Here is a 51,778-nt window from a genome sequence, read left to right as displayed (position 1 = left end):
GCGCCACACGGGACATCCATGTCCCGGTGGCGCGCGACGCGCATCCATGCGCGTCGCCCTCCGGGTGTGCTTTTGCTAACGCGAGCTACAAGCCCCGCAGCGCTTGGAGTGAAATCTGAGGTCAGCTCAAAGCCACATGGCCTGCCTGTAGGAGCGGCGCGAGCCGCGACCGCGCCAATCCGGCTACCGCGCAGATTGCAACGCGCCCGCAATCCACGCCGCCCGCCAAACGCCCAAGCCGTCACCCAAAATCAAAACTGCGCATCAATCGTCAAAAACACCTGCCGCGGCGCATTGGCATGAAACGCGAACGTCTTGCCCTGCGGATCCGAGGCGCTGAATGCCGTCAGATTGCTGGCCGTGCGCTTGTCGGTCAGATTGCTGCCATTGAGCGCGATCGACCACTGCCGCAACGGCCCGACCGGCTCGAACGTGTAACGCAAGGCCGCGTCGAACTGAGTCGAACCGCCGAACCCATTGTCGTTGGTGTAGGTGTAATAGCGCTTGCCGGTGTACTTGCCGCTCACGCTCGCCAGCCACGGCCCGCTGCGATAGCTCAGCTCGCTCGACAACATTTTATCGGGCACGTCGACCACACGCTTGTCGCGGGTCTGCACGACCTTGCCGCTGTCGATGTAGTTGTCCTGATAGGTCGACTTGTTCCACGACAGTGCGTTGTACCACTCGAACTGCGCCGTGGGCTTCCAGATTAAAACCAGCTCGCTGCCGTAGCTGTCGACTGAACCGACGTTGAAGAACTGGGTGACGCACTCCGGACGCGTGCCGGCTTCGATGCTCGAACACGGGTTCAACGACAGCAGGCGGTTGTCGAACTTGACCTTGTAGACGCTGAAAGATGCCTGATAGGTCTCGCCCACGCGACGATAGCCGGCTTCCAGGGTCTTGGACGATTCGGGCTTGAGGCTGGCCTTCTGTACGTCAAACGCGGCCTGGCCGATCGCCAGCGGACCGCCGGCGCCGCCGCCGACGAAGGCGGCGACGTTTTCAGTGTAGGCGGCGAACAACTCCTGGCCTTCGCCGAGTTTGTAGCCCAGGCCGAGCTGCGGCAGGAAGCTGTCCTTGGTTTCCAGGCGCCCGCTCGCGTTGGGCACTTCCATCGCGCGCGGATCGACCTGGCGCGCGCGCATGTCGACCTGGGTGCTCTTGGCGCCGACGTCCACGGTCATGCGGCCGTCGAGCAGGCTGATGGTGTCCTGCAGATAGGCCTGGCGGGTGTTGATGCGGTACTTCTGGAAGAACAGGCGGCGGTCGGGATCGTTGAGGAAACGGTCGTCGTTGACCGGGCCTTCGATGAAATAGAAATTGCGCTGCACGTCGTGATGGTTGCTCTCGTACCAGAAGCCGCCTTCGATGCGATGGTTGCCGATCTCCCAGGCCAGCGAACTCATCGCGCCGTAGCGGTTGATGCCGTAGTTGGTGCTGCGGATCGAGATCGGGATCGCCTTGGGCGTGTTCGGGTACGAGTAATTGCCCGGCGACCACCAATGACCCTGGCCGCGGTCGTCGTGGTAATACGCCTGCGATTTCAACGTCAGGCCTTCGCCGAGATTGAACTCGCCGGCCAGCGCCGCCAGATGGTCGGTGCGCAACGCGCGGCTGGCGTAGTAGGCATCGTCGATGGTCGCCGCCGGGCCGCTGAAGCCGCAGCGCGGATCGCCGGCGCGGTGCTGATTGGCCGGCCACGGCTTGGGCGCGCAGTACGCGGCGGCGAGCGCGCGCTGCCAGTCGGGCTTGTACAGATTCCAGTCCCAACCCGCGCCGCGCGACAACAAGCCCTTGGACAGGTAAGCGAAGTTGGCCTGACTGGTTTCGGCGCTGGACACGAACGCGCTGATCCGGTTGCCGTCGCCGAACTGATACAGCGCCTTGAGGTTGACCTGGTTCTGATCCTGATTGTCGCCGGGCTTGGACCACATGTCGGCGCTGAGCAGCGAGCCGGACAGATACATCGAGAAGCCGCCGTGATCGCCGCTGTCCAGTCGCGCATAGGTACGGCGGGTGCTGTCGCTGCCGAAGGTCTGGGCCAGGCGCAGGCCGAATTCGGTCTGCGGATCGGAGGAGAAATACTGCAAGGTGCCGCCGAGGTTGCTGGTCGAGGCGGTGCCGAGCGAGCCGATGCCCGCGGCCAGTTCCGCGCCGGCCAGGTTCTCGCCGATCAAGGCGCGGCTGATGCCCAGGCCGTTGTAGTTGCCGTAGCTGTTGTCGCCGAGCGGAATGCCGTCGAGGGTGTAGCCGAGCAGGCGCTGGTTGAAGCCGCGCAGGCTGATGGTCTGCGATTCCTCGTTGGCGCCGTAGGCGTCGTTGGACTGCACCGAGATGCCCGGCAGTTTGTTGAGGATCTTCTGCGGGCTGGTGCCCGGCGCGCGCTTTTCGATATCCGCCAGTTTGACCCGCTGCACCTGGCGGGTCTCACCCATGCCGATCACCGACACCGCGTCGAGCGTGGTCGCGTCGCGGCCCGCCGCTTCGCCTGCGGCACCGTCGAGCGAAGCACCGTCGAGCGCGGTCTCGGGCGCGGGCGCGGCCTCGCGCGGATCGGCGTGAACGGACGAGGTCGACAGCGCGGTCCAGATCGCCAGCACGAGCGCGGGCGTGGCAAGGGGGTACTTCATTGCAATCTCCGGGGGAAGTTCGGGCAAAAATCCGGAGAAGCATGGGCGGCGCAGATGACGCGTTGATGGCGGACGGGCGCGGATGAACAGCGCCCCTAACCCTAAGGTGGTATTGGTCGCCGCCGCGACCCGGACCACTATCGGCACCGAACGCAGGGACCTGCGCTTGCCTTGCCGTTGTCCGCGTGTGCCGCGAGCCATTCGTGCAAAGCGTCCACGCCCGTTTCGGTGTTATCGCCAGCGCTGCAACCGCCTTCGCATCGTCAGTATTCGCTTTCCCAGGAGCCGCCATAACGTGAGCGCCGTCACCCTCGCCGACACCGCGCCCAGCGCCCCGAGCGTGAGCCCGGGGCAACGCCTGAAATCGATCTTCTCCGGCTCGGTCGGCAATCTGGTCGAGTACTACGACTGGTACGTCTACACCTCGTTCTCGCTGTACTTCTCGCACGTGTTCTTCCCCAGCGGCGACAAGCTCAGCCAGAACCTCAAGACCGCGGCGATTTTCGCGGTCGGCTTCCTGATGCGTCCGATCGGCGGCTGGGTGTTCGGCCGCTACGCCGACCGCCACGGCCGCAAGGCCTCGCTGATGCTGTCGGTGCAGTTGATGTGTCTGGGCTCGCTGATCATCACCCTGACCCCGGGTTACGAAACCATCGGCCTGCTCGCGCCGATCCTGCTGCTGGCCGCGCGCCTGATGCAGGGCCTGAGCGTGGGCGGCGAATACGGCAGCTCGGCCACTTACCTGAGCGAAATGGCGTCCAGCAAGCATCGCGGCTTCTGGTCGAGCTTCCTCTACGTCACCTTGATCATGGGCCAGCTGCTCGCGGTGCTGGTGCTGGTGGTGCTGCAGCAGTTCGTGCTGACCGACGAGCAACTGCGCTCGTGGGGCTGGCGTATTCCATTCGCGATCGGCGCGGTCGCCGCGGTGGTCGCGCTGTACCTGCGCCGCAACATGCACGAGACCGAATCGTTCGCCAAGCTCAAGGCCAGCGACACGCCGCAGCGCAAGGAAGGTTCGCTGCGCACCTTAATGCAGCACCCGCGCGCGGTGCTGACCGTGATCGGCCTGACCATGGGCGGCACGCTGGCGTTCTACACCTACTCCAACTACATGCTGAAGTTCCTCAGCCTGAGCGCGGGTTTCAGTGAATCAACCGCGACCCTGATCAACGCCTCGACCCTGTTCGTGTACATGCTGCTGCAGCCGCTGATCGGCGCGCTGTCGGACCGGATCGGCCGGCGGCCACTGCTGATCGCGTTCGGCGTGCTCGGCGCGGTACTGACGGTGCCGGTGATGCATTGGATCCGCGATGCGCAGACGCCGCTGGAAGCGTTCTTCCTGATCATGGTGTTGCTCGGCGCGGTCAGCGGCTACACCGCGATCAACGCGGTGGTGAAGGCCGAGCTGTTCCCGGTCGAAGTGCGCGCGCTCGGCGTCGGCCTGCCGTATGCGCTGACCGTCGCGCTGTTCGGCGGCACCGCCGAGATCATCGCCCTGCAGTTCAAGCAGCACGGCATGGAGAGCGGTTTCTTCTGGTACGTCAGCGCCTGCATCGCCTGCTCGCTGCTGGTCTATTTCTTCATGCCCGACACCCGCAAGCATTCGACCATCGATCGCGACTGATGCCCGCCGTCGCGCACGCGAACGCAGTTCCCTTCCCCACCCTTTTCGCCGTCGTACGAGTACAGGAATCCCGCCCATGAAGAAGTCCGGTTCGCGTTTCTATCTGTGGGTGCTGGGCGCGATCGTGCTCGGCGGCGTGTTCGGACATTTCTTCCCGGACATCGCGGTCAAGCTCAAGCCGCTCGGCGACGGGTTCATTTCGCTGATCAAGATGCTGATCGCGCCGATCATCTTCCTGACCGTGGTGCTCGGCATCGCCGGCGTGTCCGACGTCAAGAAGGTCGGCCGGGTCGGGGTCAAGGCGATCGTGTATTTCGAAGTGGTCTCGACCATCGCCCTGGTGATCGGCCTGGTGGTGGTCAACACGCTCAAGCCCGGCGCCGGTTTCAACGTCGACCCGGCCACGCTCGACGCCAGCGCGGTGGAGAAATACGCGACCGCGGCCAAGGACCAGAGCACCGTCGATTTCATCCTGCACATCATCCCCAAGACCTTCACCGACGCCTTCACCGGCAACGGCGACCTGCTGCAGGTGCTGCTGCTGGCGGTGCTGTTCGGCTTCGCCCTGCTGCACATGGGCAAGAGCGGCGAGAAGGTGATGGACCTGCTCGAAGCGGTGTCGAAGGTGTTCTTCGGCATGATGAGCATGATCATGAAGCTCGCGCCGATCGGCGCCGGCGCGGCGATGGCTTTCACCATCGGCAAGTACGGCGTGGACTCGCTCGGCCCGCTGGCCAAGCTGATGGGCAGCTTCTACCTGACCTGCGCGCTGTTCATCCTGATCGTGCTCGGCTCCATCGCCCATTTCACCGGTTTCAGCATCCTGCGCTTCATTCGCTACATCCGCGACGAACTGCTGCTGGTGCTGGGCACTTCGTCGTCGGAATCGGCGCTGGTGCCGCTGATGCGCAAGCTCGAACGCCTGGGCTGCTCCAAGCCGGTGGTCGGGCTGGTGGTGCCCAGCGGCTATTCGTTCAATCTCGACGGCACCAACATCTACCTGACCATGGCGACGATCTTCGTCGCCCAGGCGCTCGGCGTCGATCTGACCCTGACCCAGGAATTGACCTTGCTGATGGTGGCCATGCTGACCTCCAAGGGCGCCTCTGGCGTCACCGGCGCGGGCTTCATCACGTTGGCGGCGACGTTGACCGTGGTGCCGTCGGTGCCGGTCGCCGGCCTGGCGCTGATCCTCGGCATCGACCGCTTCATGAGCGAGGCACGCGCGCTGACCAACTTCATCGGCAACGGCGTGGCGACGATCGTGGTCGCGCGTTGGGAGAATGAGCTCGACCGCGACAAGCTCAATCACGAACTGGCCAATCCGCCGAGCGCGACCGATCTCGACGACGATCTGCCGTCGGATCACCACGCGCCGTTGGCCGACAAGGCCGCCTGACCTGGCGCCGCTGGAGTTTCGCCGGGCCGTTTGAACGGCGAGCGTATTACCGGGCCACCGCTACGGCCCGGTCGTCAACCTGATCACCACGAGCCGGACGCACTGCGCCCGGCGCGGTTTCCTGCTGCCAGGACGGCGGTCACGACCTGGAGTTCCGACCGATGATCCGTATCGACCGCCTCGCCCTCGCCCTGTCCGCCGCGATCGTGGCCGCCGCGCTGCCGTGCGGCGCGCGCGCCGCCAATTTCGACGACTGGCCGACAAAATACAGCTTCGCCGACGGCACCGAAATTTCCGGCACCGCCAACGTCGCCTACGACGTGGTCGATTTCTCCGCCGACAACGGCTACGGCACCGCCGCGACCGCGCTGTCCGACGACGGCCATTTCCGCCGTCGCGAATTCGGCGTGAACCTGAAGAAGAAGGACGTGTACGACTTCACCGCGGTGTTCGATTTCGAAGCCAAGGTCTGGCTCGACGTCGCCCTGCGCATGGAAACCAAGGCCTTGTTCGGCGCCGATTACGGCAAGCTGCGCGTGGGTTACTTCAAGACCCCGGTCAGCATGGAGAGCGTGGCGGCGTCGCGCAGCGGCAGCATGATCGAATTGTCGGCGGCGTCGCAGGCGATCTATCAGGCGCGCCGCACCGGCGTGGAATGGTCGATGGAGCGGCCGCGTTATGCGCTCAGCGCGGCGTATTTCTTCGGCCACGATCTGCAGGGCGACAACCCCGGCACCACCGCGGCCGGACGCGCGGTGTGGACGCCGGTCAAGGACAAGGATCATGTCGTGCATCTGGGCCTGACCGCATCGGTCGAGAACCCGCACGGTTTCACCGATGGACGCGGCGCCTATTTCGGCCCGTCCACCCGCTTCCGCGCGCGGCCGATGAACGGCCTGACCGCGGTGCGGCTGGTCGATTCGGGCAGCCTGCGCAACACCGACAAGGTGCTGCGCAACGGTCTGGAAGCGCTGTGGATCGAGGGCCCGTGGTCGGTGCAGGCCGAGTACCTGCGCGCCACCGCGCAACGCGAAAACGGCGCGCGCGATTTCACCGCCGACGGTTACTACGTCACCGGCAGTTGGGTGCTGACCGGCGAAACCCGGCCCTACACCGGCAACAACGTCGCCAACATCAAACCCGCGCATGGTTATGGCGCGGTCGAACTGCTCGCGCGCTACGGCGAACTCGATCTCGACGATGGCGGCATCGCCGGTGGCCACCAGCGCGATCTGACCCTCGGCGTGAACTGGTACCTGACCACGCATTTCAAGTTCCAGGCGAACTGGGTGCAAGTCAAAGCCGACAAGGGGCTGTTGTCGGGGGATCCGGATGTGATGGAGGTTCGGGCGCAGTTGCAGTTTTAGAAGCCGGGGGGTCGGGATTGGGGATTAGGGATTCGCAAAGGCGGGGTTCGTCGGCACTTTGACTTTGCGACGCCGGGTCGCGACGATGGATTGCGCAAGGCTTCGCCGATATCCGGCGCCAATCGTGACCCGCGCGATTGGCAGATCGCATCGCACCCGCTGTTCCGAATCCCGACTCTCGAATCTCCAATCCCGGCCTTTCATTGATCCCCCACCGCCGCCAGCTGCAAACCGCCCTGTGGATCGCCCTGATCGCGATCGGCGTGGCGCTGTCGATGCTGATCGCCGGACGCATCGCGTATTCGCAGGCGCTGCAACGCCAGGCCGGCGAAGCGCGCGCGCTGCTGGCCCAGCGCGCGCAGGTGATCGAGCAGCACATCGACCGGTATCGGATCATGCCGGCGGTGTTGTCGCTGGATCCGCAGCTGCGCGCCACCCTGGCTTATCCCGACGACCGCACTCAGCGACAGCGCGCCAACGAACGCCTGGTCCAGCTCAATTTCGCCAACCGCACCAGCACCCTGACCCTGATCGACAGCCAGGGCATCGGCATCGCCGCGAGCAACTGGGACCTGCCCGAAAGCAACGTCGGTCAGTCGTATGCGTTCCGCCCGTACTTCCAGAAGGCGATGAGCGACGGCGCGGGCGAGTTCTACGCGATCGGCGTAACCACCCATGTGCCGGGCCACTTCATCGCCCGCGCGATCCACGACGAACGCGGCGGCGCGGTCGGCGCGGTCGCGGTCAAGGTCGAACTCGAGGACATCCGCTCGGACTGGAGCGGTCGCGGCGATCTGGTTCTGCTCAGCGACGCCAGCGGCGTGGTGTTTCTGAGCGCGCAGCCGCAGTGGCGTTATCGCCTGCTGCGCACGCCGACGCCGGCGCAGAACCTGCATCTGCAAAGCACCCGGCAATATCAGGGGCAGCCCCTGCGACCGGCCACGGTCCGGGTCGAACGCGAAGTCGGCGACGGCGCGCGCGTGGTGCGCCTGCGCGATCCGCTGATGCGCGAACCGATGCTGTGGCAATCGCTGCACCTGCCGCGCGAAGACTGGACTCTGCATCTGCTGCGCGACACCACGCCGAGCATCCGCACCGCCTGGATCGCGCGCGCGGTCGCCGCCGGCGCGTGGCTGCTGCTGGTCTCGGTGGTGCTGCTGCTGATGCAGCGCAACCGCATCGCCGCGCTGCGGCTGCGCAGCCGGCAGGAACTGGAGAAGATGGTCGAGCATCACGCCGAAGCCTTGCGCAATGCGCAGGACGGCGTGGTCCAGGCGGCGCGGCAGGCGAGTCTGGGCGAAGGCCACAGCCTGGAGCATCTGCCGCAGGGCGTCAGCGTGGTCGACGCGGAACTGCGGCTGGTCGCGTGGAATCAGCGTTATGCCGAACTGTTTCGTTATCCGCCCGACTTGCTGCAGGTCGGCCGCCCGATCGAAGACCTGATCCGCTACAACGCGCGCCGCGGCCTGCTCGGCAGCGATCCCGAAGACGCGATCCGTCGCCGCCTGGACCATCTGCAGCGCGGCCAGCCGTATCTGCACGAACGCGAGCGACCCGACGGCACGGTGATCGAGATCCGCGGCAATCCCATGCCCGATGGCGGCTTCGTCACCAGTTACGCCGACATCACCGCGTACAAGCAGGCCGCGCGCGATCTGCGCACGCTCGCCGACAGCCTGGAGCGCGGCATCGAGCAACGCACCAGCGACCTGCAAAGCGCCAAGGGCGAAGCCGAACGCGCCAACCGCTCCAAGACCCGCTTCGTCGCCGCCGCGGTCCACGATCTGCTGCAGCCGTTGAACGCGGCGCGCATGTACCTGTCGTCGCTGCGCCGGCGCGTCGACGCCGAAGGCCGCGAGCTGACCGATCACATCGAGGCCGCGCTGGCCGCGCAGGACGACATCCTGTCGAGCCTGCTGGATATTTCGCGGCTCGAGTCGGGCGCGCTGGAAGTCAAACGCGGCGCGCTGCCGCTGGCGCGCGTGCTGGGTGCGATCGAAAGCCAGTTCCGCATCCTGGCCGAATCGCGCGGCCTGCATCTGCATTGCCTGCCCTGCAGCGCGATCGTCGACAGCGACGAAGTGTTGCTGCGCCGGATCGTGCAGAACTTTCTTTCCAACGCAATGCAGTTCACCCCGCGCGACGGCCGCATCGTGCTCGGCGCGCGGCGTCTGCGCGACGGCGTGCGCATCGAAGTGTGGGACACCGGGCCGGGCATCGCGCCGAATAAACGCGAACTGATCTTCGAGGAATTCCAGCGTCTGGACACCGGCGTGGAAGCGCCGCAGCGCGGCGCCGGACTGGGATTGGCGATCGTGCGGCGAGTCGCGTTGTTGCTCGACCATCGCATCGGCCTGCGTTCGTGGCCGGGACGCGGCAGCGTGTTTTCGGTCGAGGTGCCGTATGCGAGCGCGGCGGTTGACGATGGCGTGGTGAGCCCGGTATCAATGACGCAGGACGGCTCCATGGCCGGCGTCGACCGCGATGAAGACTCGCCGTTGTTCGGACGTCAGGTGTGGGTGATTGACGACGATCCGCATTCGCGCCAAGCCGCGCAGCGCCTGCTCGAAGATTGGGGCTGCCGGATCGAGACCGCGGCGACCGCGGCCTGCGCGCTGACCCACGCTGATCACTTGCCGATGCCGGAGCTGTTGCTGCTCGATTATCGGTTGGGCGAAAGCACCGGCTTCGAACTGGGCACGCAGTTGGAGGCCAAATGGAAGCGCATGCCGCCTGTGGTGCTGATGTCGGCGGATGCCGATCCCGGGCTGCGTACGCGCGCTAGCGAGCGTGGGTGGAGTTTTCTGCCCAAGCCGCTGAAACCGGCGGCGCTGCGGGCGCTGGTTACGCGGATGGTGATGCGCGGGGGTTGAGGCTTAGGCCGATACGGCGCGAATTTGTGTTCTTCGTGGTTGTGGTTGTTTGTTGTGCGGATGCAATGTCGATGGGCGATCTGCTGGCACCGGACGTTTTCCGCGTCGTGGCTGGTAAAGCAAAAGCGAATCCCCCCTGCCCCCCTTTTACAAAGGGGGGAACAGCAACGGCGACAGCGAAGGAACTACATTGACAAGAAGCAGCTGCTGAAATCGGCGCTTACTTTCGAGTTGGCAGGTAAAAACAGCACCGACTTTCGAAGTCATCGCTGAAGTCGGCGCCCACTTTCGAAGCAGCTGCTGAAATCGGCACCCACTTTGGAAAAGGGGGCGAGCGCCCGGCGTGGCTCGGTCCTGAGTGGCGATCGGTGCGCGGGGGATTCGCTGTTCGCATCAGCCGGCGCAAACGAACTATCTAGGCTGTCTTCAACGAAAGCGCCGATTGAGATCACACCGATGGCGACCTCGACGCCCCGGCAAACCTAGCCCTGCAACCCCGCCGCATCGTCTTCCAACGACAACCCCTTCACCAACACCGCCGCCTGCGTGCGCGAGTGGCAACCGAGTTTGCGCAGGATCGCGGTGACGTGGATCTTGACCGTGTTCTCGGCCAGCGACAGCTCGTAGGCGATCTGCTTGTTGAGCAGGCCGTCGGCCAGCCGCAACAGCACCCGCATCTGTTGCGGGGTGAGCTGGGCCAGGCGATCGGCGAGTTGCGCGTCGCCCTCGTCGCGCTCGACCTGCTGCGGCGGAAACCAGATGTTGCCGGCGAGCACCGCCTCGACCGCTTCGGCCAGCACCGTCGACGGCGCCGACTTGGGCACGAAGCCCGAGGCGCCGAACTGCTGCGCGCGGCGGATCGTGCGCGGATGTTCGTTCGAGGAAATGATCACCACCGGCAACTCGGGGCGTTCGCCGCGCGCGTACACCAGCGAGGAAAAACCCATCGCGCCGGGCATCATCAGGTCGAGCATGGCCAGGTCGAACTCCTCGCCGCTGGCGATGGCCGCTTCCAGCGCGCTCTGGCTCGACACCTCGACCATCGCCGCGCCGGGCGCGATCTCGCCCAGCGCGAAGCGCAACGCCGCCCGGAACATCGGGTGGTCGTCGGCGATCAGGATGCGCAGGGTGTCGCTCATCGGGTGGAGTCCCTCGGACGTGGAGCGGGACCGATCCTACACGGTCGGGGACGGCGGGACTTCGTCTGGCCTTTCCCTGGATCGGCTTGCAGGCCCTCTCCTGCTTGCGGCGTCTGAAGAGTGTCTGCAGGACAGAGAGCCAGGCGAGGACAAATGAGGCCTCTGAACACATCGCTAGCCAAGATTCACGTGCCCTCATCCGGCCCTTCGGGCCACCTTCTCCCGCGAGCGGGAGAAGGGCGAACCCACCGCCGTTCCACTCCCTCTCCCGCTTGCGGGAGAGGGCTGGGGTGAGGGCTCGCGGACAATGATCTCGCGTCGCAAGCCAGAATTCGCACGCCCTGACACCCCAAGGATGCTTGCTTCGGGCCACCTTCTCCCGCAAGCGGGAGGGAAAACCAAGGCCGTTCCACTCCCTCTCCCGCTTGCGGGAGAGGGCTGGGGGTGAGGGCTCGCGGACAATGATCTCGCGTCGCAAGCCAGAATTCCCACGCCCCTCATCCGGCCCTGCAGGCCACCTTCTCCCGTAAGCGGAAGAAGGACTCGCCCAAAAAACAGGGCGGCCGAAGCCGCCCCGTTCATCCATCGCATCGCGCGATCGATCAGCCCAGCAGATGCGCCACGCCGGCGCGCTCTTCCTCGAGCTCGGCCAGGGTCTTGTCCATCGCGGCGCGGCTGAACGCGTCCACTTCCAGACCTTCCACGCGCTTGTACTCGCCGTTCTCGGTGATCACCGGCACGCCGTACATCACCGTTTCCGGGATGCCGTAGCTGCCGTCGGACGGCACGCCCATGGTCACCCACTTGCCGTTGCTGCCGAGCACCCAGTCGCGCACGTGGTCGATGGCCGCATTGGCCGCCGACGCCGCCGACGACAGGCCGCGTGCTTCGATGATCGCCGCGCCGCGCTTGCCGACCTGCGGGATGAAGGTGTTCGCGTTCCAGTCGGCGTCGTTGATCTTGTCCTTCAGCGACTGGCCGTTGACGGTGGCGAAGCGGTAGTCCGGGTACATGGTCGGGCTGTGGTTGCCCCACACCACCAGGCTTTCAATGTCGCCCACGGCCACGCCGGCCTTCGCGGCGAGCTGGCTCAGCGCGCGGTTGTGGTCCAGGCGCAGCATCGCGGTGAAGTTCTTGGCCGGCAGGTCCGGCGCCGACTTCATCGCGATGTAGGCGTTGGTGTTGGCCGGGTTGCCGACCACCAGCACCTTGACGTTGCGCGAAGCCACTTTGTTCAGCGCGGCGCCCTGGGCGGTGAAGATCTTGGCGTTTTCCAGCAGCAGGTCCTTGCGCTCCATGCCCGGGCCGCGCGGACGCGCGCCGACCAGCAGGGCCACGTCGGCGTCCTTGAACGCGACTTCGGCATCATCGGTGCCGACCACGCCGGCCAGCAGCGGGAACGCGCAGTCTTCCAGCTCCATGATCACGCCCTTGAGCGCGGCCTGGGCCTTCTCCAGCGGCAGTTCGAGCAACTGCAGGATGACGGGCTGATCCTTGCCGAGCATTTCGCCGGAAGCGATGCGGAACAGCAGCGAGTAGCCGATCTGGCCGGCAGCACCGGTGACGGCAACGCGGACGGGGGTCTTCATCGAGGTCTTTCCTTCACGAGTGAACGGTATGACGGGCACGCGGCCCGCGGGGTTGATTGGAATCCGCGCGCGGCCCGCGCCGCGCGCCGGGGAGTTCGCTTACAGGCGGTAACCGAGCGGCTCCATCCGGTCCTTGATCTCGTCCATGTTGTAACCGTAGACGATGTCCTGGCCGATGATGGTGACCGGCACGCCGCGCGCGCCGACGGCCTCCATCGCGCGCTGACCGGCTTCGGTGTCGATGTCGATCAGGCTGTAGCGCACGTCGGCCAGTTCGAAATCCTTGCGCAGTTTTTCGCAGTAACCGCACCAGTCCGCGGCCAGCATCACGATGCGCTTGTCGCCGGTGGTGTGGCGCGGATCGTCCGGCTTGAGTTCGGCCGGACCCGAGGCGAACAGGTCGAAACCGTTCGCCTTGATCAGCTTGACCCCGCCGATGCCGACGGCGGCGGCCAGGGCGATCCAGAGCACGGTGGTAACGCGCATGTCGAATTCCTTGTCTCTACGATCGCCGTGAGTGGCCGACCACGATTCCGCGCCGGGCTCAGACGAGCTCGGCGAAGAATTCCTGGAACCGCTGCAGACCCGGCGCCAGCTGCGGCGTCGGACAGGTGTAGCTGATGCGCAGCGCGCGCGGCTCGCCGAACGCCGAGCCCGGCACGCAGGCCACGCCCTTGGTTTCCAGCAGCGCGTTGCACAAGTCCATGTCGTTGCCGATCTTCAGCCCGCTCGGCCCGTGGGTCTTGCCGAACGCGACGCTGATGTCCGGGAACACGTAGAACGCGCCCTGCGGACGCGGGCAGATCACGCCCGGAATCGAATTCATCACGTCCATGACCTGATCGCGCTTGGCCTGGAACTCGGCGCAGCGCGCGGTCGGCACGTCCTGCGGACCCGACAGCGCGGCCACCGCGGCGGCGGTGACGATTTCCGGGATGTTGGTGATGTGGTTGGAATTCATCGTGGTCACGGCCTGCGCCACCGCTTCCGGACCGGCCATGAAGCCCACCCGCCAACCCGGCATGCCGTAGGTCTTGGACAGCGAGTCGATGAAGATCACCCGGTCGCGCAACTCGGGCCGCGCGTGCACGAAGTTGTGATAGCCCAGGCCGTCGAACACCATGCGGTTGTAGATGTCGTCGGTGATGACCCAGGTGTCCGGGTACTTGGCGACGACGTCGGCCAGCGCATCGATCTCTTCCTTCCCGTACACCATGCCGGTCGGGTTGGAGGGATTGTTGAACAGGAACACGCGCGGCTTCTTCGCCAGCGCGGCGTCGAGCTGTTCGGGCGTGAGCTTGTAGTCCTGCGAGGCCGGGCACGGCAGCAGGTCGATCTTGGCGTTGACGATCTCGGCGATGTCGAGATAGCTGGTCCAGTACGGGGTCGGGAAGACGATGGTGTCGCCTTCGTCCAACAGCGCCTCGGCGATGTTGTAGATCACGTGCTTGGCGCCGATGCCGGTGGCGCAGTTGACCCGGCCGTAACCGCTCAGGCCGATCTTGCTCATGTGCTCAATGAACGCGTCCAGCAGCGCATCGGCGCCGCGGTTGCTGCCGTATTGGCCGCTGTCCTTGGCCAGGGCTTCGCGCACGGCGGCGTAGACGTGATCGCCGGGCAGGAAGTTGGGAACGCCGATCGAAAAGCTGATGATGTCGCGGCCTTCGGCCTTGAGCCGCTTGGCCTTTTCGGCAACCTGCATGATCGCGCTGGGCTTGGCGCGACCGATGCGCCGGGCGAGCTGGGGCATCGTGAGAACCTCGTGGGGATGGCTCGTGGGGTGATGTACGACAGAGCGTGTGCGGTACAGATGCGTGGGCCGAACGGCCGTGACGCCGCGGCGATCGCTGCCGGAATCGCATCCCCGACGACGCGGGAATGGCCGAAAACTACCGCCGGAACCACGGGTTCTAGCCGCAAAATGGTAGCACAGCGACGGCGCCGGACCGGTTTCGCCGCGCGCCGCCGAGTCGCCGCCGCCTGCCCGGACCCGGGCGTTGGCCGTGCCCGATCCGCCACCGCGCCTTGCATATCCTGTCACTTGAAAACGGGCACGGGTTTGCGATCTAGTATCGCGGGGATTCGCGCCGGCTCGGCCGCGCGAACGGCAACACCAACGCGGGACCATCGGCACCAGGGGGCCGGTCATGAATCGAATCAAGCAAGCGCTGACGGGCGCAGTCGTAGTGCTGTGCCTGAGCGGCCTGCCCTCGCCGGCGGCCCATGCGCAGACCCGCACCGCGACCGACGCCAGCGGCCATCAGCTCAAGGTCGACGGCACCGTGGTGCTGATCGAGCCGGACATCGAACTGAGCCTGATCACCGCCGGCGGCCTCAACGAGCCGCGCAAGGAATGGTCCGACAACGCGCGCAAGCTGTACCCGCGGGCCGTGCACGACCTGCTCGCCGGCGCCAAGACGCAGCGCAAGGACGACTACGACGTTCCCGACGACCTCGACCCCAACTCGCGCCTGGGCCAGGTCATGCGCCTGAATCAGGCGGTCGCACTGAGCATTGCCCAGTACTCGCAGGCCGGTAACAACGCCCTGGCGACCAAGAAAGACCCGAAGACCAACAAGCCGCGCCTGGACTGGACCCTAGGCGCGGGCGTGACCGAACTGCGCGAAGCGACCGGCGCCGACTACGGCCTGTTCACCTACGTCCGCGATTCCTACGCCAGCGGCGGCCGCAAGGCGGTGCGGATGCTGGCGATGATCACCGGCGCGGCCCTGGGCGCGTACGTCGACGTTGGCGGCGGCAGCCAGATCGGCGTGGCCACCCTGGTCGATCTGCGCACCGGGCAGGTGGTCTGGTTCAACCTGATGGCCAAGCAAAGCGGCGACTTGCGCGACGAGAAAGGCGCCAAGGGCACGGTCGCGAGCATGTTGAAGGACATTCCGCTGTGAGCGCCGCGCCGGCTTCCCCGGCGCGCGCGATCGCGGCCCGCGGCCGGACCCGACCTCCGATCGCGGCGGCCATCGCCCTGGCCACGGCGCTGGCGGCGCTGATGCCCTCGCCGTCGGCCGCGGCCGAAACCGCGCCGATGCCGCTGCAACCGGGCGAGCGTCCTACCGCCAACAGCACCGAGGCCGAGCTGTGGTACGGCATGGACCAGGCCGAGCGCGACCTCAAGACCGCGCCGATCCTGGTCCGCGACCCGGCCCTGAACGCCTACGTCCACGGCGTCGCCTGCCGCGTCGCCGGGCCGCATTGCCAGGACCTGCGCGTCTATATCGTCGACGTGCCGGTGTTCAACGCCTCGATGGCGCCCAACGGCGCGATGCTGGTATTCACCGGCGCGCTGCTGCGCATGCAGGACGAATCCGAACTGGCGCTGGTCCTCGGCCACGAGTTCGCCCACTACCGACAGCGCCACAGCCTGCGCTACTGGACCAAGGCCAAGGGCACGACCGCGTTCATGGCCAGCTTCGGCGCGATTCCGGGCTTGAACCTGGTCGCGCTGGCCGCTTCGATCGGCGGCCTGGCCAACGTCAGCAAGTTCTCCCGCGACATGGAACGCGAGGCCGATCGCATCGGCTACGAGCATGCGCTGGGCCAGGGCTACGACCCCAAGGCCGGCGCCGAAGTGTGGGGACGGATGCTGCGCGAGGAAAAATCCAGCAAGGCGCGCAAACCGTGGCCGGTGTTCGCCAGCCATCCGAACACCGCCGAGCGACTGGAAGACACCGCCGCCGCGGCGAAGACCCACGCGCAGACGCCGCATCAGATCGGCCGCGAGGCCTATCAGTCAATGATGCGGCCGTTCCTGGACCGCTGGCTGGCGGCGGAGCTGTCGCGCCGTACTTACGACACCTCAATCCAGGTAATCGGCGATCTCAAGCAGGAAGCGCAGACCGCCGCCGACCTGGGCAGCCAGGGCCTGTACGCGTTCTATCTGGCCGAGGCCTATCGCCGGCGCGGCAAGAACGACGATCGCGAGCAAGCCGCCAGACTCGTCGCCGAAGCGGTGACCCATGACGACGCGCCGCCGGCGGCATGGCGCGAGTACGGCTACGTGCTGCGCGATCGCAAGCAATCCAAGCCGGCCGCCGACGCGTTCCGGCGTTATCTCGCCGCCGCGCCGAGCGCGGACGAACGCAGTTTCATCGAAAAAACCATCGCCGATCTGGAGAGTGCGCAGTGAATGCCCGTGTCGTGAACTTACCCCTTCGCAACCTCCGCGCCGCGCGCTTGATGTTGCTGGCCGCCGCGCTGGCGATGCTCGCGCTGACCGGCTGCGCCACCAACACCCTGCAGCGCAAGGGCGCGGCGACGGTATTCGATCTGCGTCTGGACAGCGAACTGGACTGGGCGCGGATCAAGGGCCCGCGCCAGGAGCTGTGGACCATCGATGGCAGCAAGCTCAATCAGCTGCGGATCTATTCGGGCGTGAAGCCGAACGAGCACGTGTTCATGGCGCGCAAGGAAAAAGCCTCCAAACCCGACGGCCCCTGGTTCCGCGGCGGCATGCGCGCCGACGAGTTGCGCGACCTGATCCTGGACGGCCTGCGCGAGGAAGGCGCGGTCAACGTCAGCGGCAGCCAACTGCGTCCGCAGCGTTTCAGCAATGTCGACGGCGTGCGTTTCGACTTCGCCATGACCGATGCCGGCGGCTTGAACTACAAGGGCACGGCGGCCGCGGTCGAACGCGACGGCAAGCTGACCGCGCTGGTCTGGCTGGCGCCGGGCGAGCATTACCACGACCGCGACGTGGTCGCGGTCAATCGCATGCTCGACGGGATGCAGTTCGCGCAGTGAGAGTGAGCGCGATACGCGCGGGTTGGACCATCCGTCCGACGCCAGCGCGGCGAGCGAGCGCGGCAGGCGGGCCTTGACGCTCGCATCGGCGCGCCGAAACCGGCAATCGCGGCTTGCGCGGGCGGGCCCGGAAACGAAGTAAAAAAAAGACGGCCGCGAGGCCGTCTTTTTCGTTCGTCCGCGGCCGCCGGTCGGCGCGCCGCGGCCGGCAACCCTTACGGGCGCTTGTTTTCGTCGAGGATCTTGTTCCAGTCGGCCACGCGATCGGCCTTGGCGGCCAGCACCGCGGCGGTGTCGCCTTCGATCTTGATCGAGTTGATCGCGTCGCCCTGCTTGATCGTGTCGACGATCTCCTGGCCGTCGAGCACCTTGCCGAACACGGTGTGCTTGCCGTCCAGCCAGTCGCACACGACGTGGGTGATGAAGAACTGGCTGCCGTTGGTGCCCGGGCCGGCGTTGGCCATCGACAGCACGCCGCGCTGGTGGCCCAGGCCGTTGCGGGTCTCGTCCTCGAAGCGGTAGCCCGGGCCGCCGGTGCCGGTGCCCTGCGGGCAGCCGCCCTGGACCATGAAGTTCGGGATCACGCGATGGAAGGCCAGGCCGTCGTAGAAGCCGCGCTGGGCCAGGTTGACGAAGTTGGCGACGGTCAGCGGCGCCTTGTCGGCGGCGAGTTCGACGCGGATCGGGCCGCGCGAGGTGTCGAAGGTGGCGATCAGGCTCATGCAACGCACTCCAGATGTAGCGAAGGGGATGGGGATTGGCTCGCCCGCCGACATGGCGACTGCCGAGGCAATCCACAATGGTACCGAAGCGAGAAAGCGGCCGTCCGGCCGCCGCGCGCACTGTGGCGGCACACCCGGCCGGGCACGCCCCGACTGAAGCCGCTCCAGCCTGGCGCGGGCCGCGGCGGCCGGAACCCCGGTGAAGCGCAGCCGGTCCGGAGCCCGAACCCGCCACCACCTCCCCCCCCCTATCCGGCGCCGAGTCTGGGCGGCTCCGAGGCGCCTGGCCGAACACGTAACGGCACCCTCGAGCGGCCATACGCCCCCGGATAGGCCGGGTTTCCGTCGCGCGACACCCGCATCGCGCCCATCGAAGAAACCGATTTCCCGGCACTTATCGCCGATAAATCCAGGGAAATATGAACAGGGCCCACCCCGGCAGGCACTTGCCACCTTTGCCCGGTATAATGGCCGGCTATCTTCCTCAGCTATAGCGCCTTCCGGCGTCCAATCGCATGTCCATCGAACGCCTGCGCAATATCGCCATCGTCGCCCACGTCGACCATGGCAAGACCACTCTCGTCGACTGCCTGTTGAAGCAGTCCGGCACCCTGTCCGAACGCACGGTGCTCGCCGAGCGCGCGATGGACAGCAACGACCAGGAAAAGGAACGTGGCATCACGATCCTGGCCAAGAACACCGCCATCACCTGGCAGGGCAACCGCATCAACATCGTCGACACCCCGGGCCACGCCGACTTCGGCGGTGAGGTCGAGCGCGTGCTGTCGATGGTCGACTCGGTGCTGATCCTGGTCGACGCGATGGATGGCCCGATGCCGCAGACCCGCTTCGTCACCCAGAAGGCCTTCGCGATGGGCTTCAAGCCGATCGTGGTGGTCAACAAGATCGACCGCCCGGGCGCGCGTCCGGACTGGGTCATCGACCAGGTGTTCGACCTGTTCGACAAGCTCGGCGCCACCAACGAGCAGCTCGATTTCCCGATCGTCTACGCCTCGGCGCTGCACGGCTACGCCAGCCTGGACGACGCCGCGCGCTCGGGCGACATGACCCCGCTGTACGAAGCGATCATGAAGCACGTCCCGCCGCCGGAAGTCGATCTCGACGGCCCGTTCCAGATGCGCATCAGCCAGCTGGACTACAGCAACTTCGTCGGCCTGATCGGCATCGGCCGCATCCAGCGCGGCAAGGTCCGCCGCAACATGCCGGTCAGCGTGGTCGACCGTCACGGCAAGAAGCGCCAGGGCAAGGTGCTGCAGGTGCTCGGCTTCATGGGCCTGGAGCGCCTGGAGACCGAGGAAGCCGAGGCCGGCGACATCGTCGCCATCTCCGGCGTCGCCGATCTGTCGATCTCCGACACCGTGTGCGCGCTGGACACCCCGGAAGCCCTGCCCGCGCTGACCGTCGACGAGCCGACCATCAGCATGACCTTCCAGGTCAACAACTCGCCGTTCGCCGGCAACAAGGACCTCAGCGGCGGCAAGTTCCTCACCAGCCGCCAGCTGCGCGAGCGCCTGCAGCGCGAAACCCTGCACAACGTGGCGCTGAAGGTCGAGGAAGGCTCCGATCCGGACAAGTTCCTGGTCTCGGGCCGCGGCGAACTGCACCTGTCGGTGCTGATCGAGAACATGCGCCGCGAAGGCTTCGAACTGGCCGTGTCGCGTCCGGAAGTCATCATCAAGGAAATCGACGGCAAGCTGATGGAGCCGGTCGAGCAGTTGGTGGTCGATATCGAAGAGCAGCACCAGGGCGGCGTCATGGAGAAGCTCGGCACGCGCAAGGCCCAGCTGAAGGACATGGTGTCCGACGGCAAGGGTCGCGTACGCCTGGACTACATGATTCCCGCTCGCGGCCTGATCGGCTTCCAGAACGAATTCCGCACCCTGACCCAGGGCTCGGGCCTGCTGTTCCATGTGTTCGACCACTACGGTCCGAAGGAACAGGGCGCGATCGCCAAGCGCATCAACGGCGTGATGATCGCCAATGCGCCGGGCACCACTCCGGCCTATTCGCTTGGGCCGCTGCAGGATCGCGGCAGGCTGTTCGCCGCCGAAGGCGACAACGTGTATGAGGGCCAGTTGGTCGGCATCCACTCGAAGGACAACGACCTCACCGTCAACGCGATCAAGACCAAGCCGCTGACCAACATGCGCGCCTCGGGCAAGGACGATGCGATCCAGCTGAGCCCGGCGATCAAGTACACGCTGGAACAGGCGCTGGACTTCATCGAAGACGACGAGCTGGTCGAAGTCACGCCGAAGGAAATCCGGCTGCGCAAGAAGTTCCTGACCGAAAGCGATCGCAAGCGCGCCTCGCGCGCGGCCTGATCGGCTGACAGGTAAGCAATAATTGCAGTAGAGCCGCGCGTTTGGGGAACCAGCGCGCGTTGCAGGGATCGAAGTGAAATGGACTTACACGATCTGATCTGGTGGTTCGCCGGCCTCGCGCCCGGACTGCTGCTGGGCTGGTGGCTGGGCGCGCGCAAGCGCCCGGCCACGACCCAGGTCGAGGCGACGGCCACGCCGCCCCCTCCGCAACCGCAACTGCTGCCTCAGCCGCGGCCCAACCCCACCGAATCCGCCGCACACGCCGCGCCCGCGGCCGTTCCCGCTGCGCCGGCGACGCCCGCGCCCGAAGCCGCGCCGGCGGCGCCCAACTCCGAACCGACCGCTCCGGGCGCTCCTGCATGGCCGCCGGAGGTGCAGGCGCTGCTCGACAAGGGCGAGACGATCGAAGCGATCAAGAAAATCCGCGCCACCCTCGGCGGCCCGGTCGCTCGCAAGGTCGCGCGCGAACACCTGAGCGAAGGCGAGTTCCGCCTGCCCGCCGACATCCGCAAGCTCGCCGACGCGAACAAGAAACTCGAAGCGATCCGCCTGCTGTGCGATCAGACTCATATGGACATGCCGCTGGCTCAACGACTGGTTGAGCACTACGTCGCCCATCCAACCCGATGACCGAAGCCGAAACGCACTACGACGCCAACCCCAAGGCCCACCCGGGCCTGCATGTGATCGCCGCGGTCGAAGCGGTCAAGGGCGCGCTCGCGCTCAGCGCGGCGAGCGGCCTGGAGTTGCTCGGGCCGGCGCCGCTGCAACGCTGGATCGGCGAACTGATCAAGCGCTTCCACCTGGACCCCGAGCACGGCTCGCTGGCCTGGCTCGCCCACACCATCAGCCCGCATTCGGTGCATCTGGCCGCGGCGGTCGTGCTCGCCTACGGATTGCTGCACCTGATCGAAGCCTGGGGCCTGTGGAAGGCCAAGGCCTGGGCCTCGTGGCTGGGCTGTCTCGGCGCCGCGCTGTACCTGCCGTTCGACGTCTACGCGATGTTCCGCCATCCCGGCTGGCTGGCCACGGCGGTGCTGATCGTCAACCTGATCGTGGTGTGGGTGCTGGCGCGCGACATCCTCAAGCGCCGGCATTAATCGCTGCTTCGAGTGTCTTAGCCCCGACGCTGGTCGACCGAATCGCGGAAACCGTCGCATCGCTGTGGCATCGATCCGCGCGTCGAATCTCGCGAAGTCTTTTGTGGGAGGGGCTACCTGCCCCGACGCCTTTCGATCAGGTCGCCTGAACTTTCGAAGTGATCTGATCAAAAGGCGTCGGGGCAGGTAGCCCCTCCCGCAAAAAACTCGAACCTTCCCCCGATCGGGCCTAATTGTTAGCGTCTGATTAAACCGCACCGTGCCTCGGTTCCACCCCGATCGGGCTGCAGTCACAGGCATCGCGCGCCGCGCCGGTGTATGGTTTCCAGGTCGCGGCGATCGGCCGCGATGCACGCCGCGTGCCGCATCGCGCAGCCTGCGCATCCGAACCATCCGATGCGGACGCGCGCATGCCGCTGCGCGCGCTGTCGATGCTGGCACGGCTCACTCCCCACCACGAGGAACGCTCATGAAGACCTGGTCCAAGCCTCAGATCCGCGAAATCTCGGTCGGCTGCGAAATCAATTCGTACTCCTCCGGCGATCTGTTCTGAGCATGCCCGCCTCTGCCGTCGCAACGCGCCCGGGGCCGCGCAGCCATTCGATGGATCATCGGTGATGCGCATCCTCGTACTCGGTGCGGCGGCCGGAGGCGGCTACCCGCAGTGGAATTGCAACACCCCCGGCAGCCAGCGCGCGTGGCGCCAGGAACCCGGCCACCAGCGCCGCACCCAGGCCAGCATCGCGGTCAGCGCCGACGACCAGCGCTGGCTGCTGATCAACGCCTCGCCCGACTTCCGCCAGCAGATCCTCGCCCAGCCCGCGCTGTGGCCGAAACGCGACCTGCGCCACTCGCCGATCGAAGCGGTGCTGCTGACCAGCGGCGAGATCGACCACATCGCCGGCTTGCTGTCGATGCGCGAACGCCAGCGCTTCGACCTGTGGGCGAGCGCACGCGTGCTCGACGTGCTCGGCCAGAATCCGATCTTCGACTCGCTGCATCCCGATTACGTCGCGCGCAAAGCGCTGACCCTGGATAAGCCGATCGATGTCGCCGGCCATGACGCGCCGCTGGGCCTGCGCGTCACCGCGTTCAGCGTGCCCGGCAAGGTGCCGTTGTTCATGGAGTCGCGCGCGAACGGCAACCTGCAAGGCGGCGACGAAGAGACGGTCGGCCTGGAAATCAGCGACGGCCGCGAACGATTCCTCTACATCCCCGGCTGCGCGGCGATGACCGACGACCTGCGCCGACGTTTGTACGGCGCCTCGCTGGTGTTGTTCGACGGCACCCTGTGGCGCGACGACGAAATGGTCCGCGCCGGCGTCGGCAGCAAGACCGGCGCGCGCATGGGGCATATGAACATCGCCGGCGACGGCGGCCAGGACGGCGGCACGCTCGCCGCATTCGCCCCGCTCGAAGTGCGGCGCAAACTGTTCATCCATCTCAACACCACCAACCCGCTGCTCGACGATCATTCGCCCGAACGCGCGCAGGCGCGCGCGCACGGCTGGGAAGTCGCCGAGGACGGCATGGAGCTGCAGCTGTGAACGCAAGCGCGACCCAGGCGATCGACACCGACTTCATCGGCGACGATGCGCTGTTGACTCCGGCGCAACTGGAAGCGCGGCTGCGCGCGATCGGCGCCGAGCGTTATCACGACAAACACCCGTTCCATCACCTGCTGCACAGCGGCCAGTTGAACCGCGGCCAGGTCCAGGCCTGGGCGCTCAACCGTTTCGAATACCAGCGCTGCATCCCACTCAAGGACGCCGCCCTGCTCGCGCGCATCGAGGATCCGCAACTGCGTCGGGTCTGGCGCCAGCGCATCGTCGATCACGACGGCGAGCGCGACGGCGACGGCGGCATCGCGCGTTGGCTGCATCTGACCGATGCGCTCGGCCTGGACCGGGCGATGGTCGAATCCGGTCGCGCCCTGCTGCCGGCCACGCGGTTCGCGGTGCAGGCCTATATCCATTTCGTGCGCGAACGCAGTTTGCTCGAAGCGATCGCCTCGTCGCTGACCGAACTGTTCGCGCCGACCATCATCGGCCAGCGGGTCAGCGGCATGCTGGCCAATTACGATTTCGTCTCGCGCCAGTCGCTGGCCTACTTCGATTCGCGCCTGCACCAGGCGCCGCAGGACGCCGACTTCGCCCTCGACTACGTCAAGCGCCATGCCCTCACCCGCGAGCAGCAGGACGCCGTGTGCGCGGCGCTGCGGTTCAAATGCGAGGTGCTGTGGTCGATGCTCGATGCGCTGCATCTGGCGTATGTAGAACCGCGCTTGATTCCGCCGGGTGCGTTTCGCCCGGATGAGGCCGCCGCATGAGCGCCACGATCGAAGCGAGCGCGGTGCCGCGCTTCCCCGCCGGGGTTCGCCTGCAGCACGATCGCGCACGCGATCAATGGGTGCTGCTCGCGCCGGAACGGGTGGTCGAACTCGATGAGATCGCCCACGCCGTGCTCGCCCGCGTCGACGCCGCCAGCGACGTCGAGACCATCGTGCAGGCGCTGGCTGCCGAATACGGCGCCGAGCCTGAGCAAGTGCACGGCGACGTGATCGAACTGTTCGCGACCTTGCTGGAAAAACGCATGCTCACGCTGGGCGCGCCGATGCCATGAGCGCCGAGGCCGCCAGCGTCGCCGGCATCGCCCCGGAGCTTGCGCCACGCAAGGCGCCGACAGCCGCGCCCGCGCCACCGCTGGCGGTGCTGCTGGAACTGACTCACCGTTGCCCGCTGTCGTGCCCGTACTGCTCCAACCCGCTGCAACTGGTCGGCATGCGCGAAGAACTGGCCACCGCCGACTGGCTGCGCGTGCTCGATCAGGCCGCCGAGCTCGGCGTGCTGCAAGTGCATTACTCCGGCGGCGAACCGACCTTGCGCAAGGACCTGCCCGAGTTGCTGCGGCATGCGCGCGCGCTCGGGCTGTACTGCAACCTGATCACCTCCGGCGTCGGCGTCACCCGCGAGCGTTTGCAGGAATTGCAGCAGGCCGGCCTGGATCATCTGCAACTGAGCATCCAGGACAGCCAGGCCGCGGGCGCCGACCGCATCGCCGGTTACGCCGGCAGCCACGAACGCAAGCTCGCGCTGGCGCGTTGGTGCGGCGAACTCGATCTGCCGCTGACCCTCAACGCCGTCGTACATCGGCACAACGCCGAACGCGTCGCGCAGATGATCGAGCTCGCACTCGATCTGGGCGCGGGCCGGCTCGAAGTCGCGCACACCCAGTACTACGGCTGGGGCCTGAGCAATCGCGCCGCGCTGATGCCCACGCGCGCGCAACTCGATGCGGTCACCGCGGTGGTCGAGGACGCGCGCCAGCGTCTGCGCGGCCGCCTGACCATCGACTACGTCACTCCCGACTATTACGCGCGCCGGCCCAAGGCCTGCATGGGCGGCTGGGCGCAGCGCTTCGTCAACATCACTCCGGACGGCAAGGTGCTGCCGTGTCACGCCGCCGAAACCCTGACCGAGTTGCGCTTCGACTCGGTGCGCGAACGCAGCCTCGGCGACATCTGGCGCGACTCCGACGCGTTCGTGCGCTACCGCGGCACCGACTGGATGCCCGAACCCTGCCGCGGCTGCGAACGCCGCGAAATCGACTGGGGCGGTTGCCGCTGCCAGGCGCTGGCGCTCAGCGGCCGCGCCGACACCCTCGATCCGGTGTGCGAGAAATCACCCGATCATGCGCGGGTTCGCGCCCTGGCCGAAGCCGAGTCGGCCGCGCCGGCGCCGGAGTTCGTCTACCGCCGTCTGCGCGCGACGGACGCCAAGGCCGCGACCGACTGACGCCGCGTCGGCGACCTGCTTCGGTACCGTCAGACGAGTAGCGCACGCAGCCGCTCGAAATAATCGCCGCTCCATGTCGAATACAGCGCGTCGTCGAGATTGACGATCCGATAGCCGTCGTCGACGTCGAAATGGGAAAACACGCATCGGCACACGCCCAGCGCGATCCAGACGATGGTCGCGCGATGCGCGTCGCGCGCGGCCGCGTCGCTCGATACCAGTTGCATGTCGGCGACCAGCGATTCGAACAAGCCCGCATCGAACAAGCCGCACTCGAACAGTCCATAGCAGAACGTGCCTTCGATGGAGTCGTCGCGATTGCTCAGCAGACGGACGATGGCTGCATCGATCCGCGGATCGCGCGGCGCGGCTTGAATCGGGATCGTCAAATTCATCGCTGCATCCTTTCGAATAAAAAATCCACGTAGCCGCGACCACCCAAACCGGGCCACGACGACGCCATCAGACATCGTAACGGTGCCATCCACACCGCACGATGCAAGCACGCAGGCACCCCGCCGCTACGTTCGGGATCCTGGGCCGTTCGAACAGGCTTGCCGCGTCGCCGACTGCGGGCATACTCGGGCGAATCGCTCGCGCGCCACGATCAGGAACCGGCCATGCCCGCCTTTCATTGCACCGCCCGCCTCGGTCTCGCGGCGCTGACCCTCGCGCTGGCCGGATGCGCCGGCACCCAGGCCGTGCGCGCGCCGCGGCCGGTGGTGGCCTCCGACGAAGCCGCCAAGGGCTTCCTGCCGACCGACCCGCTGCGCCTGGCCGAAGCCGACACCGCCGCGCTGAGCGCGCGCATGGCCAGCGGCGAGCTCAGCAGCGTCCGCCTGACCCAGGGCTACCTCGATCGCATCGCCGCGCTCGACGACGCCGGCCCGCAGCTCAACGCGGTGATCGAACTCAACCCCGACGCGATCGCCGAAGCGCGCAAGCTCGACGAAGAACGCAAGGCCGGCCAGCTGCGCGGCCCGCTGCACGGCATCCCGGTGCTGATCAAGGACAACATCGACGCCACGCCGATGGTCAATTCGGCCGGCTCGCTGGCGCTGGCCGAACACCATCCCAAGACCGACGCGCCGATCGTCGCCGCGCTGCGCCGCGCCGGCGCGGTGATCCTGGGCAAGACCAACCTCAGCGAATGGGCGAATTTCCGCTCGACCCATTCGATCTCCGGCTGGAGCGGCCGCGGCGGCCTGACCCGCAATCCCTACGTGCTCGACCGCACCGCCTGCGGCTCCAGCAGCGGCACCGGCGCGGCGATCGCCGCCAGCCTGGCCGCGGTCGGCGTCGGCACCGAAACCGACGGCAGCATCCTGTGCCCGGCAGCCATGAACGGACTGGTCGGGTTCAAGCCCACGGTCGGGCTGGTCAGTCGCCAGGGCATCATTCCGATCTCGCACAGCCAGGACACCGCCGGGCCGATGGCGCGCAGCGTCGCCGACGCCGCGCAATTGCTCAGCGTGCTCGCGTCGGCCGAAGCCGGCGGCGACAGCGCCGCGCTGGCCGGCGCCGACAAGCGTCTGGCCGATTACGTCGGTGGCTTGAACGGCGACGCGCTGCAAGGCGCACGCCTGGGCCTGCTGCGCGAATCGGGTGTCGGTCAGTTGCCGGCGATCGACGCCGCGCTCGAACGCGCGCTCAAGACCCTGCGCGACGCCGGCGCCACCATCGTCGAGGTCAAGATCGCCACCGCGGGCCAATGGGACCGCGCCGAGGGCGAGGTGCTGCGTTACGAGTTCAAGGACGGCCTGGAGCGTTATCTGCGCGAGAGCGGCGCGCCGGTGAAGACGCTGAGCGAACTGATCGCGTTCAACCAGGCCCACGCCGCGCGCGAGCAGCCTTACTTCGGCCAGGAATTGTTCGAGCAGGCCAACAAGAAGGGCGGCCTCAAGGACCCGGCCTATCGCAAGTTCGCCGCCCAGGCGCGGCAGCTCGCCGGCCCGCAGGGCATCGACGCGACGCTCAAGCGGCACAAGCTCGATGCGCTGATCGCGCCGGCCACCACCCCGGCTTTCATGGTCGATCCGGTCAACGGCGATCCCTTCGGCGGCGCCAGTTGGGGCGCGGCCGCGGTCGCCGGCTACCCGAGCCTGACCGTGCCGATGGGCGACGCCTCCGGCCTGCCGATCGGCCTGGTGTTCATGGGCAAGCGCTGGAGCGACGCGCAACTGCTGTCGCTGGGCTACGCCTTCGAACAACTGACCCTGGCACGCACGCCGCCGGGGTATCGGGTGACGCTGAGCCCCTGAGTTCGCTGGCGTCGATCGCGCGACGTCCACCCGCCGGGATCGAAACCACCGGCGATGGTCCATGGCGCGAAGGCAACCCTTCGCGCGAAACGGCAGGTGACGTCTCCACACAACGATCGCCCGCCATCGTTGCCGCGTCAGCCCCCTGTAGGAGCGGCGCAAGCCGCGACCGCGACATCGCACACACGACGCAAGCGCGTTCCACCGCCGCGTCCCAAAAACCAAAAACCCGCCTCATCGGCGGGTTTCTGCTATCCGCATTGAAGCTCGCATCACACCGACCGACCAGGCCGTTTCCACACCTGCAGCAAACCGATCAGATGCACCACGCCGATGCCCAGGCAAATCCCCGAACTTCACAGCCAGAAACTCACGCTGCGCCCCGGAAACACACTCATCATCGGCACCGCCGCCAGCCCGCGCAGCAGATACACCGCGGTGATCAGACACAACACCGTGCGCAGCAATGGCAATCGCCGCAACACACCCGCCGCGGAAAACGCGTACAGCGACCAGACCGTCAGCACCGAGGCGATCACCAGCGTGGCGACCACCGGATACCAGTGACCCGCGATCGAAGCCTGCGCCATCCACTCGCCGGCACCTAAGGCGCGATACCACGGCGCGCCAAACACGATGCACCCCAGATGCAAAAAGGCGGCGAGCGCGCTAAGCGCACCCGCCGCCATCAAGGCCCGATTACGTTCGCCGCTCATGGTCCTTGCGAACCGATGACCGACCACCCGCCTCAGGCCGGCGCCGCGATCTGGGCCTGCTTGCGCACGATCAGCATCGCCACTTCCAGCGCCTGTTCGTAGTTCAGACGCGGATCGACCGTGGAACGGTAAGCGCGCTCGAGATCGCTCTCGGTCAGCTCTCGCGCGCCGCCCAGGCATTCGGTCACGTCTTCGCCGGTCAGCTCCAGATGGACGCCGCCCAGGCGCGTGCCGGCCGCGGCATGCAACTCGAACGAAGTCTCGATCTCGGCGCGGATGTTGCGGAAGCGACGAGTCTTGTAACCATTGCTCGTGCTTTCGGTATTGCCGTGCATCGGATCGCACACCCACAGCACGCGACGACCGTCGCGACGCATCGCATCGAGCAGCGGCGGCAGCTTCTCGGCGACCGCGGTCGCGCCCATGCGATGGATGAAGGTCAACCGGCCCGGCTCGTCCTCGGGATTGAGCAGGTCGATCGTGCGCAGCAGCTGATCCGGCGTGACCGACGGACCGACCTTGAGCGCGATCGGGTTGCGGATGCCGCGAAAGTACTCGGCATGGGCGCCATCGACCGCGGCGGTGCGCATGCCGATCCACGGGTAGTGGGTGCTGAGATTGAAGTGGCCCCAGTGACGCGGCACCTGTCGGGTCATCGACTCTTCGTACGGCAGCAGCAACGCTTCGTGCGAAGTGTAGAAATCCACGCGGTTGAGGTTGTGCACTTCCGAACCCGACAAGGTCTCCATGAAGCGCACCGCGTCGCCGATCGCGTTGACCATGCGCCGATATTCGTCGGCCAGCGGCGAATGACCGACCCAGCTCAGGTTCCAGTACTCGGGATGGTGCAGGTCGGCGAAACCGCCGTCGATCAGCGCGCGCACGAAGTTCATCGTCATCGCCGAACGCGCGTGGCCCTTGATCATGCGACGCGGGTCGGGCCGGCGCGCGGCCTCGTTGAAGGCCGGCGCGTTGACCATGTCGCCGCGGTAGCTCGGCAGGGTCACGCCATCGATGGTCTCGCTGTCGGCCGAACGCGGCTTGGCGTACTGGCCGGCGAAACGCCCGACCCGCACCACCGGCTTGCGCATGCCGTGGACCAGCACCAGGCTCATCTGCAGCAGCACCTTCAGACGGTTGGAGATCACGTCCGAGGAACACTGGTCGAAGCTCTCGGCGCAGTCGCCGCCTTGCAGCAAAAATCGCTTGCCTTCCTGTGCCTCGGCCAGTTGCTGCTTGAGCGAAAGAATCTCCCACGAGGTCACCAACGGCGGCAGCTGACGCAATTCCTGCAACGCGGATTCAAGATCGGCCGCGTCCGGATAGCTGGGCAACTGCAGTGCGGTGCGCTCGCGCCAGGAGGTCGGGCTCCAGTCGGCGGGCAGGTTGACGGCACGGAGGTTGCTGTTGCGATCGGAAGCGCTCATTTCCTTGATTCCAGTTGGTGTCGCGGTGTGTGGTGGGTGGTTGGGATGGATGGGTGGGTGGAGATAGCGAAGGGACGGCAGGCTTATCTGATTCAACGGCCGCGGAACGCGGCATAGGCCGCCCACAGCGCCAGCACGACGAAGCAGATCAGGCTCCAGGCCGGCATGGACAGGCCCAGGAAGGTCCAGTCCACGTTGGCGCATTCGCCCGAGCCGGTCATGACCTTCTTGATCACGCCGGTGATCGGCATCGCGTCGAGCATGTAGTTCAGACCCGGGCCGCAGGCCGGGACCTGGTCCGGCGGCAGGTGTTGCAGGCGCACGTGATTACCGGCGACCGCGATGCCGCCCAGCGAGGCTAGCAGGGCCAGCACGCCGTAACCGCGACGCCCGCCGGGCTTCTTGGGGCCGTGCAGCGCGCCGAGCAGGAACACCAGGCCGAGCGCGGCGAACGCCACGCGCTGGAAGATGCACAGCGGACACGGCTCGAGGTGCTCGTAGAGCTGCAGGTAGAAGGCATACGCGAGCAGGCCCGCGCAGGCCAGAAAACCAAGCAGAAATTGAATCCGGAAGGAGGCTTTGAAGGGGTTCATGCTCACACCATACGGGTCTGGGTCGGGTCGTGCCAATGTCGGATCGGCATGTAGTTTCGCAACGCGGCATTTCGTCGCAGCAACATCGACTGCGCCCGGGGACGAAAGTTGCCGCCCCGTTCACGACCCTGAAAACCCCTCCGATGCATGGGACGACCGAACCCTGCCACGGCGCGTCGCTTTCGACCGCAACCGTTGCGCGAGTAACCGTTGCCAGAACGCAAAAACCCCGGCCGAGGCCGGGGCTTTGCTGGCTGCCGCCACGACCGCGAACGGCCATGGACGGTAGAGGCTTGCAGATGGAACGTCGCTGCGCCGGTCGCCCGACGCGGCGGAATTACTCGGCCGCGGCTTGCGGACGATCGACCAGCTCGACGTAGGCCATCGGCGCATTGTCGCCAGCGCGGAAACCGCACTTGAGGATGCGCAGGTAACCGCCCGGACGCGACGCGTAGCGCGGGCCGAGTTCGACGAACAAGGTGCCGACGGCTTCCTTGTCACGCAGGCGCGAGAACGCCAGGCGGCGATTGGCCACGCCGTCCTTCTTTGCCAGGGTGATGAGCGGCTCGGCGACGCGACGCAGCTCCTTGGCCTTCGGCAGGGTGGTGCGGATGAGACCGTGCTTGATCAGCGAGGCGGCCATGTTGGTGAACATGGCGTCGCGGTGAGCACTGGTGCGGCTGAACTTACGGCCGGATTTCTGATGGCGCATGACTGTGATTCCTGATGAATGTTGAAACGGTTGGACTTCGCTGTCGCCATCCAGGCGTTGGAACATTGGACTGCGGGTGGTCCGAACCGATCGGTCCTTGATCGGCGTACCGCGGACTTGAATGTCCGTCGGGATAGGTGCTGCGTGAAGCGGTCTTGCAGGTGGAGCTGGGTTCGAATCAGAAATCCACGCTTCGGCTGGCCTCGGCGTGGACTCTTTTCGTTCCCGGCCCGGCGCAGCGCGCCGGGCGTTCGAGCCAGCGCGCGGCTATGCCGCGCAAACGCTGGCTCTCACCCCATCATCCCATGCGAAGCGATGCCGGCCGGCGGCCAGTTTTCCAGCTTCATGCCGAGCGACAGGCCGCGCTGAGCCAGCACTTCCTTGATCTCGGTGAGCGACTTCTTGCCGAGGTTCGGGGTCTTGAGCAGCTCGACTTCGGTCTTCTGGATCAGATCGCCGACGTAGTAGATGCTCTCGGCCTTGAGGCAGTTGGCCGAACGCACGGTGAGCTCGAGATCGTCGATCGGGCGCAGCAGGATCGGATCGATGCCGCTGGTGGCCGGCTTCGCCGCACCGCGGTCGCGGTGGGTGAAGTCGCCGAACACCGACAGCTGATCGGTGAGGATGTCGGCGGCGGTGCGCACGGCTTCCTCGGCGTCGATCGTGCCGTTGGTTTCGATGTCCAGCACCAGCTTGTCGAGGTCGGTGCGCTGCTCGACGCGCGCGGCTTCCACCGCGTAGGCGACGCGACGGACCGGCGAGAAGCTCGCGTCCAGCATCAGACGACCGATCGCGCGGGTTTCTTCGTCCGGACGACGGCGCGAAGCCGCCGGCTGGTAGCCGAAACCGCGTTCGATCTTCAGACGCATGTTGATCGCCGTATCCTTGGTCAGGTGGCAGATCACGTGGTCGGTGTTGAGGATTTCGACGTTGTGGTCGGTCTTGATGTCGCCGGCGGTGACGATGCCGGGACCCTGCTTGGCCAGCGACAGCGTCGACGCGTCGCCGGTGTGCATGCGGATGGCGACGTCCTTGAGGTTCAGCAGAACCTCCAGCACGTCCTCTTCCAGACCTTCGACCGTGGTGTATTCATGCAGCACGCCATCGATTTCGACCTCGGTGATGGCGAAACCCGGGATCGACGACAGCAGCACGCGCCGCAGCGCGTTGCCCAGCGTGTGGCCGTAACCGCGCTCCAGCGGCTCGATCACGACCTTCGCGCGATTGCCGGTGAGGCGTTCGATCTGCGGACCACGCGGGCGCAGTACCTGATTGGCGGTAACCGTCATGTTTCGGTGTCTCCAATGACCTCCACCGGGGGGCGGCGGGAGGCTTTAGCTCTTGGAGCCCTCTCTTAACGAGAGAGCGGCCGGTGCGCATGGCGCACCGACCTGGGTTGCGGGTTCTCCGCCGGATCCTGAGGGACGCCGGCGGATGCCCTGCACTATTACTTGCTGTACAACTCGACGATCAGCGCTTCGTTGATGTCGGCCGGCAGATCCGCACGATCCGGAACCGCCTTGAACACGCCGCTGAACTTCTTGCTGTCCACTTCGACCCACGACGGCGACAGGTCCATCTGCGACGACACGGTCAGGGATTCCTGCACGCGAAGCTGCTTCTGGGCGCGCTCGGACAACGCGATCGCGTCGCCGGCCTTGACCTGGTACGACGGAAGGTTGACCGACTTGCCGTTGACGGTGACGCCGCGGTGCGAGACCAGCTGACGGGCAGCCGGACGAGTCACGGCGAAGCCCATGCGGTAGACGACGTTGTCGAGACGGGTTTCCAGCAACTGCAGCAGGTTCTCGCCGGTGTTGCCCTTCTTGGTCGAGGCCTTCTTGTAGTAGTTGCGGAACTGACGTTCCAGCAGACCGTAGATACGCTTGACCTTCTGCTTCTCACGAAGCTGGGTGGCGTAGTCGGACAGCTTGCCCTTGCGGGCGGTGGGGCCGTGCTGACCGGGCTTCTGTTCCAGTTTGCACTTCGAGTCGAGCGCGCGAGCGGACGACTTCAGACCGAGATCGGCGCCTTCGCGACGGGCGAGCTTACAGGTGGGGCCAATATAACGAGCCATTTTTCTTCAGCTCCTCAGACGCGACGCTTCTTCGGCGGACGGCACCCGTTGTGCGGGATAGGCGTCACGTCGATGATGTTGATGATCTTGTAACCGACGTTGTTCAAGGAACGAACGGCGGACTCACGACCCGGACCCGGGCCCTTGATGCGCACTTCCAGCGACTTGACGCCGTAGTCGAGCGCAGCACGGCCGGCCTTTTCGGCTGCCACCTGGGCGGCGAACGGGGTCGACTTGCGGGAACCGCGGAAACCCGCGCCGCCCGAGGTCGCCCACGAGAGCGCGTTGCCCTGGCGGTCGGTGATCGTGATGATGGTGTTGTTGAAAGAAGCGTGGACGTGGGCGATACCGTCGGTGACGATGCGCTTGATCTTCTTCTTGGTCTTGACTGCTGCCGGCTTGGCCATGGTCTAGGTTCCCTTACTTCTTGATGGCCTTGCGCGGACCCTTGCGGGTACGTGCGTTGGTACGCGTGCGCTGACCACGCAGCGGCAAGCCGCGGCGGTGACGCAGGCCGCGGTAGCAGCCCAGGTCCATCAAACGCTTGATCGCAATACCGACCTCGCGACGCAAGTCGCCTTCGACCACGAACTTGCCGACTTCGGCGCGCAAGCGCTCGACTTCGGGCTCGGACAGGTCACGGATCTTCGTGGTCGAAGTCACACCCGCCGTCTGGCAGATCTGCTTCGAACGGGTACGGCCGATGCCGAAAATGCTTTGCAGGCCAACCCAGACATGCTTCTGGGCAGGCAAATTAACGCCCGCAATACGCGCCATAAGGCGATCTCCAACTGATTTGGCGGCCGAGACGGATTAATCCCGGCGGAGTGAACTGGAAATTATATCTAGGTCTCGGGTTAATAGGAAGCCCCGCGGCACCAAAGGTGCCACGGAACCACGGCATGGGGAGTGTGCCCATGCTCCGGCGACGAGTCCGAACTGGCTGAACAATGCGATGACCTGCCCTGCCCAGCCCCGCGCGCTACTCTGGCGCGCGGAACGGTCCTGACTCACCCGCGCGCGAGACCGCCGCGCGAGCCGCCCTTCAAGTTCGCTTTCTTCAACAGGCTCTCGTACTGATGCGACATCAGATGAGCCTGGATTTGAGCGATGAAATCCATGATCACGACCACCACGATCAACAGCGAAGTACCGCCGAAGTAGAACGAGGTGCCGAGCTGGGTCCGCATGACCTCCGGAAGGAGGCAGACGATCACCAGGTAAATTGCGCCGGCCGCCGTCAAGCGGGTCAGCACGCCGTCAACGTAGTCCGCGGTGGCCTTGCCGGGGCGAATGCCCGGGATCAGCGCGCCCGACTTCTTGAGGTTGTCGGCGGTTTCCTGCGAATTGAACACCAGCGCGGTGTAGAAGAACGCGAAACCGACGATCAGGCCAGCATACAGAATCATGTGGACCGGCTCGCCCGGGCTGAGCCACTGGCTCAGGCGCTGAAGGAAACCGGACACGCCGCTGCCGCTGTTGCTCTGAGCGAACCAAGTCGCGGCGGTCGCGGGGAACATCACGATGCTGGAGGCGAAGATCGCCGGAATCACGCCCGACATGTTGAGCTTCAACGGCAGGAACGACGCCTGATTCATGTAGGCGTTACGACCGCCCTGACGACGCGCGTAGTTGACCGTGATCCGACGCTGGCCGCGTTCGACGAACACCACCAGGTAGGTGAAGGCCACCACCAGGGCGATGATCAGGATCGCCACGATCGGACTCATGTCGCCGTTGCGGATCTGCTCGAACATCTGGATCACCGCGGCCGGAAGGCCGGCGACGATGCCCGCGAAGATGATCAGCGAAACGCCGTTGCCGACGCCGCGCTCGGTGATCTGCTCGCCCAGCCACATCAGGAACATGGTGCCCGCCGTCAAGGCGATCACCGCGGTCAGGATGAAGCCCATGCCCGGTGCGTAGACCACCGGCGTGCCGTCGGGCGCGAGGCTCGACTGCAGGCCCGTGGCGATGCCCCAGGCCTGGAAGATCGCCAGCGGAATCGCACCCATGCGCGACCATTGATTGATCTTGCGACGGCCCGATTCGCCTTCCTTCTGGATGGCTTTCAGGCTCGGCACGATCTGCACCAGCAGCTGCACGATGATGGACGCCGAGATGTACGGCATCACGTTCAACGCGAACAGGCTGAAGCGGTGCAGAGCGCCACCGGAGAACATGTTGAACATGTCCACGATGGTGCCCTGCTTGGTCTCCATGAACTTGACCATCGCCTCCGGGTTGATACCCGGCACCGGGATGTAGCTACCGATGCGATAGACGATCAACGCGCCGATGACGAACAGCAAACGCTGACGCAACTCGGTGAACTTACCGAGTCCGCCGCCGATTCCAGCCATTGCGTTGCCGCTGCGCGCCATTGAGCCCTTACTCCTCGACCTTGCCGCCGGCCGCTTCGACCGCGGCCTTCGCGCCGGCCGTGGCCAGCACGCCCTTGAGCACGAACTTCTTGGTCAGCTCGCCCTTCTTCACGATCTTGGCCTGCTTGGCGTTGCTCGGAACCAGCTTGGCGGCCTTGAGCGCGGCGAAATCGATCTCGCCGGCTTCCAGCTTGTCCAGCTGATACAGCAGCACTTCGGCCGTGTCGTTCTTCAGCTTGGAGCGGAAGCCGATCTTCGGCAGACGACGCTGCATGGGCATCTGGCCGCCTTCGAAACCGGCCTTGATCTTGCCCTTGCCCGAACGCGCGAACGAACCCTTGTGGCCGCGGCCCGCGGTCTTGCCGAGGCCCGAACCGATACCGCGACCGACGCGCTTGCGGTCTTCGCGGGCGCCGTCAGCCGGCTTGAGTGTATTGAGACGCATGATGTGCTCCTTAGCCCTCGACCTGAACCAGGTAGTGGACCGTATTGATCAGGCCACGAACCTGCGGGCTGTCTTTCAGCGTCCGCACGTCGTTGAGCTTGTTCAGGCCGAGCGCCTTCACCGACAGGCGGTGACGCGACTGACAGCCACGCAGACCCTTGACCAGGCGCACCGTGACGGTGCCGCCTTCGACGGGCGTGTTAGCAGCCTTAGCCATGGTTGAGATCCTCCACCTTCTTGCCGCGCTTGGCCGCGATCTTGGCCGGCGAATGCATGCCGGTCAGACCCTTGAGCGTGGCGCGAACCAGGTTGATCGGGTTACGCGAACCGGTGGCCTTGGCCAACACGTTCTTGACGCCGACCGCTTCGAGCACGGCGCGCATCGCGCCGCCGGCGATCACGCCGGTACCTTCCGACGCCGGCTGCATGTACACATGCGCCGCGCCATGGCCCGACTTCACGGCATGCCACAAGGTGCCGCCGTTGAGGTCCACGTTGTTCATCGCCTTGCGGGCGTATTCCATCGACTTCTGGATCGCGACCGGCACTTCGCGCGCCTTGCCGTAGCCGAAGCCGACCTTGCCGTTGCCGTCACCGACCACCGTCAACGCGGTGAAGGTGAACTGGCGACCGCCCTTGACGGTCTTGCTGACGCGGTTGACCGCGATCAGCTTCTCGATCATGCCGTCGTCGATCTCTTCGCGGTTGCGATCACGGTCGCGGCCCCGCGGGGCTCTATCGTCTGCCATTTCGGTGTCTCGTTGATTAATGGGATTTGCGGCGTGGCCGCTTATGATTGTGATGTGGTTCGGGTGCCGCACCTATGGCAGGAATCCACCATGGCGCCCGACGCGGCCCGCGTCGGCAGGTGAAACTATTTCGTGCAGAAGGCGTGGAGACGAATCTCCACGCTTTCAAGTCTCGAAAGACTTAGAACTGCAAACCGCCTTCGCGAGCGGCATCGGCCAGCGCCTTGATGCGGCCGTGGTAGCGGTAGCCCGAGCGGTCGAACGCGACCTTCTCGATGCCCGCGGCCTTGGCGCGCTCGGCGATCATCTTGCCGACCTTGACGGCGGCTTCGGCGTTCTTGCCGTTCTTCAGGCCTTCCTTGACGTCGGCCTGCACGGTCGAGGCCGAAGCCAGGACCTTGGAGCCGTCGGCGGTGAAGACCTGGGCGTACAGGTGCTGACCGGTGCGCAGCACGGTCAGACGGGCGACGCCGAGATTGCGGATGTGCGACCGGGTCGACTTGGCGCGGCGCAGACGAGCGATGTTCTTGTTCATGTTCTGATCTCCGAAAGCTGAAGGCTTGGTGTCGTGGGAGCCGGTGCGGGACCGGCGCCCTACCCGTTAGGCCTTCTTGGCTTCCTTGCGGATGATGACTTCGCCGGCGTACTTCACACCCTTGCCCTTGTAGGGCTCCGGCGGACGGAAACCGCGGATCTTGGCGGCAACTTCACCGACGCGCTGCTTGTCCGCGCCCTGGACCAGGATTTCGGTCTGGGTCGGGGTCGCGATGGTGATGCCTTCCGGAGCCTTGAACAGGACCGGATGGGAGAAACCCAGGGCCAGGTTCAGGTCGGCGCCCTGCATCGAGGCGCGGTAACCGACGCCGACCAGCTCGAGCTTGCGCTCGAAGCCTTCGGACACGCCCTTCACCATGTTGGCGAGGATCGCGCGCAGGGTACCGGTCAGCGGGATCAGCGCCGCGTCTTCGGTGGTGAACAGCGCTTCGCCGTTCTCGACCTTGAGGCTGATGGCGGCCGGCTTACCGATCGACAGGGTGCCCTTCGGGCCCTTGGCGGCGATCGAATCGGCCTGGATGTTGAGTTCGACGCCCTTCGGGAGAGCGATCGGCTTCTTGGCAACTCGGGACATGGTCGTTTACTCCCTTAAGCCACGAAGCACAGGACTTCACCGCCGACGCCCTGCTGGCGCGCCTGCGCATCGGTCATGATGCCCTTGGAGGTGGAGATGATCGCGATACCCAAGCCGCCGAGGACCTTCGGGATCGCGTCCTTGCCGCGGTACTGACGCAGGCCCGAGCGGGAGTAGCGCTGCAGGCGCTCGATCACCGGCTTGCCTTCGTAGTACTTCAGCGAAATTTCGAGTTCGGACTTGCCCGGACCGACTTCGGTCACGCGCGAATCCAGGATGTAACCCTCGTCCTTCAACACGGCGGCGATCGCCACCTTGATCTTGGAAGCGGGCATTTTCACCGTCTGCTTGCGCACAGCGGCCGCATTCTTGATGCGGACCAGCATGTCGGCGATGGGATCAGTCATGCTCATTGTGAGTCACCTATGAGTAGCACCGATATCCGCGGGATTGCGAATTTCAGTAGTAATTACAACGGATTACAGCGTTTTCAATAACGCCGCCGCGGCCCGAGGGCCGCGGCGGTTGAACCGGGTAGCCGGCTATCGTACCAGAGATTTACCAGCTTGCCTTACGCAGGCCCGGCACATCGCCGCGCATGGTGGCTTCGCGCAGCTTGTTGCGGCCGAGGCCGAACTTGCTGTAGACGCCGCGCGAACGGCCGGTCAGGACGCAGCGGTTGCGCTGGCGGCTCGGCGAGGAGTCGCGCGGCAGCTTCTGCAGCTTGATGACCGCCTCGGCCTTCTCTTCGTACGACGAGTTGTCGCTGGAGATGATCTTCTTGAGCGCATCACGCTTGCCGGCGTACTTCTTCGCCAGCTTGGTCCGCTTGATGTCGCGGTTGATCATGGAAGTCTTAGCCATTGTTCAATCCTAGACTCAGTTGCGGAACGGGAAGCGGAAGGCTTCGAGCAGGGCCTTGGCCTCGGCATCGGTCTTCGCGGTCGTGGTGATCGCGATGTCCATGCCGCGCAGCGCGTCGACCTGGTCGAAATCGATTTCCGGGAAGATGATCTGTTCCTTGACGCCCATGTTGTAGTTGCCACGGCCGTCGAACGAACGGCCGGAGACACCACGGAAGTCGCGCACGCGCGGCAACGAGATGTTGACCAGGCGGTCGAGGAACTCGTACATCTTGGCGCGACGCAGGGTGACCTTGGCGCCGATCGGCCAGCCGTCGCGGATCTTGAACGAAGCCACCGACACGCGGGACTTGGTCACGATCGGCTTCTGGCCGGCGATCTTGGTCATGTCCGCAACGGCATTTTCCAGGATCTTCTTGTTGGTGGCCGCTTCGCCCACGCCCATGTTCAGGGTGATCTTGACGAGGCGCGGCACTTCCATCGGGTTCTTGTAGCCGAACTTCTCAGTCAGCACCGGAACCACTTCTTTCTTGTAGAACTCTTCCAGACGGGTGGTCATTTCAGCATTCCTCAGGCGTCAACCGCCTCACCACTGGAGCGGAACACACGCAGTTTGCGTCCATCCTCCAGTACCTTGAAACCGATGCGCTCGCCCTTGCCGGAGGCCGGGTTGAACAGCATGACGTTGGAAATGTGAATCGGCGCTTCGCGCTCGATCACGCCGCCCGGCTGGTTGGCCTGCGGATTCGGCTTGGTGTGGCGCTTGATGATGTTGATGTTCGACACGACGACCTTGTCGCCGAGCACGCGCACCACATCGCCCTTCTTGCCCTTGTCCTTGCCGGCAGTGACGATCACTTGATCGCCCTTCTTGATACGGTTCATGGTCTAGTTCCTCCGCTCAGAGCACTTCAGGCGCGAGCGAGACGATCTTCATGAACTTCTCCGAGCGAAGCTCGCGAGTCACGGGTCCGAAGATACGGGTGCCGATCGGCTCATGCTTGTTGTTGAGCAACACCGCGGCGTTGCCATCGAAGCGGATCAGCGAGCCGTCCGGACGGCGCACACCCTTGCGGGTGCGAACCACGACGGCGTCATAGACGTCGCCCTTCTTGACCTTGCCACGCGGGATCGCGTCTTTCACGGTGACCTTGATGATGTCGCCAATGTGCGCGTAACGGCGCTTGGAGCCGCCGAGCACCTTGATGCACATCACTTCCTTAGCACCGGAGTTGTCGGCCACGCCGAGGTAGCTTTGCATCTGGATCATGGTTCAGCCTCCTCTTAAATGGCCGCGCGGCTGACGATTTCAACCACGCTCCAGTTCTTGGTCTTGGACATCGGAGCAATTTCCTTCACCCGCACGATATCGCCTTCCTTGCAGGCGTTTTCGGCGTCGTGGGCGTGGAGCTTGGTCGAGCGACGGATGTACTTGCCGTACAGCGCGTGCTTGACCTGGCGCTCGACGAGCACGGTGACGGTCTTGTCCATCTTGTTGCTGACGACCCGGCCTTCAACCGTGCGCAGCGCCTTGTCTGTATTGTTGTCGGTCATGGCGGGTCCTTACTTCTTCTCGCCCAGCAGCATGTTCACGCGAGCAATCTCGCGCTTCACACGGCGGGCTTCATGGGTCTTTGCGAGCTGACCGGTGGCCTTCTGCATGCGCAGAGCGAAGCTCTCCTTGTGCAGGTCGACCAGGTGGGCCTTGAGCTCGTCCGCCGACTTCTGGCGCAGTTGCTTGAGTTCCATTAGCGCACCGTCCGGGTAACGAAAGTGGTGGTCACCGAGAGCTTGGCGGCGGCCAGGCGGAACGCTTCACGCGCCACGTCTTCGGCCACGCCTTCGATCTCGTAAATCATGCGACCGGGCTGGATCTGGGCGACCCAGTACTCGACGTTGCCCTTACCGGAGCCCATTCGGACTTCGATCGGCTTCTTGGTGATCGGCTTGTCCGGGAACACGCGGATCCACATCTTGCCGCCGCGCTTGACGTAGCGGCTGATCGAGCGGCGGGCCGCTTCGATCTGGCGCGCGGTCAGCTGACCGTGCGCGGTCGCCTTGAGGCCGTATTCGCCGAAGCTAACGGCATTGCCGCTCCAGCTCAGGCCATCATTGCGGCCCTTGTGCACCTTGCGGTACTTGGTTCGCTTGGGTTGCAACATGATGGATTACCTCTGTTCGCGGGCAGGACGGCCCGGGCGGTCGTTACGATCACCGCGATCGCCGCGGTCACCACGATCGCTGCGCGGCGAATCGTCCTGCTTCTCTTGGCCGACCTGGGAGAAATCGAAGATTTCGCCCTTGTAGACCCATACCTTGATGCCGATGATGCCGTACGTCGTCTTGGCTTCAGCGAAGCCGTAGTCGATGTCGGCGCGCAGCGTGTGCAGCGGCACGCGACCTTCGCGGTACCACTCCGAACGCGCGATTTCGGCGCCGTTGAGGCGGCCGGCGACGTTGACCTTGATGCCCAGGGCACCCAGGCGCATCGCGTTGCCGACCGCGCGCTTCATCGCGCGGCGGAACATGATGCGGCGCTCGAGCTGCTGCGCGATGGACTCGGCGACCAGCTGCGCGTCGAGTTCCGGCTTGCGGACCTCGGTCACGTTGATGTGCGCCGGAACGCCCATCAGGGTGCTGACTTCCTTACGCAGCTTCTCGATGTCCTCGCCGCGCTTGCCGATCACCACGCCCGGACGGGCGGTGTGGATCGTCACGCGGGCGTTGTTCGCCGGACGTTCGATGAAGATCTTGGAAATACCCGCTTGAGCAAGCTTCTTGCGGAGCATCTCGCGGACCTTGAGGTCGGCGGCGAGGTACTCGGCATACTGCTTCTTGCCGGCAAACCACTTGGAATTCCAGTCCTTGGAGATACCAAGGCGGATTCCGGTCGGATGAACTTTATGACCCATTGTCTGACTCCGCCTTACTTGCCGGCGCCCACAACCACAGTGATGTGGCTGGTGCGCTTGAGGATGCGGGTGCCGCGGCCTTTCGCACGAGCCATAAAGCGCTTCAGTGCGGGACCCTCGTCCACCATGATGGTCGTGACCTTGAGCTCGTCGATGTCAGCGCCCTGATTGTTCTCGGCGTTGGCGATGGCGGACTCCACGACCTTGCGGATCAGTGCAGCTGCCTTCTTGTCCGAGAACTTCAGCAGGTTGACGGCGCGCTCGGCCGACAGACCGCGCACTTGGTCGGCGACCAGGCGGGCCTTCTGCGGGGAGATGCGCGCGGTGCGCAGGATGGCTTTCGCTTCCATGGTCATCTCCTTACTTACCCGACTTCTTGTCGCCGCCGTGACCCTTGAACGTACGGGTCAGAGCGAATTCGCCAAGCTTGTGGCCAACCATGTTTTCGTTGACCAGCACCGGGATGTGGTTTTTGCCGTTGTGCACGGCGATGGTGAAGCCCACCATTTCCGGCAGCACCATCGAGCGGCGCGACCAGGTCTTGATCGGCTTCTTGTTGTTGCCCGCGGTCTCCACCTTCTTGATGAGATGGTGGTCGACGAACGGACCTTTTTTGAGAGAACGTGCCATGGCCGATTAACCCCTGCGATCGCGCACGATGAATTGCGTGGTGCGCTTGTTCTTGCGCGTCTTGTAACCCTTGGTCGGAACACCCCAGGGGGTGACCGGATGCGGGTTGCCCTGGCCAGCCTTCGCCTCACCACCACCGTGCGGGTGGTCGACGGGGTTCATGGCGGCGCCGCGGACGGTCGGCTTGATACCGCGCCAGCGCTTGGCGCCGGCCTTGCCGAGCTTCTCGAGGCTGTGCTCGTCGTTGCCGACTTCGCCGATGGTCGCGCAGCAGTCGACCGGCACCTTGCGCATTTCGCCGGAGCGAAGACGCAGCGTGGCGTAACCCTGTTCGCGAGCGACCAGCTGGACGCCGGCGCCGGCGGCGCGGGCGAGCTGAGCGCCCTTGCCCGGCTTCATCTCGATGCAATGCACCGTGGAGCCGACCGGGATGTTGCTCAGCGGCAGCGTGTTGCCGACGCGGATCGGGGCGTCACGGCCAGCGATCACCTGATCGCCGTCCTTCAGGCCCTTGGGGGCGATGATGTAACGACGCTCGCCATCGACGTAGCACAGCAGCGCGATGTGCGCGGTGCGGTTGGGATCGTATTCGATCCGCTCGACGCGGGCCGGAATGCCGACCTTGTCGCGCTTGAAGTCGATGATGCGGTAATGCTGCTTGTGGCCACCGCCGATGTGACGGGTGGTGATGCGGCCGTGGTGGTTACGACCGCCGCTCTTGCTCTGCTTTTCGACCAACGCCGCGTGCGGCGCGCCCTTGTGCAGGCCCGGGGTCACGACGCGAACCGCGTTGCGGCGGCCGGCGGACGTGGGCTTGAATGTCATCAATGCCATGGATCTTTCCTCAGGCCTTGGCCATCACGTCGATCGACTGGCCTTCGGCCAGCTTCACGTACGCCTTGCGCCAGTCGGCGCGACGGCCCATGCGGAACTTGAAGGCTTTGTTCTTGCCCTTCACGTTGACCACATTGACAGCCTCGACCTTGACGTCGAACAGCTTTTCCACGGCGACCTTGATGTCGGCCTTGGTAGCGTCCGTCGCGACTTCGAAGACGTATTGGTTGGAGACTTCCTGCAGACGGGCGGTCTTTTCGGACACGCGCGGCGCGCGGATGATGCTGTAAAGCTTGGCGTCGTTCATGCCAGCCACTCCTCGATCTTCTTGACCGCATCGGCGGTGAACACGATCGAATCGGCGCCGACGAGGGCGACCGGATCGAGTCCCTGCACGTCGCGGACTTCCACGTAAGGCAGGTTGCGCGCCGAGAGGTACAGATTCTCGGATGCTTCCTCGGTGACGAGCAGCGGACGACGGCCCATGTCGAGCGACTTCAGCATGGAGATCATGCCCGAGGTCTTCGGCGAGTCGATGTCGAGCTTTTCGACGACGGTGATGCGGCCCTGGCGGTTGAGTTCCGACAGGATCGACGCGATCGCCGCGCGGTACATCTTGCGGTTCACCTTCTGGGCGAAGCTGCGCGGCTTGGCCGCGAAGGTCACGCCGCCGCCGACGAAGATCGGAGCCGTCAGCGCGCCATGACGCGCACCGCCGCCCTTCTGCTTCTTCGACTTCTTGGTGGTGCCGTTGACTTCCGAACGCGTCTTCTGCGCCTTGGTGCCGGCGCGGCCCGCGTTGCGGTAGGCCACGACCACCTGGTGAATCAGGTCTTCGCTGAATTCGCGATCGAAGATGGCGTCGGAAACCGACAGCTTCTTGTCGCTACCGTTGATGGCAAGTTCCATCGTTATGCTCCCTTGCTCGACGGGCGGACGATCACGTCACCGCCCGGAGCGCCCGGCACGGCGCCCTTGATCGCGATCAGGCCGCGCTCGGCGTCGACCTTGACCACTTCCAGGCCCTGCGTGCTCTGCTGAACGAAACCCATGTGACCGGACATCTTCTTGCCCGGAAACACGCGGCCCGGCGTCTGACGCTGGCCGATAGAACCCGGCGAACGATGCGACAGCGAGTTACCGTGGGTCGCGTCGCCCATCTTGAAGTTCCAGCGCTTGATCGTGCCCTGGAAGCCCTTGCCCTTGGTGATGCCCTGGACGTCGACGATCTGGCCCACTTCGAAGATGTCGGCCTTGATCTCGCCGCCGACTTCGAACGCGCCGATCTTGTCGTCTTCCACGCGCAGTTCCCACAAGCCGCGACCGGCTTCGACCTTCGCCTTGGCGAGGTGTCCGGCTTCGGGCTTGTTGACGAGCGCCGCGCGGCGCACGCCGACGGTCACCTGCACGGCGCTGTAGCCGTCGGTGTCCGTGGTCTTGATCTGGGTAATGCGGTTCGGGGTCGCCTCGATCAGGGTCACCGGAACCGATTTGCCGTCTTCAGTGAAGAAGCGGCTCATGCCGGCCTTGCGACCGACGATGCCCAACGAATATTTCTTCGCGGTCATAGTGGTGGCCTCAGGTCAGCTTGATCTGCACGTCGACGCCAGCCGCGAGTTCGAGCTTCATCAGCGCGTCCACGGTCTTGTCGTTCGGGTCGACGATATCGAGCACACGCTTGTGCGTGCGGGTTTCGTACTGGTCACGCGCGTCTTTGTCGACGTGCGGGGACACCAGGATGGTGTAACGCTCGATCTTGGTCGGCAGCGGGATCGGGCCGCGCACTTGCGCGCCGGTCCGCTTAGCCGTCTCGACGATCTCGCTGGCCGAACGGTCGATCAAACGATGATCGTACGCCTTCAGCCGAATCCGGATCTTTTGGTCCGCCATGACGGAATTCCTTGGTTGAAAGAGCGACGGGACGGCTTCTGGGTGCGCCGGCCCCACGAAATGCAAACACTCCAGGACAACACCCTCGCCCCGGAGCTTCCCTGCCTGGAAAAGCTAAGGCGGCCCGGTCACCCGGTCCGCCCAGACGGAATAGAACGCAGGAAGGGCTCCATCAGCGTTCTTTGGATGCCCTTGCGGGCCCAGAACGTATGGAGCGCTGCCGTGCGACATGTCCCTGTCTGGCGAATACGAGGGGCATCCTGCTCCTCATTTCGCTGGTTGCGCCGCCCCGGCGTGAACAGGGGTGGCACGGTGGTCGCGCATTCTACATGCACCCGAGAGAAGAGTGCAAGCACTCGGCCCTGGGTCGCAGAAACACCCCCGCCCTGTCCATCCGGGCGGGGTTTGACTACCGGTTTTCCCAACCGCGGCCGCGGGCTGCGGTTGGGAAAACCGGCGACGGCTGGGCCGTCGCGGATTTCTTGGAACTGGCGGCTATCCGGGGATTGCCGCTTTGAAGCATCGAGCCTTTGACGAGGGATGGAACCGGACTTCGGAGCTACGACCTCGTCTCTGGACCCCCGCTTTCGCGGGGATGACGAATCGGCAAAGCCGTGCGCGCTTACGCGCGCACGGGCCGATTCGTCACTTGATGATCTTCGCCACCACGCCGGCACCGACGGTGCGGCCGCCTTCGCGGATCGCGAAGCGCAGGCCTTCGTCCATCGCCACCGGGTTGATCAGCGTGACCACCATCTTCACGTTGTCGCCCGGCATCACCATCTCGACGCCTTCCGGCAGCTCGCAAGCGCCGGTGATGTCGGTGGTGCGGAAGTAGAACTGCGGACGGTAGCCCTTGAAGAACGGGGTGTGACGGCCGCCTTCGTCCTTCGACAGCACATACACTTCGGCTTCGAAGTCGGTGTGCGGCTTGATCGAGCCCGGCTTGCACAGCACCTGGCCGCGCTCCACGTCGTCACGCTTGGTGCCGCGCAGCAGCAGACCGGCGTTGTCGCCCGCCTGACCCTGGTCCAGCAGCTTGCGGAACATTTCCACGCCGGTGACCGTCGTCTTCTGGGTCGCGCGGATACCGACGATTTCGATTTCGTCGCCGACCTTGATGATGCCGCGCTCGATACGGCCGGTCACCACGGTGCCGCGGCCCGAGATCGAGAACACGTCTTCCACCGGCATCAGGAACGGCTTGTCGACGTCACGCTCCGGCTGCGGAATGAAGGTGTCCAGCGCCTCGACCAGACGCAGGATCGACGGCACGCCGATTTCGCTCTGATCGCCTTCCAGCGCAAGACGCGCCGAACCGTGGATGATCGGGGTGTCGTCGCCCGGGAAGTCGTACTTGGTCAGCAGCTCGCGCACTTCCATCTCGACCAGCTCGAGCAGCTCGGCGTCGTCCACCATGTCGGCCTTGTTCAGGAACACGACGATGTACGGCACGCCGACCTGACGCGACAGCAGGATGTGCTCGCGGGTCTGCGGCATCGGGCCGTCAGCGGCCGAGCACACCAGAATCGCGCCGTCCATCTGCGCAGCGCCGGTGATCATGTTCTTCACGTAGTCGGCGTGGCCCGGGCAATCGACGTGCGCGTAGTGACGCGAAGCCGATTCGTATTCCACGTGCGCCGTCGAGATCGTGATGCCGCGCGCCTTCTCTTCCGGCGCCGCGTCGATCGCGTCGTACGCCTTGAACTCGCCACCAAAACGCTCGGCGCCCACCTTGGTCAGCGCGGCGGTCAGCGTGGTCTTGCCATGGTCGACGTGACCGATGGTGCCGACGTTGACGTGCGGCTTGGTGCGCTCGAATTTACCCTTAGCCATGATATCTCTCTCAAATGTTCTGTGATTCGTGAATCGGGATTGGGGATTGGCGATCAACGGCCGCCCAATCCCTTACTAATTTGTCGTGCTCGATCAGGTCCGAAGCGAGGTCCGGGAGCAGGTGGAATCCGTGTTGCGAATCCCGAATCCCCACTCCCGAATCCCGTCTATCAGCCGCCCTTCTTGATCACGGTCTCGGCGATGTTGTTCGGCGCCTCGGCGTAGTGATCGAATTCCATCGTGAAGGTGGCACGGCCCTGGGTCAGCGAACGAATGGTCGTCGCGTAACCGAACATCTCGCCCAGCGGCACCATCGCGTTGATGGTCTTGCCCGACGGCGTGTCGTCCTGGCCCTGCAACAGGCCGCGACGGCGACTCAAGTCGCCCATCACGTCGCCGACGTAATCTTCCGGCGTCACGACTTCGACTTTCATCATCGGCTCCAGCAGGACCGGATCGGCCTTGCGGAAACCTTCCTTGAACGCCATCGACGCGGCGAGCTTGAACGCCATTTCCGAGGAGTCGACGTCGTGGTACGAGCCGAACACCAGCTTGACCTTGACGCCCACGACCGGGAAGCCGGCCAGCGGACCGCTGGTGATGGTTTCGCGCAGGCCCTTCTCGATCGCCGGGATGAATTCCTTCGGAATCACGCCGCCGGTGATGTCGTTGACGAACAGGAAATCGTTCTCGACGTCCTCGTTGGCGCGGTCCTTCTCGTTCATCGGCGACAGCTCGATCACGACGTGACCGTACTGACCCTTACCGCCGGACTGCTTGGCGTGCTTGTAATCCGACTTGACGTCCGACTTGCGGATGGTCTCGCGGTACGCCACCTGCGGCTTGCCGACGTTGGCTTCGACGTTGAACTCGCGCTTCATGCGGTCGACGAGGATGTCCAGGTGCAGCTCGCCCATGCCGGCGATGATGGTCTGGCCCGATTCTTCGTCGGTGCGCACGCGGAACGAAGGATCTTCCTGCGCCAGGCGGCCCAGAGCGATACCCATCTTTTCCTGGTCCGACTTGGTCTTGGGTTCGACCGCCATCGAGATGACGGGCTCCGGGAAGATCATGCGTTCCAGGGTGATGATGTGATCCTGCGCGCACAGCGTGTCGCCGGTGGTCACGTCCTTCAGGCCGACCGCCGCGGCGATGTCGCCGGCGCGGACTTCCTTGATTTCGTCGCGCTGGTTGGCGTGCATCTGCAGGATGCGGCCCACGCGCTCTTTCTTCGACTTGACCGGGTTGTACACCTGGTCGCCCGAATTGAGCACGCCCGAGTAGACGCGGAAGAAGGTCAGCGAACCCACGAACGGGTCGGTCATGATCTTGAACGCCAGCGCCGAGAACGGCTCGGTGTCGGACGCCTTGCGGCTGTCTTCCTTGTCGTCTTCGTCGATGCCGGGAACCGGCGGACGATCGGACGGCGACGGCAGCAGGTTGATCACGCCGTCGAGCATGGCCTGAACGCCCTTGTTCTTGAACGCCGAGCCGCAGAACACCGGGACGATCTCGACGCGCAGGGTGCGCGCGCGCAGACCGGCGATGATCTCTTCCTCGGTCAGCTCGCCCTCGTTGAGGTACTTGTCCATGAGCTCTTCCGTGGCTTCCGCCGCGGCTTCGACCATGAACGCGCGAGCGGTTTCGGCCTGCGACTGCAGGTCGGCCGGAATGTCGCGGTACTCGAACTTGGTGCCCTGCGACGCGACGTCCCAATGGATCGCCTTCATCTTGAGCAGGTCGACCACGCCCTCGAAGCCTTCTTCGGCGCCGATCGGCACCTGCATCGGCACGGCGTAGGCGCCCAGACGGGCCTTGAGCTGCTCAACGACCTTGTCGAAGTTGGCGCCGGTGCGGTCCATCTTGTTGACGAAGGCCATGCGCGGCACGGAGTACTTGTTGGCCTGACGCCACACGGTCTCCGACTGCGGCTGGACGCCACCGACGGCGCACAGCACGAACACCGCGCCGTCGAGGACGCGCAGCGAGCGCTCCACTTCGATGGTGAAGTCGACGTGTCCGGGGGTGTCGATGATGTTGAAGCGGTGTTCGGGCAGCGACTTGTCCATGCCCTTCCAGAACGCGGTGGTCGCGGCGGAAGTGATGGTGATGCCGCGTTCCTGCTCCTGCTCCATCCAGTCCATCGTCGCGGCACCTTCGTGCACTTCGCCGATCTTGTGGCTGACGCCGGTGTAGAACAGGATGCGCTCGGACGTGGTGGTCTTGCCGGCATCGATGTGAGCCATGATGCCGAAGTTGCGGTAACGCTCGATGGGAGTGGTGCGAGCCACGGGACCCTCTCGTAATAAGTTTTCGAATTCCAGATGGCCGGACGCCGCCTCGTGGGCGGCCTCCGGTTCGCTAGGCGGCCATTTCGCCGCCGCGGCAACATCTCATGCGGATGTTGCGAAGACCCTGTCGCCAGGGTCTGCGATCACCAGCGGTAGTGAGCGAACGCGCGGTTCGCTTCCGCCATGCGGTGGGTTTCTTCGCGCTTCTTGATCGCCGCGCCGCGGTTTTCCGAGGCATCGAGCAGTTCGGCGGCCAGCTTGCGCGGCATCGAGCTCTCGCCACGCTTACGCGCGGATTCGATCAACCAGCGCATCGCCAGGGCCATGCGGCGCGAGGTGCGCACTTCGACCGGCACCTGGTAGGTGGCGCCGCCGACGCGACGCGACTTCACTTCGACCGACGGCGACACGTTGGTCAGCGCCTTCTCGACCAGCTCGAGAGCGTTGGGGCTCTTTTCGCCGATGACGTCCATTGCGCCGTACACGATCTTCTCGGCGACGGACTTCTTGCCGCTCTGCATGACCATATTGATGAAGCGCGCGATCGTCTCGCTGCCGTGCTTGGGATCGGGCAGGACCGAACGCTGAGGGGTGGAGCCTTTACGCGACATGGTGCGTACCTATATTCGTGATTCTTGACAGTCGTGCTGGCGGGTGGCGGCGCCGGACGGCGCGCGCCGGGCAAGCGACGCGCTTAGGACTTCGGACGCTTGGCGCCGTACTTGGAACGGCTCTGGCGACGCTTGGCGACACCGGCGGCATCGAGCGAGCCGCGCACGGTGTGGTAGCGCACGCCCGGCAGGTCCTTGACGCGACCGCCGCGGATCAGCACGACCGAGTGCTCCTGCAGGTTGTGGCCTTCGCCACCGATGTACGAAATGACTTCGTAACCGTTGGTCAGGCGCACCTTGGCGACCTTACGCAGCGCCGAGTTCGGCTTCTTCGGGGTCGTGGTGTACACGCGGGTGCAAACGCCGCGACGCTGCGGGCAGTTCGCGAGCGCCGGCGAGGCGCTCTTGTAGGTGGTCGCCTGCCGCGGCTTGCGGACGAGCTGATTGATGGTTGCCATCTAGAACTCTTGTATTGAGAGGGGCCGGGCGGCCGCTTCGTGAGAAACAAACGGCACGCCGAATACACCCGACCTGCCGAGACGAAAAAGTATAGCCCGCGCTGAACGTCTCCGTCAACGCAGGCGACACGAACAAGCAGAATCAGCGCTTTGCGGCGCCGACTTCGATACCCATTCGATTGATCCCGCCCTGCCCTGGGCCGAACACTAGGCGCTCCATGCGCCTAATTTCGTGATCTGGGATTCGGCCCATGCGGGCCCATCCGACTGGCGACGATAGCATATTTTTCGGGATTTGCCAGCCCTTTCGGCCATCCCCGAACCACGGGGCCGGTCGTCGCCGGATCCCGGACAAAAACAAGGCGGGCATCGCTGCCCGCCTTGTCTTCGTATCGCTGCTTACCGCGCAGGCTTAGGCGTTGTCGTCGCCGGCAATCGACTCGACCGCAGCCGCAGCCGGGGCTTCGACCGGGGCGGCGGTGACCGGACCCGACAGCGCTTCCATTTCCTGATCGGTCAGACCCGAGGCGTTCTTGCGACGCTGGGTGTGATACGCCAGACCGGTACCGGCCGGGATCAGACGACCGACGATCACGTTCTCCTTCAGGCCGCGCAGGCCATCGCGGGTACCGCGCACGGCGGCCTCGGTCAGCACGCGGGTGGTTTCCTGGAAGGAAGCCGCCGAGATGAAGGATTCCGTCGCCAGCGAGGCCTTGGTGATGCCCAGCAGGACCGGATCGTACTTGGCCGGGATCTCGTTACGGGCCAGCAGACGCGCGTTCTCTTCGACGAAGCGCTGACGCTCGATCTGCTCGCCGTGCAGGAACTTGCTGTCGCCGTGGTCGGTGATTTCGACCTTGCGCAGCATCTGACGGACGATCACTTCGATGTGCTTGTCGTTGATCTTCACGCCCTGCAGGCGGTAGACGTCCTGGATTTCCTTGGTCAGGTACACGGCCAGGGGCTCCACGCCGAGCAGGCGCAGGATGTCCTGCGGGCTCGGCTCGCCGTCCACCACGGTCTCGCCCTTCTCCACGTGCTCGCCTTCGAACACGATGATCTGGCGGTACTTCGGGATCAGCTCTTCGTGCTCGTCACCGTCGGCCTGCTTGATGATCAGGCGCTGCTTGCCCTTGGTGTCCTTGCCGAAGCTGACGATGCCGGAGACTTCGGCGAGGATCGCCGGGTCCTTCGGCTTGCGCGCTTCGAACAAGTCGGCGACGCGCGGCAGACCACCGGTGATGTCGCGGGTCTTCGACGCTTCCTGCGGGATCTTGGCGACCACGTCGCCCACGCCGACCGCGGCGCCGTCCTGCAGGTTGACGATCGAGCGCGGCGGCAGCAGGTACTGCGCCGGCAGATCGGTGTTCGGGATCGTCAGATCCTTGCCGTTCTTGTCGACGATGCGCACGATCGGACGCAGATCCTTGCCCTGCGAACCGCGACGCTTCGGGTCGGTGATTTCGCGCGACGCCAGGCCGGTCAGTTCGTCGGTCTTCTCGATCACGGTCACGCCATCGACGAAGTCGATGAAGCGAATGAAACCGGCGACTTCCGAAACGATCGGGTGGTTATGCGGATCCCAGTTGGCGACGGTCTGGCCGGCCTTGATCTCGG

The 51,778-nt window shown here is 65.3% G+C and carries 58 protein-coding genes (1 of these 58 running past the window's edge); 16 read left to right on the top strand and 42 right to left on the bottom strand.

The annotated features are described in order from the left end of the window. Positions 1–251: 251 nt before the first annotated feature. Positions 252–2,633 carry a TonB-dependent receptor gene (locus AC3A4T_RS23125; RefSeq protein WP_487677521.1) on the bottom strand — a complete coding sequence of 794 codons (2,382 nt, stop codon included), beginning with the start codon at positions 2,631–2,633 and terminating at the stop codon, positions 252–254. 295 nt (positions 2,634–2,928) lie between these two features. On the opposite strand from AC3A4T_RS23125, the gene AC3A4T_RS23120 reads away from it, so the two are divergent. From AC3A4T_RS23120 to AC3A4T_RS23105, 4 genes are all read left to right on the top strand, one after another. Further along, on the top strand, positions 2,929–4,257 hold the full coding sequence (locus AC3A4T_RS23120; RefSeq protein ID WP_487677520.1) for an MFS transporter: 1,329 nt from the start codon (positions 2,929–2,931) through the stop codon (positions 4,255–4,257). Between the two features lie 76 nt (positions 4,258–4,333). Beyond that, complete coding sequence (locus AC3A4T_RS23115; RefSeq protein ID WP_487677519.1) at positions 4,334–5,656, top strand: dicarboxylate/amino acid:cation symporter; 1,323 nt, start codon at positions 4,334–4,336, stop codon at positions 5,654–5,656. A gap of 164 nt (positions 5,657–5,820) precedes the next feature. Beyond that, positions 5,821–7,023 carry an OprO/OprP family phosphate-selective porin gene (locus tag AC3A4T_RS23110; RefSeq protein WP_487677526.1) on the top strand — a complete coding sequence of 401 codons (1,203 nt, stop codon included), beginning with the start codon at positions 5,821–5,823 and terminating at the stop codon, positions 7,021–7,023. 203 nt (positions 7,024–7,226) lie between these two features. Continuing rightward, positions 7,227–9,896 (top strand): hybrid sensor histidine kinase/response regulator, encoded by a 2,670-nt coding sequence (locus AC3A4T_RS23105; RefSeq protein WP_487677518.1) that lies wholly within the window; start codon positions 7,227–7,229, stop codon positions 9,894–9,896. 482 nt (positions 9,897–10,378) lie between these two features. Here the strand turns inward: AC3A4T_RS23105 and AC3A4T_RS23100 are convergent, their stop codons facing one another. The 4 genes from AC3A4T_RS23100 to AC3A4T_RS23085 form a co-directional block, all read right to left on the bottom strand. Then, positions 10,379–11,035 (bottom strand): LuxR C-terminal-related transcriptional regulator, encoded by a 657-nt coding sequence (locus AC3A4T_RS23100; protein WP_487677517.1) that lies wholly within the window; start codon positions 11,033–11,035, stop codon positions 10,379–10,381. A 602-nt stretch (positions 11,036–11,637) separates the two neighbouring features. Continuing rightward, on the bottom strand, positions 11,638–12,624 hold the full coding sequence (locus AC3A4T_RS23095; protein WP_056110797.1) for a malate dehydrogenase: 987 nt from the start codon (positions 12,622–12,624) through the stop codon (positions 11,638–11,640). A 99-nt stretch (positions 12,625–12,723) separates the two neighbouring features. Next, positions 12,724–13,110: a glutaredoxin family protein gene (locus tag AC3A4T_RS23090; protein WP_487677516.1), complete on the bottom strand. Its 387-nt coding sequence runs from the start codon at positions 13,108–13,110 to the stop codon at positions 12,724–12,726. 58 nt (positions 13,111–13,168) lie between these two features. Continuing rightward, entirely contained in the window at positions 13,169–14,374 is a 1,206-nt protein-coding gene (locus tag AC3A4T_RS23085; protein WP_487677515.1) for a pyridoxal phosphate-dependent aminotransferase, read from the bottom strand. 397 nt (positions 14,375–14,771) lie between these two features. Between AC3A4T_RS23085 and AC3A4T_RS23080 the strand changes: the two genes are divergently transcribed. From AC3A4T_RS23080 to AC3A4T_RS23070, 3 genes are read left to right on the top strand one after another with little or no spacing between them, the layout of a single operon-like run. Then, the gene (locus AC3A4T_RS23080) at positions 14,772–15,530 is read left to right on the top strand and encodes a hypothetical protein (protein WP_487677514.1); all 759 of its coding nucleotides are present in this window, start codon (positions 14,772–14,774) and stop codon (positions 15,528–15,530) included. After that, a complete protein-coding gene (locus AC3A4T_RS23075) occupies positions 15,527–16,768 on the top strand; it encodes a M48 family metalloprotease (RefSeq protein ID WP_487677513.1) in 1,242 nt (413 codons plus the stop codon). Before AC3A4T_RS23080 ends, AC3A4T_RS23075 begins: the two co-directional genes overlap by 4 nt. A gap of 11 nt (positions 16,769–16,779) precedes the next feature. Next, complete coding sequence (locus AC3A4T_RS23070; protein ID WP_487677512.1) at positions 16,780–17,382, top strand: hypothetical protein; 603 nt, start codon at positions 16,780–16,782, stop codon at positions 17,380–17,382. A 215-nt stretch (positions 17,383–17,597) separates the two neighbouring features. Here AC3A4T_RS23070 and AC3A4T_RS23065 read toward each other — a convergent pair whose 3' ends face one another. Continuing rightward, entirely contained in the window at positions 17,598–18,104 is a 507-nt protein-coding gene (locus tag AC3A4T_RS23065) for a peptidylprolyl isomerase (RefSeq protein ID WP_487677511.1), read from the bottom strand. A gap of 515 nt (positions 18,105–18,619) precedes the next feature. Here AC3A4T_RS23065 and typA point away from each other — a divergent pair. The 8 genes from typA to pqqE all read left to right on the top strand — a co-directional run bounded on the left by typA (position 18,620) and on the right by pqqE (position 25,343). Beyond that, positions 18,620–20,449, top strand: a complete 1,830-nt coding sequence (gene typA, locus AC3A4T_RS23060; protein ID WP_487677510.1) for a translational GTPase TypA — start codon at positions 18,620–18,622, stop codon at positions 20,447–20,449. Positions 20,450–20,527: 78 nt separating this feature from the next. Further along, a complete protein-coding gene (locus tag AC3A4T_RS23055; RefSeq protein WP_487677509.1) occupies positions 20,528–21,079 on the top strand; it encodes a hypothetical protein in 552 nt (183 codons plus the stop codon). Continuing rightward, complete coding sequence (locus AC3A4T_RS23050) at positions 21,076–21,549, top strand: DUF2127 domain-containing protein (RefSeq protein WP_487677508.1); 474 nt, start codon at positions 21,076–21,078, stop codon at positions 21,547–21,549. The genes AC3A4T_RS23055 and AC3A4T_RS23050 overlap by 4 nt, the downstream gene beginning before the upstream one ends. 469 nt (positions 21,550–22,018) lie before the next feature. Beyond that, entirely contained in the window at positions 22,019–22,102 is an 84-nt protein-coding gene (gene pqqA / locus AC3A4T_RS23045; protein ID WP_036111709.1) for a pyrroloquinoline quinone precursor peptide PqqA, read from the top strand. Between the two features lie 64 nt (positions 22,103–22,166). Then, positions 22,167–23,096 carry a pyrroloquinoline quinone biosynthesis protein PqqB gene (gene pqqB, locus AC3A4T_RS23040; RefSeq protein ID WP_487677507.1) on the top strand — a complete coding sequence of 310 codons (930 nt, stop codon included), beginning with the start codon at positions 22,167–22,169 and terminating at the stop codon, positions 23,094–23,096. 35 nt (positions 23,097–23,131) lie between these two features. Beyond that, positions 23,132–23,878 carry a pyrroloquinoline-quinone synthase PqqC gene (gene pqqC / locus AC3A4T_RS23035; protein ID WP_233423979.1) on the top strand — a complete coding sequence of 249 codons (747 nt, stop codon included), beginning with the start codon at positions 23,132–23,134 and terminating at the stop codon, positions 23,876–23,878. Continuing rightward, complete coding sequence (gene pqqD / locus AC3A4T_RS23030; RefSeq protein ID WP_487677506.1) at positions 23,875–24,171, top strand: pyrroloquinoline quinone biosynthesis peptide chaperone PqqD; 297 nt, start codon at positions 23,875–23,877, stop codon at positions 24,169–24,171. Before pqqC ends, pqqD begins: the two co-directional genes overlap by 4 nt. Next, entirely contained in the window at positions 24,168–25,343 is a 1,176-nt protein-coding gene (pqqE, locus tag AC3A4T_RS23025; RefSeq protein WP_487677505.1) for a pyrroloquinoline quinone biosynthesis protein PqqE, read from the top strand. The genes pqqD and pqqE overlap by 4 nt, the downstream gene beginning before the upstream one ends. Before the next feature lie 29 nt (positions 25,344–25,372). Here pqqE and AC3A4T_RS23020 read toward each other — a convergent pair whose 3' ends face one another. Beyond that, positions 25,373–25,738 (bottom strand): hypothetical protein, encoded by a 366-nt coding sequence (locus tag AC3A4T_RS23020; RefSeq protein ID WP_487677504.1) that lies wholly within the window; start codon positions 25,736–25,738, stop codon positions 25,373–25,375. 225 nt (positions 25,739–25,963) lie between these two features. Between AC3A4T_RS23020 and AC3A4T_RS23015 the strand changes: the two genes are divergently transcribed. Further along, complete coding sequence (locus AC3A4T_RS23015; RefSeq protein WP_487677503.1) at positions 25,964–27,604, top strand: amidase; 1,641 nt, start codon at positions 25,964–25,966, stop codon at positions 27,602–27,604. Between the two features lie 356 nt (positions 27,605–27,960). On the opposite strand, the gene AC3A4T_RS23010 is transcribed toward AC3A4T_RS23015, so the two are convergent. From AC3A4T_RS23010 to rpoC, 35 genes are all read right to left on the bottom strand, one after another. Beyond that, entirely contained in the window at positions 27,961–28,320 is a 360-nt protein-coding gene (locus AC3A4T_RS23010) for a hypothetical protein (protein WP_487677502.1), read from the bottom strand. A 32-nt stretch (positions 28,321–28,352) separates the two neighbouring features. Further along, a complete protein-coding gene (locus tag AC3A4T_RS23005; RefSeq protein ID WP_056110770.1) occupies positions 28,353–29,747 on the bottom strand; it encodes a class II 3-deoxy-7-phosphoheptulonate synthase in 1,395 nt (464 codons plus the stop codon). Between the two features lie 92 nt (positions 29,748–29,839). Continuing rightward, positions 29,840–30,340, bottom strand: coding sequence for a disulfide bond formation protein B (locus AC3A4T_RS23000; RefSeq protein ID WP_487677501.1), 501 nt, complete (start codon positions 30,338–30,340; stop codon positions 29,840–29,842). A gap of 337 nt (positions 30,341–30,677) precedes the next feature. Then, a complete protein-coding gene (gene rplQ / locus AC3A4T_RS22995) occupies positions 30,678–31,052 on the bottom strand; it encodes a 50S ribosomal protein L17 (RefSeq protein ID WP_031373811.1) in 375 nt (124 codons plus the stop codon). A 290-nt stretch (positions 31,053–31,342) separates the two neighbouring features. Beyond that, positions 31,343–32,341 (bottom strand): DNA-directed RNA polymerase subunit alpha, encoded by a 999-nt coding sequence (locus AC3A4T_RS22990; RefSeq protein ID WP_036111743.1) that lies wholly within the window; start codon positions 32,339–32,341, stop codon positions 31,343–31,345. Between the two features lie 158 nt (positions 32,342–32,499). Next, positions 32,500–33,129 carry a 30S ribosomal protein S4 gene (gene rpsD, locus AC3A4T_RS22985; protein ID WP_036111747.1) on the bottom strand — a complete coding sequence of 210 codons (630 nt, stop codon included), beginning with the start codon at positions 33,127–33,129 and terminating at the stop codon, positions 32,500–32,502. A 14-nt stretch (positions 33,130–33,143) separates the two neighbouring features. Continuing rightward, a complete protein-coding gene (gene rpsK / locus AC3A4T_RS22980) occupies positions 33,144–33,536 on the bottom strand; it encodes a 30S ribosomal protein S11 (protein WP_036111750.1) in 393 nt (130 codons plus the stop codon). Between the two features lie 13 nt (positions 33,537–33,549). Then, positions 33,550–33,906, bottom strand: coding sequence for a 30S ribosomal protein S13 (rpsM, locus tag AC3A4T_RS22975; protein WP_036111754.1), 357 nt, complete (start codon positions 33,904–33,906; stop codon positions 33,550–33,552). A gap of 233 nt (positions 33,907–34,139) precedes the next feature. After that, the gene (gene secY, locus AC3A4T_RS22970; protein WP_487677500.1) at positions 34,140–35,513 is read right to left on the bottom strand and encodes a preprotein translocase subunit SecY; all 1,374 of its coding nucleotides are present in this window, start codon (positions 35,511–35,513) and stop codon (positions 34,140–34,142) included. Between the two features lie 7 nt (positions 35,514–35,520). Then, a complete protein-coding gene (gene rplO / locus AC3A4T_RS22965; protein ID WP_036111758.1) occupies positions 35,521–35,958 on the bottom strand; it encodes a 50S ribosomal protein L15 in 438 nt (145 codons plus the stop codon). Positions 35,959–35,968: 10 nt separating this feature from the next. Then, positions 35,969–36,175 carry a 50S ribosomal protein L30 gene (gene rpmD, locus AC3A4T_RS22960; protein ID WP_056110763.1) on the bottom strand — a complete coding sequence of 69 codons (207 nt, stop codon included), beginning with the start codon at positions 36,173–36,175 and terminating at the stop codon, positions 35,969–35,971. Beyond that, entirely contained in the window at positions 36,168–36,707 is a 540-nt protein-coding gene (gene rpsE, locus AC3A4T_RS22955) for a 30S ribosomal protein S5 (protein WP_046657640.1), read from the bottom strand. The genes rpmD and rpsE overlap by 8 nt, the downstream gene beginning before the upstream one ends. A 181-nt stretch (positions 36,708–36,888) precedes the next feature. Next, positions 36,889–37,242, bottom strand: a complete 354-nt coding sequence (rplR, locus tag AC3A4T_RS22950) for a 50S ribosomal protein L18 (RefSeq protein WP_036111769.1) — start codon at positions 37,240–37,242, stop codon at positions 36,889–36,891. A gap of 66 nt (positions 37,243–37,308) precedes the next feature. Next, a complete protein-coding gene (rplF, locus tag AC3A4T_RS22945) occupies positions 37,309–37,836 on the bottom strand; it encodes a 50S ribosomal protein L6 (protein WP_036111772.1) in 528 nt (175 codons plus the stop codon). Positions 37,837–37,850: 14 nt separating this feature from the next. Next, on the bottom strand, positions 37,851–38,249 hold the full coding sequence (rpsH, locus tag AC3A4T_RS22940; protein WP_487677499.1) for a 30S ribosomal protein S8: 399 nt from the start codon (positions 38,247–38,249) through the stop codon (positions 37,851–37,853). Positions 38,250–38,394: 145 nt separating this feature from the next. Next, positions 38,395–38,700, bottom strand: a complete 306-nt coding sequence (rpsN, locus tag AC3A4T_RS22935) for a 30S ribosomal protein S14 (protein WP_036111781.1) — start codon at positions 38,698–38,700, stop codon at positions 38,395–38,397. Between the two features lie 15 nt (positions 38,701–38,715). Continuing rightward, positions 38,716–39,258, bottom strand: coding sequence for a 50S ribosomal protein L5 (gene rplE / locus AC3A4T_RS22930; protein ID WP_036111783.1), 543 nt, complete (start codon positions 39,256–39,258; stop codon positions 38,716–38,718). 11 nt (positions 39,259–39,269) lie between these two features. Continuing rightward, positions 39,270–39,584 carry a 50S ribosomal protein L24 gene (rplX, locus tag AC3A4T_RS22925; protein ID WP_036111786.1) on the bottom strand — a complete coding sequence of 105 codons (315 nt, stop codon included), beginning with the start codon at positions 39,582–39,584 and terminating at the stop codon, positions 39,270–39,272. A gap of 16 nt (positions 39,585–39,600) precedes the next feature. Then, positions 39,601–39,969 carry a 50S ribosomal protein L14 gene (gene rplN / locus AC3A4T_RS22920; RefSeq protein WP_031373826.1) on the bottom strand — a complete coding sequence of 123 codons (369 nt, stop codon included), beginning with the start codon at positions 39,967–39,969 and terminating at the stop codon, positions 39,601–39,603. A 14-nt stretch (positions 39,970–39,983) separates the two neighbouring features. Continuing rightward, complete coding sequence (rpsQ, locus tag AC3A4T_RS22915) at positions 39,984–40,253, bottom strand: 30S ribosomal protein S17 (protein ID WP_056110760.1); 270 nt, start codon at positions 40,251–40,253, stop codon at positions 39,984–39,986. Positions 40,254–40,262: 9 nt separating this feature from the next. Beyond that, positions 40,263–40,448 carry a 50S ribosomal protein L29 gene (rpmC, locus tag AC3A4T_RS22910; RefSeq protein ID WP_036111794.1) on the bottom strand — a complete coding sequence of 62 codons (186 nt, stop codon included), beginning with the start codon at positions 40,446–40,448 and terminating at the stop codon, positions 40,263–40,265. Continuing rightward, positions 40,448–40,861, bottom strand: coding sequence for a 50S ribosomal protein L16 (rplP, locus tag AC3A4T_RS22905; protein WP_036111797.1), 414 nt, complete (start codon positions 40,859–40,861; stop codon positions 40,448–40,450). Before rplP ends, rpmC begins: the two co-directional genes overlap by 1 nt. Positions 40,862–40,867: 6 nt before the next feature. Next, positions 40,868–41,611: a 30S ribosomal protein S3 gene (rpsC, locus tag AC3A4T_RS22900; RefSeq protein ID WP_036111800.1), complete on the bottom strand. Its 744-nt coding sequence runs from the start codon at positions 41,609–41,611 to the stop codon at positions 40,868–40,870. Positions 41,612–41,625: 14 nt separating this feature from the next. Next, positions 41,626–41,961, bottom strand: coding sequence for a 50S ribosomal protein L22 (gene rplV / locus AC3A4T_RS22895; RefSeq protein ID WP_036111801.1), 336 nt, complete (start codon positions 41,959–41,961; stop codon positions 41,626–41,628). Between the two features lie 10 nt (positions 41,962–41,971). After that, positions 41,972–42,241, bottom strand: a complete 270-nt coding sequence (rpsS, locus tag AC3A4T_RS22890) for a 30S ribosomal protein S19 (protein WP_031373832.1) — start codon at positions 42,239–42,241, stop codon at positions 41,972–41,974. Positions 42,242–42,247: 6 nt separating this feature from the next. After that, the gene (gene rplB / locus AC3A4T_RS22885; protein ID WP_036111804.1) at positions 42,248–43,075 is read right to left on the bottom strand and encodes a 50S ribosomal protein L2; all 828 of its coding nucleotides are present in this window, start codon (positions 43,073–43,075) and stop codon (positions 42,248–42,250) included. A gap of 10 nt (positions 43,076–43,085) precedes the next feature. After that, the gene (rplW, locus tag AC3A4T_RS22880; RefSeq protein WP_036111808.1) at positions 43,086–43,382 is read right to left on the bottom strand and encodes a 50S ribosomal protein L23; all 297 of its coding nucleotides are present in this window, start codon (positions 43,380–43,382) and stop codon (positions 43,086–43,088) included. Then, complete coding sequence (rplD, locus tag AC3A4T_RS22875) at positions 43,379–43,984, bottom strand: 50S ribosomal protein L4 (RefSeq protein WP_036111811.1); 606 nt, start codon at positions 43,982–43,984, stop codon at positions 43,379–43,381. Before rplD ends, rplW begins: the two co-directional genes overlap by 4 nt. A gap of 2 nt (positions 43,985–43,986) precedes the next feature. Further along, positions 43,987–44,643, bottom strand: a complete 657-nt coding sequence (gene rplC, locus AC3A4T_RS22870; protein WP_036111814.1) for a 50S ribosomal protein L3 — start codon at positions 44,641–44,643, stop codon at positions 43,987–43,989. A 10-nt stretch (positions 44,644–44,653) separates the two neighbouring features. Then, positions 44,654–44,965, bottom strand: coding sequence for a 30S ribosomal protein S10 (gene rpsJ / locus AC3A4T_RS22865; RefSeq protein WP_027070119.1), 312 nt, complete (start codon positions 44,963–44,965; stop codon positions 44,654–44,656). A gap of 645 nt (positions 44,966–45,610) precedes the next feature. After that, positions 45,611–46,801: an elongation factor Tu gene (tuf, locus tag AC3A4T_RS22860; protein ID WP_046657641.1), complete on the bottom strand. Its 1,191-nt coding sequence runs from the start codon at positions 46,799–46,801 to the stop codon at positions 45,611–45,613. Between the two features lie 170 nt (positions 46,802–46,971). Continuing rightward, positions 46,972–49,092 carry an elongation factor G gene (fusA, locus tag AC3A4T_RS22855; RefSeq protein WP_487677498.1) on the bottom strand — a complete coding sequence of 707 codons (2,121 nt, stop codon included), beginning with the start codon at positions 49,090–49,092 and terminating at the stop codon, positions 46,972–46,974. Positions 49,093–49,235: 143 nt separating this feature from the next. Then, positions 49,236–49,703, bottom strand: coding sequence for a 30S ribosomal protein S7 (gene rpsG / locus AC3A4T_RS22850; protein ID WP_036115439.1), 468 nt, complete (start codon positions 49,701–49,703; stop codon positions 49,236–49,238). Between the two features lie 83 nt (positions 49,704–49,786). Further along, on the bottom strand, positions 49,787–50,161 hold the full coding sequence (gene rpsL, locus AC3A4T_RS22845; RefSeq protein WP_036115437.1) for a 30S ribosomal protein S12: 375 nt from the start codon (positions 50,159–50,161) through the stop codon (positions 49,787–49,789). Between the two features lie 412 nt (positions 50,162–50,573). After that, positions 50,574–51,778, bottom strand: the 3' portion of a protein-coding gene (gene rpoC, locus AC3A4T_RS22840; RefSeq protein WP_487677497.1) for a DNA-directed RNA polymerase subunit beta'. The gene runs 3,028 nt beyond the window's last position; 1,205 of the gene's 4,233 nt are visible here — the last part of the coding sequence; its start codon lies beyond the right edge, outside the window; the stop codon is at positions 50,574–50,576.

The sequence above is a fragment of the Lysobacter sp. Soil_N_51 genome (assembly GCF_057655755.1).
The sequence above is the reverse complement of the archived record's forward strand: the minus strand, read 5'-3'. Positions and strand labels throughout refer to the sequence as shown.

Coding starts and splice junctions, on each gene's coding strand:
- rpsS (WP_031373832.1), bottom strand. CDS start 42,241: ATGGCACGTTCTCTCAAAAAAGGTCCGTTCGTCGACCACCATCTCATC.
- AC3A4T_RS23095 (WP_056110797.1), bottom strand. CDS start 12,624: ATGAAGACCCCCGTCCGCGTTGCCGTCACCGGTGCTGCCGGCCAGATC.
- rplE (WP_036111783.1), bottom strand. CDS start 39,258: ATGACCACCCGTCTGGAAGAGTTCTACAAGAAAGAAGTGGTTCCGGTG.
- rpsD (WP_036111747.1), bottom strand. CDS start 33,129: ATGGCTCGTTATATTGGCCCCACCTGTAAGCTCGCCCGTCGCGAAGGC.
- rplB (WP_036111804.1), bottom strand. CDS start 43,075: ATGGCATTGATGACATTCAAGCCCACGTCCGCCGGCCGCCGCAACGCG.
- pqqA (WP_036111709.1), top strand. CDS start 22,019: ATGAAGACCTGGTCCAAGCCTCAGATCCGCGAAATCTCGGTCGGCTGC.
- rplP (WP_036111797.1), bottom strand. CDS start 40,861: ATGTTGCAACCCAAGCGAACCAAGTACCGCAAGGTGCACAAGGGCCGC.
- rpsE (WP_046657640.1), bottom strand. CDS start 36,707: ATGGCAGACGATAGAGCCCCGCGGGGCCGCGACCGTGATCGCAACCGC.
- rplC (WP_036111814.1), bottom strand. CDS start 44,643: ATGACCGCGAAGAAATATTCGTTGGGCATCGTCGGTCGCAAGGCCGGC.
- rpsH (WP_487677499.1), bottom strand. CDS start 38,249: ATGAGCATGACTGATCCCATCGCCGACATGCTGGTCCGCATCAAGAAT.
- rpsL (WP_036115437.1), bottom strand. CDS start 50,161: ATGGCAACCATCAATCAGCTCGTCCGCAAGCCGCGGCAGGCGACCACC.
- AC3A4T_RS23090 (WP_487677516.1), bottom strand. CDS start 13,110: ATGCGCGTTACCACCGTGCTCTGGATCGCCCTGGCCGCCGCCGTCGGC.
- AC3A4T_RS23015 (WP_487677503.1), top strand. CDS start 25,964: ATGCCCGCCTTTCATTGCACCGCCCGCCTCGGTCTCGCGGCGCTGACC.
- typA (WP_487677510.1), top strand. CDS start 18,620: ATGTCCATCGAACGCCTGCGCAATATCGCCATCGTCGCCCACGTCGAC.
- rplQ (WP_031373811.1), bottom strand. CDS start 31,052: ATGCGCCATCAGAAATCCGGCCGTAAGTTCAGCCGCACCAGTGCTCAC.
- rpsC (WP_036111800.1), bottom strand. CDS start 41,611: ATGGGTCATAAAGTTCATCCGACCGGAATCCGCCTTGGTATCTCCAAG.
- secY (WP_487677500.1), bottom strand. CDS start 35,513: ATGGCGCGCAGCGGCAACGCAATGGCTGGAATCGGCGGCGGACTCGGT.
- AC3A4T_RS23020 (WP_487677504.1), bottom strand. CDS start 25,738: ATGAATTTGACGATCCCGATTCAAGCCGCGCCGCGCGATCCGCGGATC.
- AC3A4T_RS23010 (WP_487677502.1), bottom strand. CDS start 28,320: ATGAGCGGCGAACGTAATCGGGCCTTGATGGCGGCGGGTGCGCTTAGC.
- rpsK (WP_036111750.1), bottom strand. CDS start 33,536: ATGGCCAAGCCGGCAGCAGTCAAGACCAAGAAGAAGATCAAGCGCATC.
- rplW (WP_036111808.1), bottom strand. CDS start 43,382: ATGAACGACGCCAAGCTTTACAGCATCATCCGCGCGCCGCGCGTGTCC.
- AC3A4T_RS23065 (WP_487677511.1), bottom strand. CDS start 18,104: ATGAGCCTGATCGCCACCTTCGACACCTCGCGCGGCCCGATCCGCGTC.
- rplV (WP_036111801.1), bottom strand. CDS start 41,961: ATGGAAGCGAAAGCCATCCTGCGCACCGCGCGCATCTCCCCGCAGAAG.
- AC3A4T_RS23125 (WP_487677521.1), bottom strand. CDS start 2,633: ATGAAGTACCCCCTTGCCACGCCCGCGCTCGTGCTGGCGATCTGGACC.
- pqqD (WP_487677506.1), top strand. CDS start 23,875: ATGAGCGCCACGATCGAAGCGAGCGCGGTGCCGCGCTTCCCCGCCGGG.
- rpsJ (WP_027070119.1), bottom strand. CDS start 44,965: ATGGCGGACCAAAAGATCCGGATTCGGCTGAAGGCGTACGATCATCGT.
- rpmD (WP_056110763.1), bottom strand. CDS start 36,175: ATGGCTAAGGCTGCTAACACGCCCGTCGAAGGCGGCACCGTCACGGTG.
- pqqB (WP_487677507.1), top strand. CDS start 22,167: ATGCGCATCCTCGTACTCGGTGCGGCGGCCGGAGGCGGCTACCCGCAG.
- rplN (WP_031373826.1), bottom strand. CDS start 39,969: ATGATCCAGATGCAAAGCTACCTCGGCGTGGCCGACAACTCCGGTGCT.
- rpsM (WP_036111754.1), bottom strand. CDS start 33,906: ATGGCGCGTATTGCGGGCGTTAATTTGCCTGCCCAGAAGCATGTCTGG.
- AC3A4T_RS23050 (WP_487677508.1), top strand. CDS start 21,076: ATGACCGAAGCCGAAACGCACTACGACGCCAACCCCAAGGCCCACCCG.
- rpmC (WP_036111794.1), bottom strand. CDS start 40,448: ATGGAACTCAAGCAACTGCGCCAGAAGTCGGCGGACGAGCTCAAGGCC.
- AC3A4T_RS23080 (WP_487677514.1), top strand. CDS start 14,772: ATGAATCGAATCAAGCAAGCGCTGACGGGCGCAGTCGTAGTGCTGTGC.
- AC3A4T_RS22990 (WP_036111743.1), bottom strand. CDS start 32,341: ATGACGGTTACCGCCAATCAGGTACTGCGCCCGCGTGGTCCGCAGATC.
- AC3A4T_RS23055 (WP_487677509.1), top strand. CDS start 20,528: ATGGACTTACACGATCTGATCTGGTGGTTCGCCGGCCTCGCGCCCGGA.
- AC3A4T_RS23000 (WP_487677501.1), bottom strand. CDS start 30,340: ATGAACCCCTTCAAAGCCTCCTTCCGGATTCAATTTCTGCTTGGTTTT.
- AC3A4T_RS23100 (WP_487677517.1), bottom strand. CDS start 11,035: ATGAGCGACACCCTGCGCATCCTGATCGCCGACGACCACCCGATGTTC.
- rpsG (WP_036115439.1), bottom strand. CDS start 49,703: ATGTCGCGTAAAGGCTCCACCCCTCAGCGTTCGGTCCTGCCCGATCCC.
- rpsN (WP_036111781.1), bottom strand. CDS start 38,700: ATGGCTAAGACTTCCATGATCAACCGCGACATCAAGCGGACCAAGCTG.
- AC3A4T_RS23085 (WP_487677515.1), bottom strand. CDS start 14,374: ATGCCCCAGCTCGCCCGGCGCATCGGTCGCGCCAAGCCCAGCGCGATC.
- rplO (WP_036111758.1), bottom strand. CDS start 35,958: ATGCGTCTCAATACACTCAAGCCGGCTGACGGCGCCCGCGAAGACCGC.
- pqqE (WP_487677505.1), top strand. CDS start 24,168: ATGAGCGCCGAGGCCGCCAGCGTCGCCGGCATCGCCCCGGAGCTTGCG.
- rplX (WP_036111786.1), bottom strand. CDS start 39,584: ATGAACCGTATCAAGAAGGGCGATCAAGTGATCGTCACTGCCGGCAAG.
- rpsQ (WP_056110760.1), bottom strand. CDS start 40,253: ATGACCGACAACAATACAGACAAGGCGCTGCGCACGGTTGAAGGCCGG.
- AC3A4T_RS23005 (WP_056110770.1), bottom strand. CDS start 29,747: ATGAGCGCTTCCGATCGCAACAGCAACCTCCGTGCCGTCAACCTGCCC.
- rplD (WP_036111811.1), bottom strand. CDS start 43,984: ATGGAACTTGCCATCAACGGTAGCGACAAGAAGCTGTCGGTTTCCGAC.
- rplF (WP_036111772.1), bottom strand. CDS start 37,836: ATGTCCCGAGTTGCCAAGAAGCCGATCGCTCTCCCGAAGGGCGTCGAA.
- rplR (WP_036111769.1), bottom strand. CDS start 37,242: ATGAACAAGAACATCGCTCGTCTGCGCCGCGCCAAGTCGACCCGGTCG.
- tuf (WP_046657641.1), bottom strand. CDS start 46,801: ATGGCTAAGGGTAAATTCGAGCGCACCAAGCCGCACGTCAACGTCGGC.
- AC3A4T_RS23115 (WP_487677519.1), top strand. CDS start 4,334: ATGAAGAAGTCCGGTTCGCGTTTCTATCTGTGGGTGCTGGGCGCGATC.